Below are 57,671 nucleotides of genomic sequence, written 5' to 3' on the forward strand. Positions count from 1 at the left end.
GAACGAGGAGGGGGGCCGATGACGTCGCTCGAAGGCTGGTGGGCCTATGCTTTCATCGCGATAGCTGGTTGGCTTGCAACCGATATCTGGCGCTGGCTTGGCGTCGTCGCGGGAAACCGGTTGCGAGAAGATTCAGAGGTGCTGAACTGGGTGCGCGCCGTGGCGACCGCACTTGTTGCCGCTGTCGTTGCCAAGCTTATTCTTTATCCCACGGGTGTCCTCGAAACATCGCCGCTTTGGTTGCGGCTCGGCTCGATCATCGTGGGCGCGGCGGCCTTCTTTGCAGCGGGCCAGAAGCCGGCCGTGGGGATCGCGACAGCCATTCTGGCCCTGGCGGCCGGCCTCTACTGGCTGGGCTTCTGAAGAGTCGTTTACTGGCCGAGAGCAGCCTTGAGCTTCTCGGCATTGGCGGCAAGAACGCCACCATCTTCCATCGTTCCGGAATGGGGCTTCATAGCGATTCCGTCCTTGCGCGGAACGATATGGAAATGCAGGTGGAAGACAGATTGGCCAGCCGGCGCCTCGTTGAACTGCATGATCGTCACGCCATCGGCATCGAAGGCTTTCTTGGCCGCAACCGCAACCTTCTGTACGACGGGAATGAGGGTCGCGAGCGTTGCGGGATCTGCGTCAAGGATGTTGCGCGACGCAGTCTTCGGAATAACCAGCGTATGACCCTCGGCCTGGGGCATCACATCCATAAAGGCGAAGACGTTATCGTCTTCATAGACGCGGTGCGAAGGGATTTCTCCGCGCAGAATTTTTGCAAAGATGTTGTTATCGTCGTAGCCAGAACCGCTCATGGTTCTCTTCCTTCCCTGATGTGATGTCTTTTATCAATCGTCGTGCTGCTGGCGCTCACCCTTGCGGAAGGGGCCGTGCTCTTCCAGCATCTCGCCGATCTCTTCGATTTCATGCCGCTCCCGCGCGAGATAATCGGCAACCGCGCGCCGCAGGCCCGGATGAGCAATGTAATGCGCGGAATGGGTGGTGACCGGCATATAACCGCGCGCAAGCTTGTGTTCGCCCTGGGCGCCGGCCTCGACGCGGGCAAGTCCCTTGGCAATCGCAAAGTCTATGGCCTGGTGATAGCAGACTTCGAAATGCAGGAAGGGGTGATCCTCGATCGCCCCCCAATGCCGGCCATAAAGCGCATCGCTGCCGATGAAGTTGATTGCTCCGGCAATGTATCGACCATCGCGCTTGGCCATGACGAGCAGGATGTCGTCGGCCATGCGCTCGCCGATCAACGAGTAGAACTTGCGCGTCAGATAGGGCCTGCCCCACTTGCGGCTTCCGGTGTCCATGTAGAAGGCGAAGAACTGGTCCCATATCCGCTCGGTCAGATCGCTGCCCGTCAGCCAGTCGATGGTGATGCCATGTTCCAGCGCCGCCCGACGCTCCTTCTTCAGCGCCTTGCGTTTGCGCGAGGCGAGGGTGTCGAGGAAATCGTCATGGCAGCCGTAACCGGCATTGGTGAAGTGGAACTGCTGATCCGTGCGGTGAAGGAAGCCAGCACCTTCGAGAATGGGAAGTTCTTCGGTCGGCAGGAAGGTGACATGGGCGGAGGAGGCGCCATGGCGGCGGGTCAGCTCCGTGAGGCCGGCGGCCAGAGCAGCACGCGTGTCGTCCACATTTTCGCCGGGGCGCACCAGAAGTCGCGGCCCTGTTGCCGGTGTGAAGGGAACTGAACTTTGGAGCTTGGGATAGTAATGTCCGCCAGCGCGAGCGAAGGCATCGGCCCAACCGTGGTCGAATACATATTCGCCCTGGCTGTGGTTTTTGAGGTAGCAGATAAGGCCGCCGGCAATGCGGCCTTTTCCGTCTTCGATCAGCAGATGTTGTCCGAGCCAGCCTGTCTCGGCCGTCGCAGAGCCCGATTCTTCAAGCGACGACAGATAGGCATGCGAGACAAACGGATTGTACATGCTCCCCGGCTGGCCCTTTGCCGCGCCGGAAAGTGTATCCCACTGGTCCCTGGCGATATCGCAGAAGGACGTTTCAACTCGGATTTTTATCTCGCCGGTCATTCTTTAAGCGGCAGATCCTTCCTTGGGGTCGAAGCCCTCGAACGTCATCTGGTCGGCATGGGCGAAGGTGGCTTCACCGTTGCGGACGGTCCAGGTGATCACCGGGCGCCCCAGCGTGCGCTGCGTCGTGATGAACGAATTTGGCAGATGCCCATAGAAATAGGAAATGAAATCAAGCCCGAGCTGCATCGCTTCTTCGTGAACGAAGAAAGTATCGGGGTTCGAGCCTTCCGCCGTCAGGCCGATCGGGCGGGGTGGATCGAGTGCCTTGAGGTCCTTCAGTAGCCAGTGATCGAAGCTCATCAGCGCGACCGGGCCTTTGTAGTCTTCCAGTGTATCGACCACGGCGTCGGCAAAGCCGTCGTCGTCACCCTTGCGTCCCTTGAGTTCGACGATGATCGGCACGCGACCCTTCACCTGCCGCAGCAATTGGCCAAGTGAGGGAACCTTGTCGGCGGTGCCACCGACGGCCATCAGCGCCAGTTCGCCTGCCGTCTTGGCGCGTACGTCGCCCTTGATGCCGCAGAGCCTTTCCATGTCATCGTCATGAAAGATGACGGGGACGCTGTCGGCCGAATACTGCACGTCGCATTCGATCGCATAGCCATTCTCGACCGCACGGGAAAAGGCAGAAAGCGTGTTTTCCCAAATCTTGTGGTTCATGTCATGATAGCCGCGATGTGCGATCGGCTGCGCGGTCAGCCAGGAGATATCTTTCATATTGGCGATCCGTCAGACGATTTCGATCACGGCGTCGATTTCGACGGCCGCATTGAAGGGAAGGGCGGCCATGCCGACCGCGGCACGCGCGTGTTTGCCGGCATCGCCGAGGATGTCCGCGATCAGGTTGGAGGCTCCGTTGATGACGAGGTGCTGCTCGACGAAGGTCGGCACTGACGCGACGAAGCCGTTGAGCTTGACGATCCGCTTGATACGGCCGAGGTCGCCGCCCAGCGCGGCACTGGCCTGCGACAGGATGTTGATGGCGCACAGCCGCGCGGCGCGCTGGCCGGTCGGGATATCGACGCCGTCGCCAAGATGACCGGTGACGGCCACCTTGCCGTTTTCCATCGGGAGCTGGCCGGAAATATAAAGATGCGAGCCGCTGATGACATACGGTACATAGTTTGCGGCGGGTGCTGCGGCCTGCGGCAGCGTGATTCCCAGATCTTTCAGGCGGGATTCGATGGTTACGGACATGGATGGCTCCCGGAGAATGTTGTGTTTTCCTAGCAAATGCGGCATGCACAGCCGAGATTTACGAAGTGGTCATGTAAGCTTCGTGATCAGATGTGCCTCGCTTCCGATGTTGGTGTTCTTATAACATCACAGGCGAGTCCAACAGGAGGAAACGGATGTTTCGTGCAGGCATAGTCTATCCCGTCATGGCATGGGCATGTATCTCGGGTGTGACGGCCTCCGGCGCCTATGCTGCGCCGGGCAGCGGGCTCGTGCCGCATCGCGCGGTGTATGATCTTGAGCTGAAAGACTCCTCCGAACGTTCCGGCATATCGGGCATGTATGGCCGCATGGTCTACGAGTTCAACGGTTCGGCTTGCGAAGGCTATACCGTCAGCTTTCGATTCGTGACCAAGGTCGACACCGGCGAAGAGGTCAAGCTCACCGATCAGCAGACCACCACCTACGAAGACGTGAAGGGCGGCAATTTTCGCTTCCTGACCCGCTCCTTCACCGACGAAAAGCTCGATAAGGAAGTGCGCGGATCAGCGCATGACGACAAGGAAGGCGTTGTGGTCGACTTGACCGAGCCGGAGAAGCGTCAGGTCGATCTCGCCCGGAGCCTGTTTCCCACTGAGCATATGCTGGAAGTGATCGATCGAGCAAAGAAGGGTGAGACGCTGTTCGAATCGCGTATCTTTGACGGCTCTGATTCCGGCGACAAGACGTTGATCACTACGACCTTGGTGGGCAAGCAACGTAAGCCGCTCGCCGATGATCCCGATGCCGGCAAGGCGGGCGAAATGGCTGACAAGGCCTATTGGCCCGTGACCATCTCTTATTTCAACGACGATAACGCGGGCGATGCGTTGCCGATCTACCGCATGGAGTTCAAGCTCTATGAAAATGGCATCACCCGGGACCTGACGATGGACTATGGTGACTTCGTGCTGAGCGGCAAGCTTGCCGATCTCGAACTCTTCCAGCCCGGCGACTGCAAGTAACGGAGGGGTGTGTCCCTGCGGCTTTTATCGGTTCAGGGGTTGATTTATCGGGTGGTCCGCTGTATGGGCAGCCCATTCCACACGCAGGGTTTGGGATCTTCCGGGAGAAATCCGGACGGTTCCGCCGGTGGCATCCTTCACTTGAAGATGCTGTTTGCCCTGCGGAGGTTAACCGGAAAAGGAGAAAAAGGCATGGCATTGCCTGATTTTAGCATGCGTCAGCTTCTGGAAGCTGGCGTTCACTTCGGCCACCAGACCCATCGCTGGAACCCGAAGATGAAGCCGTACATCTTCGGCGAACGTTCCAACGTCCACATCATCGACCTCGCACAGACCGTACCTTTGCTGTCGCGCGCGCTTCAGACCGTCAGCGACACCGTTGCCAAGGGCGGCCGCGTTCTGTTCGTCGGCACCAAGCGCCAGGCTTCGGAAATCATCGCTGACGCTGCCAAGCGTTCGGCCCAGTACTACGTCAATGCCCGCTGGCTCGGCGGCATGATGACCAACTGGAAGACGATTTCCAACTCGATCCAGCGCCTGCGCAAGCTCGACGAGATCCTTGCTTCGGACGCTTCGGGCTTCACCAAGAAGGAACGCCTGAACCTCGAGCGCGAACGCGAAAAGCTGAACCGCGCTCTCGGCGGTATCCGCGACATGGGCGGCGTTCCGGACCTGATGTTCATCATCGACACCAACAAGGAATCGATCGCCATCCAGGAAGCCAAGCGTCTTGGCATTCCGGTTGTCGCCATCATCGATTCGAACTGCGATCCGGACCAGATCGACTTCCCGATCCCCGGCAACGACGACGCTTCGCGTGCGATCTCGCTCTATTGCGACCTGATCTCCCGCGCTGCTCTCGACGGCATCGCTCGCCAGCAGAGCTCTTCGGGCCGTGACCTCGGCGCTTCCGCCGACTTCCAGGCCGAGCAGGCCCTGGAAGACACAGCCGAAGCCTGATCGCATAAAGGCGGGCGGATCGACCGGCCGCTTCTCAGGATAAAATCAGGGCAGGGCCGTTTACGATCTAAGAAGTGAACGGCCTTGTTCTTTTGCCCGGACGGGATGGTTTGCATGCCATTCCGGAATCCCAGGCATTCTTCGCGATGAAGTCTTTCATCACGATGTCACATTCAGGGGTCATGCCCTGCCACACCCTCCTGGTCGCGCGCCGGAATTCTGGCAGCACACCAGCCGAACAAGCAAAAGAGGCAAAGAAGATGAGCATTACTGCAGCAATGGTGAAGGAACTGCGCGAAAAGACCGGCGCAGGCATGATGGATTGCAAGAAGGCGCTGGCTGAAACCAACGGCGACATGGAAGCTGCGATCGACTGGTTGCGCGCCAAGGGCATCGCAAAGGCCGACAAGAAGTCGGGCCGCGCTGCCGCTGAAGGCCTGATCGGTATCGCCTCCGCCGGCACCAAGGCTGTCGTTGTCGAGCTGAACTCCGAAACCGACTTCGTAGCGCGCAACGATGCCTTCCAGGACCTCGTCCGTGGCATCGCTGCCGTTGCCGTTGGCACTGACGGTTCCGTCGAAGCAATTGCTGCGGCAACCTATCCGGCAACCGGCAAGTCCGTTTCCGAAACCATCACCGATGCGATCGCAACGATCGGCGAAAACATGACGCTGCGTCGTTCGGCCCTGCTGTCGGTCGAAGACGGCGTTGTCGCCACCTACATCCACAATTCGGTTGCTGACGGTCTCGGCAAGCTCGGCGTTCTCGTCGCGCTGAAGTCGACCGGCGACAAGGAATCCCTGAACGCCATCGGCCGCCAGGTTGCCATGCACATAGCTGCGACGAACCCGCTTGCCATCCGTTCGAGCGAAGTCGATGCTGTTGTTGCTGAGCGCGAACGCAACATCTTCATCGAGCAGGCCCGCGAATCCGGCAAGCCGGAAGCCATCATCGAAAAGATGGTTGAAGGCCGCATGCGCAAGTTCTTCGAGGAAGTCGCTCTTCTCTCGCAGGCTTTCGTCATGAACCCCGACCTGACCGTCGAAGCCGCCATCAAGGAAGCTGAAAAGGCCGTTGGCGCGCCGATCGAAGTCACCGGCATGGCTCGTCTTCTGCTCGGCGAAGGCGTCGAGAAGGAAGAAAGCGATTTCGCCGCTGAAGTGGCAGCTGTCGCCAAGGGTTGATTTCTTCATCCTGATCTGGAAAACCGAAGGGCATCGCGTGACAACGCGGTGCCCTTCGTGTATCCGGCTTCACCATCATTGGCGCAGGCCCGCTTCAGATCACCCCGATCGGCGGAGGCCGCGCGGACACGACCATAGCTCAGGAGCGACAATGTCGGCGAAACCACTTTACAAGCGCGTTCTGCTCAAGGCCTCCGGCGAGGCGTTGATGGGCAATCAGGGCTTCGGCATCGATGTCGCCGTTGCCGACCGAATTGCCTCGGATATCGCCGAGGCTCGCGCCATGGGCGTCGAAGTCGGCGTCGTTGTCGGTGGCGGCAACATCTTCCGTGGGGTGGCCGTCGCTTCCAAGGGCGGAGACCGGGTGACCGGCGACCACATGGGTATGCTGGCGACTGTCATCAATGCGCTCGCGCTCGCGACCTCCCTTCGCAAGCTCGACATCGACACGGTCGTTCTTTCGGCTATCGCCATGCCTGAAATCTGCGAGAGCTTCTCGCAGCGCGCCACCCTCTACCACCTTTCGCTTGGCCGGGTGGTGATCTTCGCGGGCGGCACGGGCAATCCGTTCTTCACGACCGATTCCGCTGCAGCGCTTCGCGCGGCCGAAATGGGTGCCGAAGCAATCTTCAAGGGCACGCAGGTCGATGGCATCTACACCGCCGATCCGAAAAAGGATCCGATCGCGACACGCTATGACCGGCTGACCCACAGCGAAGTCCTGCAGCAGGGATTGGCTGTCATGGACGTGGCAGCGGTTGCGCTGGCGCGCGAAAACAGCATTCCGATCATCGTCTTCTCGATCCATGAGAAGGGCGGTTTTACCGACATTCTTGCCGGCGGGGGCCGCGCAACCATTGTAACCGACAATTGATCCACGACATCAGGCTAGCCCACGTCGAAAACGGGAGTTTAATCCATGAGTGAAGGTATTGATCTGAGCGATGTGAAGCGCCGCATGGATGGCGCAGTGACCGCGTTCAAGAGCGACATCGCATCGCTGCGCACCGGCCGCGCTTCAGCCAATGTTCTCGATCCGGTGATGGTTGAAGCCTACGGTTCGCGCGTGCCGCTGAACCAGGTCGCCAACATCACCGTTCCGGAGGCGCGCATGCTCGGCGTGTCCATCTGGGACAAATCCATGGTCAATGCTGTTGACCGCGCCATCCGCGAATCGAATCTCGGCCTCAATCCGATCGTTGACGGCCAGAACCTGCGCATTCCGCTGCCGGAGCTTAACGAAGAGCGCCGCAAGTCGCTGGTCAAGGTTGCCCATGATTATGCCGAAAAGGCCAAAATCGCAGTGCGCAATGTACGCCGCGACGGCATGGACACCTTGAAAAAGGCGGAAAAGGACGGTGATATCGGCCAGGACGTAAGCCGTAGCCAGTCGGAAAAGGTCCAGAAGATTACCGATGACATGATTTCAGACATTGATCGCTTGCTCGGCGAGAAGGAAAAAGAAATCATGCAGGTGTAGTCTGTATTTTCCGAGTCTCACTTTCCGGACCCTCGATGTCGAAATCATCCTTGAAAAGCGTTCCTGCCCACGTTGCCATCATTATGGACGGCAACGGTCGCTGGGCCAATGCGCGCGGTTTGCCGCGCACGATGGGTCATCGCAAGGGTGTTGAGGCGGTCCGTGAGGCCGTTCGGACCGCCGGAGAGGTTGGCATCCGCTACCTTACATTGTTCGCTTTCTCTTCGGAGAACTGGACGCGTCCGGAAGACGAGATCTCCGATCTTATGGGCTTGCTGAAAGCCTTCATCCGGCGGGATCTTGCCGATCTGCATCGCCAGAACGTGCGTATCCGGGTGATCGGCGACAAGACCAACCTGCGGGGCGATATTCTGCCTCTGCTGCTGGAAGCCGAAGAAACCACCCGCAGCAACACCGGTATCACGCTGGTCATCGCCTTCAACTACGGCGCGCGCGACGAACTGGCCCGCGCGATGCGCTCTTTGGCCGTCGATGTGCGTGAGGGGCGGCTGTTGCCTGAACAGATTACACCCGAGCGAATTTCGAGCCGACTGGATACCGCCGGTATTCCCGATCCCGATCTCGTCCTGCGCACCAGCGGTGAAGAGCGGCTGTCCAACTTCCTGCTCTGGCAGTCGGCCTATTCCGAGCTGCTTTTCGTGCCAGAGCTCTGGCCAGACTTCAATCGCGACAGCTTTCTTGCTGCCCTTGAACGCTATGCATCGCGAGAACGGCGTTTCGGCGGACTATCCAAACAGCCCGCGACGCTGGCGGTCGGCTCCTGATGCAAAGAGAATTACAGCTGCGCATTATCTCCGGCATCGTGCTTGCCGTGATAGCGCTTTTGGCAACCTGGGCGGGGGGGAATGCCTTCCGGCTACTCGCTGTTGTCATTGCGCTGCTCGTCTATTCCGAATGGTCAACGATTACCCGGCTGAGTGAGCGAGACTTCCAGGGCAACGCTTTCGGCTGGCTTTCGCAGGTCGTTCTTGCAGCGCTGGTCATGATGGGCGAGACGTCCTGGACCTTGCCGGTCCTCGGCACTTTCGTGGTCCTATCTGTCGGCTGGGTGCTGCTTCGCAAGGCAAGCTGGTGGCTCTGCGGCGGCATTGTTTATGCCGGATTGACCGGCATATCGCTGGCCGCCATCCGCGACGACGCCCATATCGGGTTGATCGCCATGGTTTTCGTTTTTGCGGTGGTCTGGGCGACCGATATTCTGGCTTACTTCGTCGGGCGCGCAATCGGAGGCCCGAAGCTTGCTCCCCGAATTTCCCCCGGCAAGACCTGGTCAGGAGCGATCGGCGGTGCCGTGTTCGGCGTCGTTGCAGGTGTTGCGGTCTATATGGCAGAGTTTTCCACAGTGGATATCCGCATTCCGCTGCTCGCTTTGTTTCTGTCAGTTTCGAGCCAGATTGGGGATCTATTCGAATCCTTTATCAAGCGCCGATTTGGTGCGAAGGATTCGGGTAAGATCATTCCAGGCCATGGCGGCGTGATGGATCGGGTGGATGGGCTTGTTTTTGCCAGCTTCGCCGCGCTTTTCGTGGCGCTGGTGACGATTTTGGCGCAGGGTGCGCAAGGGCAACTCGTAGGGGCAGCCCTGCTGGGATTGTAGGCTTGTGTACCGTCCGACTGATGGTGCCCGCCACGTGAATCGCAAGAGATCAGCGTCTTTGTAGATGCCCTTGCGCCATATTTGAGGTACGAAATGACTTTCCTCGTCGATACGATGCACTTCATTCTGGGCTACATCGTGCCGTTTCTTCTGGTTCTGACCCTTCTCGTCTTCGTGCATGAAATGGGGCATTACCTGGTTGGCCGGTGGTCGGGCATTCGCATCCTCGCATTTTCCGTTGGTTTCGGCCCCGAGCTCATCGGCTTTACGGACAGGCATCTGACGCGCTGGAAAATATGCGCCATTCCATTGGGCGGATATGTGAAATTCTATGGCGACGAGGATGCGGCGAGTACGCCGGACTACGCCAAGCTGGAAACGCTCGCTCCTGAGGAGCGGGACCGTACGTTCCTGGGCGCTGCTCTCTGGAAACGGGCAGCAACGGTTGCAGCCGGACCGATTGCAAACTTCATTCTGGCGATCGCGATTTTTGCCGTGCTGTTTTCCATCTATGGCAAGCAGATCGCCGATCCGATCGTAGCCGAGGTCAAGCCGGATAGTGCAGCTGCGGCGGCCGGTATCCAGCCCGGTGATCTCCTGGTGGCCATCGATGGAAATACGGTCAAGACATTCGATGATGTTCGCCGCTATGTCAGCATCCGTCCGGAAACTCCTATCGTCATCCAGGTCAAGCGAAAGGGAACTTCACTCGACGTGCCCATGACACCGCGCCGGACGGAAATCACGGACCAGTTCGGCAACAAGGTCGAACTCGGCATTATCGGCATCCTGACGAATCAGGAAACAGGAAATTTCCGCCTCCAGACCTACGGACCGATCGAGGCCGTCGGGCAGGGCGCGATTGAAAGCTGGAACATCGTTACCGGTACTTTCAAGTATCTCTCGAACCTGGTGACGGGACGGATGAAGGCCGATCAGCTGGGCGGTCCGATCCGTGTTGCGCAGGCATCCGGTCAGATGGCAACGATTGGTGTTGCTGCGGTGCTGCATCTTGCCGCGGTTCTATCGGTTTCCATTGGACTTCTTAATCTTATGCCTGTTCCTGTACTTGATGGCGGCCACCTGATGTTTTATGCGGTTGAGGCTATCAGGGGAAAACCAGTGGGTCCGGCAGCGCAGGACGTGGCATTTCGTATTGGTTTTGCAATGATTTTGATGTTGATGGTTTTCGCTACCTGGAACGACATAAGCTCACTTCTCGGCTAGTCTTGAAGGCCTGAAATGGGCTTCAAGGCAATCAAGAGGGCGAAGGGTTTCATTGATTTTCAAGGCGTTGGCTGAAAGGAATTGTTTACGATAATACAAGTCTGTAGTGGCTGTTAGGCCACGGTTTGAATTGAAGTAAACAGAAATTAACGAGCTCCCTTGCTTGTATGGGAAAAGCGGTTAAAACGGCAAACGTGACCGGAGTCGGCGCAAGTTCGCTGCGGGGCATTGGAAGAAGGTAAAGTTTATGAAAGCTGGTTCAAGATTTTTGAACGCGGTGTCGGCCGTTGCTCTGTCGACGAGTATGGTGGTGACGGGTTCTGGCATCGTAACGCTTGCAAGTGCATCTGTCGCAGAAGCCGCAACGATCAGCCGTGTTGAAGTTCGTGGTGCAACCCGTGTCAGCGCCGAGACCGTGCGCGCCAACATCACGATCGTTCCCGGCAAGAGCTTCAGCAATGCTGATATCGATTCTTCCGTAAAGCGCCTTTATCAGACCGGTTATTTCTCTGATGTCAGCATCAACGTTTCCGGCGGCACGCTCGTTGTCTCCGTGAGCGAAAACCAGCTGATCAACCAGGTGGTGTTCAACGGCAACCGCAAGATCAAGGACGACAAGCTCCAGACTCTCGTCCGCTCGCGTTCGCTTGGGCCGTATAGCGAAGCGACTGTCGAAGGCGATATTCAGTCGATCAAGGATGCCTATGCTGCCACCGGCCGTAGTGACATCACGGTGACGACCCAGGTCGTTCCTATCGCCGAAGGTCGCGTCAATCTTGCTTTCGTCATTGATGAGGGCAAGAAGACCAAGATCACCGCCATCAATTTTGTCGGCAACAACGCCTACAGCAATGGCCGCCTTCAGTCCGTTATTGCGACCAAGGAATCCGGGATCTTCTCGTTCCTGACCCGCAAGGACGTCTATAACGAAGACAAGCTTCGTGCGGATGAGGAACTGCTGCGTCAGTTCTACTTCAATCGTGGCTATGCCGACTTCCGCGTCGTTTCCTCGGATGCCGTTCTTGATGAGGCGACCAACGAATACACCGTGACGATCACCGTCGAAGAGGGTGATCGCTACGACTTCGGTGCTGTCAACGTCGAATCGACTGTTGACGGTGTTGATGCCGCCGAATTGAAGGACTTGGTTTCCAGTTCCGAAGGTTCGATTTATCGCGCCAAGGATATCCAGAATACCATGTCTGCGATCTCGAAGCGGGTAGCGGCGCAGGGTTATCCTTTTGCTCGTGTTACGCCGCGCGGCAATCGCGACTTTGGCAACCGTACGATCGCCGTCGATTACCTGGTAGATCAGGGCGAGCGTGCCTATGTCGAGCGTATCGAAATCCGCGGCAACACCCGTACGCGTGACTACGTTATTCGCCGCGAATTCGATATGAGCGAAGGTGATGCGTTCAACCAGGAAATGATCGCTTCCGCGAAGCGTCGTCTGGAAGCGCTTGGCTACTTCTCGGCTGTCAATATCTCGACCCAGCAGGGTTCTGCTGCGGACCGCGTTGTTGTCGTCGTGGACGTTCAGGATCAGTCGACGGGCTCGTTCGGCATCGGTGCTGGCTATTCCGCCGGTAGCGGCGGTGGCCTGTTGCTTGAAGCCTCGATCGAGGAGAGGAACTTCCTCGGCCGTGGTCAGTACATTCGCATGGCTGCCGGTCGCGGCGAGGATAGTCGCACGTATAACTTCTCCTTCACAGAGCCGTATTTCCTCGGTTATCGCCTTGCGGCCGGTTTTGATATCTTCAAGAACGAAACCGATTTCAACGACGATAACTACAGCTACAACGATGAAGGTTTCAGTCTGCGTGTGACTGCTCCGATCACCGAAGCGCTGTCCACGACATTCCGTTACAATTATACCCGTCTGACCTATCATGGTACGGATGTCTATGGAGACGATCTCGCTTCGCCATTTGTTGATGCCGTCAATGGTAGTGACTGGACGCGTTCGTCTATCTCGCAGAGCCTGACCTACAATACACTTGATGATCCGCAGATGGCGCACGAGGGTATTCTGGCGTCCATCACGCAGGAATATGCTGGTCTTGGCGGAACGTCGGATTATTACAAGCTGACAGCTAAGGGTAAGTGGTTCTACACGCTCAATGATGATGCTGACATCATCGGATCGCTGGCAGGGACTGCTGGTCACGTCTTCAAGACTTCTGGCGATCTCGAAGTCTTCGACCAGTTCCAGATTGGCACCAACGAACTTCGTGGTTTCGAGCGCAACGGTATCGGTCCGCGCAGCTTGAAGTATGATGATGCCATCGGCGGCACGACCTACTTCACGGCTTCTGCAGAGGCGACCTTCCCGTTGCCGGGTATTCCACGTGACGCCGGTTTCCGTGGTGCGGTCTTCGTCGATGCCGGTACGCTTTACGGCAATGACGTGAAGACACGTGCTGACGATGATATCGTTGGAACAAGCTCATCGCTTCGCGCATCTGTTGGCCTTGGCCTTCTGTGGGCGTCACCGTTCGGTCCTCTGCGCGTCGATTATGCGATCCCGATCGCCAAGGAAGATTACGACCGGGTTCAGAATCTCAAGTTCGGCATTTCGTCGTCCTTCTGATCTGAGCAGTCCAGAACTGCCTGCCGTATCTGTTCTGGAGTTTAGACCATGGAACAAAACTGGTTCTTTCCGCCCCACGGCGGCATCCGCCTGAGCGATCTGGCGGATGCTATTGGCGCGACACTGGAAAACGTTGATGCGGAGGACCGGCTTGTTCGGTCCGTATCGCCCGTATACAGGGCGCAAGAAGGCGACGTTTGTTATATGCTTTCGCGCCGTAACCGCGACGAGTTCGAGAGCTGCAAGGCGACCGCAGTCATCTGCGACAAATCAATAGCGCCGCTTGTTCCACCGGGTATTCCAATTTTGCTGACGGAAGCACCGCATGCCGCGTTTGCGCTTGCAGGTGGTCTGTTGCACCCCATAGCGCTTCGCCCACCGCCGCTGCTTTCCAAGTCAACGATTTCCGACAAGGCCGCTATCGATCCGACTGCGCGGCTTGAGGAAGGCGTGGAGGTCGAACCCTTTGCCGTTATCGGCGCAGGTGCAGAAATTGGCCAGGGTACGCGTATCGGCTCCGGCGCCATTGTTGGTCCAGACGTCCGCATTGGTCGTGATTGTACGATTTCTGCGGGTGCCAGCGTGCTCTACAGTCTCATCGGCAACAATGTGATCATTCATCCTGGCGCGCGTATCGGCCAGGACGGTTTCGGCTTTGCGCCGGGGCGGCGCGGAATGATCAAGATCGTGCAGATCGGCCGCGTGATCATCCAGGATAATGTCGAGGTGGGCGCCGGTACGACGATCGATCGCGGCGCAATGGATGATACTGTGATCGGCGAGGGAACGAAACTCGATAATCAGATCCAGATTGCCCATAATGTTCGCATTGGCCGTCACTGCGGTATTGCGAGCCAGGTTGGGATAGCCGGTAGCACGAAGATTGGCGACGGCGTCTTGATCGGCGGCGCCAGCGCAATAAATGGCCATATTACCATCGGCAGCGGTGTCCAGATCGCCGCGATGAGCGGCGTAGCGGCGGACGTTCCTGCTGGCGAACGCTACGGCGGCATCCCGGCTCGTCCGATGCGCGATTTCTTGCGCGATATTGGTGAGATGGCGGCCCGCCACAAGAAACACAGGAACGCCGGAGGCAAGGATGAGTGAAGCAGCCAAAACCGTGTTGGGTACTGCGGACATCAAGGAAATCTTGAGGCTGTTGCCGCACCGCTATCCTTTCCTCCTCGTCGACCGGATCATTGAAATCGACGCTGATAATTCCGCGATCGGCATCAAGAACGTGACGGCGAACGAGCCGCATTTCACGGGCCATTTTCCGGAAGAACCGATCATGCCGGGTGTCCTGCTGATCGAAGGCATGGCCCAGACGGCGGGCGCGATCTGTGCACGCAAGACCGGTACGGGCAGCAACCTTGTCTATTTCATGACCATCGACAACGCCCGTTTTCGCAAGCCGGTGGTTCCGGGTGATCGGGTGGAATACCATGTCGTCAAGCAGAAGCAGCGCGGCAATATCTGGAAATTTCATTGCGATGCAAAAGTTGACGGGCAACTTGTCGCGGAAGCTGATATCGGCGCGATGATTATCAGCAAGGAAGATGCCTGAACCATGATTGCAGCCAGTGCAAAGATCCATCCGTCAGCGGTCATCGATGACGGAGCAGTGATCGGCGACAACGCAAAAATCGGCCCGTTTTGCTATATCGGCCCGAAGGTTACGCTTGGCGATAACGTCGAATTGATTTCGCATGTCGTGGTGCTCGGTCGCACGACCGTCGGCAAGGGCACGAAGATTTTCCCGTCCGCGGTGATCGGTGGCGATTCGCAGAGCGTGCACCACAGCGCTGTCGATACGACGCTGACGATCGGCGAAAATTGCACGATCCGCGAAGGCGTGACGATGAACACCGGCACTGTCGAGCACGGTGGTGCGACTGTTATCGGCAACAACAACCTGTTCCTCGCCTATGCGCACGTCGCCCATGATTGCCGACTTGGCAACAACATCATCCTGTCGAACAATGTCATGCTCGCCGGCCATGTTACGGTCGAGGATCGCGCTATTCTCGGCGGTGGCTCTGCTGTTCACCAGTTCACGCGCATCGGACGCCAGGCGTTCATTGGTGGGCTTTCAGGCGTCAGCTACGACGTTATTCCTTTTGGCATGCTGAACGGTAATCCGGGTGTCCTGAGTGGCCTCAATATCGTGGGCATGACGCGCGCCGGCTTCGACAAGGCGACCATTCACAGGGTGCGCCGCGCCTACAAGCAGATTTTCGAGGGTGCGAACGCTGTTCGCGTCAACGCGGCCGAGATCCGAGACGAATATGCGGATTGCGCGCCAGTGCTCGAAATCCTCGATTTCATCGCTGCCGAAAGCGATCGGGCGCTGTCCTCTCCAAGCCGGGGTAAAAAAGGCTGAGGGTCATGAACATGGATGGCCGGCCGAATAAAACAGGAAGGCTGGCCATCATCGCCGGCGCGGGCATGCTGCCGCACCACGTCGCCGATGCGGCACGTATACACGGCGAGGATCCCTTCATCATCGCGCTTTCGAACGAGGCGGACCAGGATTGGAGCGGCTTCGACCACCAGCGTCTCGGAATAGGCAACTTCAAGGCGATCACCACGCTGTTTCGACAGAAGGGAATCGACCGGGTGGTTCTATCCGGCGGTGTGCGGCGGCGTCCGGAGTGGCGAGACATCAAGCCTACGCTCAGGACACTGGCGAAGGTGCCAGAGGTATTGAAGACGCTCCTGTCCGGTGGCGATGATGCCGTGCTGAAAATGGCGATCGAACTCATCGAGGTGAGCGGTGCGCGTGTCATCGGCGTCCAGGATATCGTGCCGGAACTTCTGGCGGAAATCGGGCCACTCAGCCAGCAGGTTCCGACTGTGGAAGATCGTCGGGATATCGAAGTGGCCGTCGAGGCGGCTGTCGCGCTTGGCCGGCTCGATGTCGGGCAGGGTGCCGTGGCAGTCGGTGGACGTGTCGTTGCGCTTGAAGGACCGGAAGGTACGGATGCGATGTTGAAGCGCGTGGCGCAATTGCGCACTGAGGGGCGCATATCCAGTCGCCGCAAGGGTGTGCTCGTCAAGCTCTGCAAGCCCCAGCAGGACCAGCGCGCCGATCTGCCTTCCATCGGCCCTTCGACGATTATTGGTGCCTATGAAGCCGGGCTGGCGGGCATTGCCGTGGAAGCCGGGCGAGCCCTGATACTGGAGCGTGAAGCCATGCTGGCTGCCGCTCGCTCCCACGAGATTTTTGTGACCGGCATAGACCGGTCTCACCCGGGAGATTGAGGATGTCGCAGCAGAGCTTGAAACTTGCCGTTATCGCAGGCGAAGTTTCCGGTGACCTGCTGGGAGCCGATCTCGTGCAAGCCCTGAAGCTGAAAGTCGAAGGCCGGATCGAGCTTGTCGGTGTGGGTGGTGAGGCGCTTGAAGCCGAGGGCCTGCGTTCTCTTTTCGACTATTCCGAACTCTCAATCATGGGCATAGCGCAGGTACTGGCGCGGCTGCCGCTTCTTCTTCGCCGCATTAACCAGACAGCGGATGCACTCATCGCCGCCAAGCCGGACGCGCTGCTGATCATTGACAGTCCTGATTTTACGCATCGGGTTGCCCGCCGCGTCCGTGAGGCGATGCCGGACCTGCCGATCGTCAATTATGTATGCCCCAGTGTCTGGGCCTGGAAGGAAGAACGCGCTCCCGCGATGCGTCCCTATGTCGATCATGTGCTTGCGGTCCTGCCGTTCGAACCAGCGGTCATGAAACGGCTGGAAGGGCCACCGACAACCTATGTCGGTCACCGGCTTGCAGGCGACAGGAATGTTCTTGCCGTTCGAGCAGCACAGGCCGCCAAGACGGAGGATGCACGGTCGTCGGCGACAGGCGCGACATGTCTGTTGCTGCCTGGCTCGCGCTCCAGCGAGATCAAGCGCCTGCTGCCAGCCTTTGGCGAGACCCTGCAGACCTTGTTGCAGCGAAACCCGCACATGCGTTTTCTGCTGCCCACGGTTCCACGGCAGGAGGCTCTCGTCCGCAGCCTGATTGCGGATTGGTCGATCAAGCCCGAGGTCAGCGTGGGGCCGACCGCGAAATGGCAGGCTTTTGCCAAAGCTGACGCGGCAATCGCTGCGTCCGGCACCGTCATTCTGGAACTGGGACTTTGCGGCATTCCGGTGATTTCGGCCTATCGCGCGGACTGGATCGTCAGGCTCATGCACAATCGCATTCGCATATGGACGGCCGCTTTGCCCAACCTGATCGCCGACTATGTCATCGTCCCGGAATATCTGAATGAAGCGATACGGGCTGGCGCCCTCGCGCGCTGGATCGAAAGGCTGATGTCGCCGACTGCCGAGCGCAGGGCGATGATGGAGGGCTACCAGACTGTCTGGGAGCGCATGCAGACCGAGAGACCGCCCGGCGAGATGGCCGCCGCCATCCTTCTTTCCGTTATCGACCAAAAGCAAAAGCCCGGCCATTTCTGACCGGGCTTCTTCATTTCAGTGCTTTGGCGCTCAGCGCTTGGAAACCGGGATATAATCGCGCGATGGCTCGCCGATATAGAGCTGGCGCGGCCGGCCGATGCGCTGTTCTGGATCCTCGATCATCTCGTTCCACTGGGCGATCCAGCCGACGGTACGGGCGAGCGCGAAGAGAACGGTGAACATGGTCGTGGGGAAGCCGAGCGCCTTCAGGGTGATGCCAGAATAGAAGTCGATGTTCGGATAGAGCTTCTTTTCGATGAAGTAGCTGTCGGTCAGCGCGATGCGCTCGAGTTCCATTGCCACTTCGAGCAGTGGATCGTCCTTGTGGCCGAGTTCCGCCAGAACCTCATGGGTCGTCTTCTGCATGATCTTGGCGCGCGGGTCGTAGTTTTTGTAGACGCGGTGGCCGAAGCCCATCAGGCGGAACGGATCATTCTTGTCCTTGGCCTTGGCGACATATTCCGGAATACGGTCAACCGTACCGATTTCGGCGAGCATGTTTAGGGCCGCTTCGTTGGCGCCGCCGTGAGCCGGACCCCAGAGGCAGGCAATGCCGGCTGCGATACAGGCGAACGGGTTTGCACCCGAGGAGCCGGCAAGGCGAACCGTCGAGGTCGAGGCGTTCTGCTCGTGGTCGGCGTGCAGGATGAAGATGCGGTCCATGGCGCGGGCGAGAACCGGATTGACGACGTAGTCCTCGCAAGGCACGGCAAAGCACATGCGCAGGAAGTTCGACGCATAGTCGAGGTCGTTCTTCGGGTAAACGAAGGGCTGACCGATATGGTATTTGTAGGCCATGGCGGCAAGCGTCGGCATCTTGGCGATCATGCGCAGGGAAGCGACCATGCGCTGGTGCGGATCGGTGATGTCGGTCGAGTCGTGGTAGAAGGCCGACAGCGCGCCAACGCAGCCGCACATGACGGCCATCGGATGCGCATCGCGGCGGAAGCCGGTGAAGAAGCGCGACATCTGCTCGTGCACCATCGTGTGATGGGTTACGCGGTGATCGAAATCCAGCTTCTGCGCCTTTGTCGGGAGCTCACCGTAAAGCAGCAGGTAGCAGACTTCAAGGAAGTCGCCATGTTCGGCCAGCTGCTCGATCGGGTAACCGCGGTGCAGCAGAATGCCTTCGTCACCGTCGATATAGGTGATCTTGGATTCGCAGGATGCTGTGGAGGTGAAACCCGGATCGTAGGTGAACTTGCCAGTTTGCTTGTAGAGGGAGCCAATATCGACCACTTCTGGACCGATAGACCCCGATCGCACCGGCAAATCGACTGACTTGCTATCGATTGTTACGACTGCGCTTTTTTCCGTCATGGGGGATCCTCCGTTTGCCGCAAACTGGCACATAAATATGCCGCATATATTAACGCCGACCATGTGCTATCTGATTTAGTCACGGCTGCCAAGTTGAACCAAAGGCAAATTGTGCGATGCAAAAATAGGCATGCGGCGACGCAATAATCGCATGTTTTTTCAATGTGTCCAATGCCATAATAAAAGCTCTCACGCTCTCGTCATGACGCGACAATTGATGTTTGCTGCTTTTTTGAGCAACTTGTCAAATGGTTGCATCGCCTTGTTTTTGGTTGCATCATCATCCGCTAAAACTCCAACCGTAAGGCGGGGGCATGGGGGAGAAAAACGGAACCGAAGTAACCGTTGCAACGGTGGAGCTTCCGTTGCCTGGAAGCACGTCATTCGCCGAGCTTCGGCAAGTCGAATCCATTGAAAAATCAGTATCTTCATCGGAACGTTCCCACCGACTTCCGGCCGGTACCTCCGCTCGTCTTCACGCTGTCGCAGAGCCCTTAAGATCGAGGTTTACCGCGGCGGTCGAGGTGGAGCGCGCTTTCGGTCATGGCTTCCTGTTTGTTCCCTTAAGCCTTGCTCTTGGTTGCCTCGCGTGGTTTTCCGCTGCGGGTTCGCCGCAAATGATCAAAGTTGCAGTGCTGCTGTGCATTTTTGGCATGGCGGCCCTCTGGCTGCGCCATTCTGCAACAGTGTGGAGATTGGTGTTCCTGCATGGATTTTTGTTTCTCGCCGGCATGCTGCTGGCGGCCTGGCAGACGGCCCGCATGGACACGGTCATCCTCGATACGCCTGTAACCACGACGGTAAGCGGCGTGGTGGCGGGACGCGAAACCACGGACAGGGGGTACTGGCGCTACACTGTGGATGTGACCAAGACGGCCGATCCCGAACTCATGCGGCCCCCGGAGCGCGTTACGCTGTTGTCGCGTCAGCAGGAGGCGCCCATTGCGATCGGCGGAGCGCTGACTGGGAAGGCTCGCTTGTCACCCCCATCCGGTCCGGCCCTGCCGGGGCTTAACGACTTTGCCTTCGACAGCTATTTCAACGGCATTGGGGCGGTGGGCTATTTTTACGGCAAGCCCGTTTCTGTTGAAGGAACCGAAAGGTCTTCTTCCGCTTTGACGGAGGCCAGCGAGTTCGTTGCCCAGCTGCGCGCGAGTATCGGCACGCGGATACGAGCTGCGCTTCCGGGCGATGTCGGCGCGCTCGCTGCCGCTCTGGTGACGGGCGAGGAGAGGGCCATTGACCGGAAAACGGTTAAGGATCTGCGGCAGGCGGGCCTTGCGCATGTGCTTGCCATATCCGGCCTCAACATGGTTCTGGCGGCGGGCACTCTTCTGGTGGGGGTGCGCCTGGCGCTCAGCGTGTTGCCGGGAGTGGCACACCGGTTTCCGATCAAGAAGCTGGCCGCGGCCGGCGCTCTGTCGATGGTCTGCTTCTATATCCTGATATCCGGCGGTGCAGTCTCCGCGATGCGTTCGTGGATCATGATCTCGCTGATGCTGGTGGCCGTCTTCTTCGATCGGCCTGCTATCAGCCTGCGCAATGTCGCACTATCGGCGATCCTCATTCTGGTCATTACACCCTCTGCGGTGACAGGGCCGGGGTTTCAGATGTCCTATGCGGCGACGCTGGGGTTGATAGCCGGCTACCGCTTCTGGCGCGAACGTCCGCAAGAGAACGTCTCCTTTTCCGCCGCACCGCTCATCGTCTTGCGGGCTGCGTTCTTCTTCCTGAGCGGTCTTCTGATCAGTTCGTTGATCGGGGGTTTCTCGACGATGATCTATTCCGCAGGACATTTTCATCGCCTCGCGGCCTACGGTCTCGTCGGCAACATGCTGGCGATGCCAATCATCAGCGTTCTCGTTATGCCTTTTGCCCTCGTTGCCATGGTGGTCATGCCGTTTGGCCTGGAGAAGCTTCCGCTTTGGGTAATGGGTCAGGGGCTTGAGTGGATGATCCTGATCTCCAGGATGGTGTCTTCATGGGGCGGGGAGGCGACCACCGGACGTTTGGCGCCGGCGGGCTTCCTGCTGATTGCGGTGGGCGGAGTGGTCCTGTGCCTTTTGCGCACACGGCTTGCCTTTTTCGGAGCTCTTCTTGTCGTCGCAGGCCTCGCTGCAATTCTGTTCAATCTGCCGGTTCAGCCCGATGTCGTTATTTCCGAGGATGGCCGACTTGTCGCCTTGCTTGACGGCAAAGATGTTTCCTTAAATCGTTCACGGCCGCCCGATTTCATTTTTTCGCAGTGGCAGAGGGCATTGCGTCTGTCTGACCCGGTCCCGCCTGCGATGCGGCCCGAACTCGCCTTGCTGCTTCCTGACGAGCGAGCTTTGAATGCGGAAAGCGGCGGGGGAAGGAAAAGTCAGCGGCAGCCGATCGACGCTGCAGCGGCGACAAAAGCTGCGATAAAGCTGCTTTCCGCAGGATCGCCGGGGCGATTTGCCTGTGTCGCCCGGCAATGGTGCGCTGCGACAACACGACAGAACTGGCGCATCATCGTCGTCGAGGATGCACGTCTTTCCGGAGCTGCTTGCGATGCTGGCGATCTGGTCATCGTTTCCAGCATGGTCCGGCTTGAACGATGCAGATCCGGCGCCCGCCTCGTGACGGCACGCTCCCTCCGGCGTGCGGGCGCCCTGGAACTGTATGCATCTCCAGGTGGAGATGCCGCATCCATCAGGCTTGTAACCGCGATATTGCCCGAGGAGCTTTCGCGTCCATGGGCGCGACACCGGACCTATGACTGGCGGAGCGATCAGTTTGAAGCGGCAGACTCTCCCTGATCGATTGTTGGCCTGCAGCATTTTTTTGGTCGCAAAATATTCTTGATTAAATAACTCCACAATTCTTGTCATGGCGGCATAGTCGGCGTATGAAGCCGCGATCAACCCGGACGGGAACGGCTTTCAAGGCCGTCGCAGGGTGTTTCAGCATTGGAAAACGATTTCTCGGAGCACCCGCTGCGGGCGCCGGGACATCTGATACGGATAGGATCGATTATGCCGAACCGGGTAAAGCCGACAGGGGCGTTGCTGGCAGTTTCGCTGCTGGTTTTCTTAACAAGCCAGACACTCTACGCACAGGAAGCTGCGCCCGCGAGGACAACCATAGAGCAGCCGGCACCTGCAACGCAGGAAACCGTGCCTGCTTCCGCGGAAAACCAGCCGGTAATCAACTCGACCGTGCAAGCTGCTGCGAATGAGGATAGTGATGCCACCGAGCTTTCGGTTGCCGGCGCTGATGCAGAGAGCGGTGCAAACCCGGTTCTTCCGCACGATCTTTCGCCACTTGGCATGTTCATGGCGGCCGATATGGTCGTTAAAGGCGTGATGGGGGCTCTGGCGCTTGCCTCGGTCGCGACCTGGGCCATTCTTATCGTGAAGACTTTTGAGCTAGCTGCTGCCAAGAGCCGGGTGAAGAAAGCTGTTCGCACCCTAAGCGACGCGATTGTGCTGCGGGATATTCAAGAGCGGAAGGCCATCAAGGGCGGTCCCGCCGGCCGGATGGTGGCAGCTGCTACCGATGAGTTAAGCAAGTCAGAAGCTGTGATCGACATCGTGCCGCAGCAAGGTGTCAAGGAGCGCGTCGCTTCGCAGCTCGGCCGGATCGAGGCTGGTGCGGGCAAGAAGATCGCAAGCGGCACCGGCATCCTGGCGACAATCGGCTCCATCTCGCCCTTCGTCGGTCTTTTCGGCACTGTCTGGGGCATCATGAACTCGTTCATCGGCATCAGCCAGGCGCAGACGACGAACCTCGCCATTGTGGCACCAGGTATCGCGGAAGCGTTGCTGGCGACAGCGATCGGTCTCGTTGCCGCTATCCCGGCTGTCGTGATCTACAACTATTTCTCCCGCTCCATCAGCGCTTACCGCCTGATGCTGGCGGATGCGGCCGCGGGTGTCGAGCGGCTGGTCAGCCGCGAGCTCGACTTCCGCCATGCCCGCAAGATTGCGCGAAAGACCGAGGGCCACGGCTCTGCGTCGGAAGCCACGATAGCGCGGATCGGATAACGCCATGGCGACCAAACTTGGCGAAAGCGGTGGCGGCGACCTCGAGGAAAACAGCGAAATCAACGTCACGCCGTTTATCGACGTCATGCTGGTGCTGCTGATCATCTTCATGGTCGCAGCCCCGCTTGCCACCGTCGATATGAAGGTTGACCTGCCGCAATCAGCAGCACAGCCGGTCAAGCGGGACGACAAGCCCGTCTTCGTCACCTTGAAGGCCGATTTGACGCTCGCTTTGGGCAATGAAGAGAGTGCACGTGATCAGTTCGTTGCCAATCTGCAGCGGGTCACCGAGGGTAACAAGGAAACGCGGATATTGTTGCGTGCCGACAAGGCCATCGACTACGGCGAGCTGATGAGTGTGATGAACATGATTCAGCGAGCGGGATTTTCCAAGATTTCCCTTGTCGGGCTGGAAGCAGCGCCCGCTGGCTGACCTGCACGCACCACTCGAAAATCTTTCTCGAAACCCGTCTGGTCTGTCCGGGCGAGTTTCGTCATTCTGTGCGCCGCACCAAAATCGCTGATATTGCCGGCTTGCTTTTTTGAACGAACTGCATTCCATAGCTTGAAACCCTTCAGCCACGGATTTATGAGCGTAGCGAATAGACCCGTGCGATGATAGCGGGTCATGTTTTAAGGCGCTACACGGGCGCATTGCCGGTGCAACCGGCTCACGAGGGCAGGCAAATGGATTTCCAAGCAGCACGCACAAAGATGGTGGACAACCAGATCCGCACGACCGATGTCACGTCGCACACGGTCCTCTCGGCATTTTTGTCCGTGCCGCGTGAGAGCTTCGTACCTGCCAAGCTCAAGCCGCTGGCCTATATCGATACGGATATTGCGCTGGAAAGCGAGGACGGCGCTCCGACCGGTCGTTACCTTATGGAGCCGTCGCCGCTGGCCAAGCTGTTGCAGCTGGCTGCGGTGACACCCGAGGATAGCGTCCTCGAGATCGGTTGCGGCACTGGCTACGTGTCTGCGCTGCTCTCGCAACTTGCGGGCAAGGTTGTTTCTCTCGAAAGCGATCCGTCGCTCGCAACGCAGGCCTCCGCCGCGCTTGACGCCCTGGGTTGTGCCAACGTTACCGTGGTAAACGGTGATCTTGAAAAGGGACATGCTGCCGGTGCGCCTTATGACCTGATTTTCATCAACGGCGCTGTCGAAGCCATTCCGGCTTCGATCTTCGATCAGTTGAAGAATGGTGGCCGCCTCGTTGCCGTCGTCGGCTTTGGCAATGCCTCGCAAGCCCGGCTTTATGTTCATGAGAACGGCAATACATCCGAACGGCTGGGCTTCAACACATCGGTCAGGCCGCTGCCGGGGTTCCGGCTCGCACGCGAATTCGTTTTCTGATTTCACTGACGCCTAAACGCTTTTTTTCAAGTGCTGTCCGGCTGCGATCGCGACCGGACACACGGTTATGTTGCCAAAGCGCAACGGAATTCGCGTTTCGTGCGGGAGGAGCCGGTTCCTGCCTTATCCGCAGTTGTCGCCACTCAAATCCCGGTACAAAGAGCATTAATACCAAGTCTCGATGTCTGCAGGCGAGAGAGTTATTGGCAACCTCTTAAAGCTGCCTGGTTACCGGAGTACACGGAGTGCCGAAACTGCTTCAAGCGTTCTCAGCGGCCGCACTCAGCACCGCGCTCTGGTTTCTTCCTGCCCCCGCTCTGGCAGAGACAATCACCGGGGCGATGGCCAAAGCTTATGCCAACAATCCCGACCTGAACGCCGCGCGCGCCGGCTTGCTGGGCGACCGACGAGGGCGTGCCCATTGCGAAGTCTGGCTATCGTCCGCAGGTCGAGGCTTCTTTGACCGGTGTGCAAACGCGCTTCGACCGCCAGTTTGCCCCGCCGATCGACTATCATACCGGCACGGCCAGCATCACAATCACCCAGCAGATTTTCGACGGTTTCCAGACATTGAACAATGTACGGGCCGCCGAGGCTGTTGTCTTTTCCAGCCGCGAGACATTGAAGGCAAACGAGATTTCCATTCTGCTGGCAGCCGCGCAATCCTATGCAAATATTGCCCGCGATCAGGGCATCGTTTCCATTCGCAAGCAGAATCTCGCCTTTCTCAAGGAACAGGTGAGGGCGGCGACGGCCCGCACCGATCTGGGCGAAGGTACGCGCACCGATGTCAGTCAGGCGGAGGCGGAGCTTGCGCAGGCGCAATCGCTGCTGTCGAATGCGGTTGCGCAGATGAAGGAAAGCGAAGCAGTCTACGTTCAAATCGTTGGGGATGCCCCGACAGGAATCAAGCAGGCGGCACCCGCCACCAAGGGCGTCGTGAAGAACCTCGATCAGGCCGTTGCGGCAGGTTTGCGGGATCACCCTTCGATAGCTGCGGCCCAGCATAGTGCCGATGCCGCCGGCTATCGCGTGAAATCCGCAGAAGGCAGCATGCTGCCGGGTGTTGTTGTTCAGGGCACCCTGTCTCGCAACACCACCGATAATCCGAGCGGCTTCACCTCCGATTTGGAAAGCAGCTCCGGTTCGATTGTCGCGCGTCTCCAGGTCCCGATCTATCAGGGCGGTGCCGAATACGGCCAGATTCGCCAGGCGAAGGAGAGGCTGGGCCAGCAGCAGATTCTTGTCGATTCCGCCCGCGCCGAAGTACAGCAGACGATCGTGACGGCCTACGCGCAGCTGGACGCGGCTCTGGCGATCATTGCATCGAGCAAGGAGCAGGTAGCGGCATCTCGCAGGGCGCTTGCCGGCGTCATGGACGAACTGAAAGTTGGCCAGCGCACGACGCTTGACGTTCTCGATGCTCAGCAGAACGTTCTGGTAGCCCAGGAAAGCCTCGTTGCCGCCCAGCGAAATGCCGTTGTCGGAAGCTATGGTCTGCTTGCCGCGATGGGCCGGCTGACAGTGCAAAGCCAGGGCCTTCAAGTCTCCGAATATCGCGCCGAGGAACACTACGAGGCCGTCAAGGACAAGTGGTTCGGGTTGCGCACTGTTGACGGCAAGTAATCAGCGAGATGTAGCCTCGTTAGTTTCAGCGATGGCGGCAAAGGTGACGGCGGCAACAAATCTGTGCATGATTCCGGATAGGTGATTCGCGGGCTTTCGCCCCAAAGCGAACTCGCGATAGAGTTCCTGCAAATGATTTTGCTGCGATGTCCCGGTGATCCGCGACGCAGAAACGGGGAAGAATATGGCACAGCCCAATGTAGCGCGTGAACCGTCGATGGATGAGATACTGGCTTCTATCCGCAAGATCATCGAAAGCAATGAACCGGGTCTTCCGGGTTTTCCTGCCAACGATATCGGTTCGGCATCTTCCTTCCGGCCGATGCATCTGGATGAAGACGATACTCATATCGACGATATCCATCTGACGATCGACGACGATGCTTTGGCTGCCGAGTTCGACGCGGAAGAGCGTCGCCTGAACAGCGAGCCCGCGACGGTAACGCGCGCAGACACGCCCGCCCGCCCTTCTTCTACGGAACCGGTCAGCACCTACGAGGTCGCGCCGCCCCAGTCGCTTGCGGATGTTGCAGCGCGGGTTCGTGCGGCGTCCGAACGCAATACGCTGGCCCTGCGTTCAACCGAAGCCGAGGGCGATCATCGGTTGGCCGCAAGCAGCCCGCTGACGACGGCTCGGCCGCCCCTGTCCGCGCCGTTTGAAAATAACGTTGCAACGCCTGTTAAGGCAGAGCGCGAACCGGAGCAATTGCAGGTCGCAGCTCCCGTTGTGTCGGCTCCGGCGGTTGAGCCTGAGACGACGGCAATTGTTTCGCCTGAAGTCGGCGCGCAGGTGGCGCGTTCCTTCGATGATCTCACGCTGGCGCTCGATGCCGGTCCGCGCCGTTCCTTCGATGAAATTGCCCAGGACATGTTGCGCCCGATGCTGCAGGAGTGGCTGGACGACAATCTGCCGACGCTCGTGGAGCGTCTGGTGCGGGAAGAGATCGAGCGTGTGGCGCGCGGTCCCCGCCGCGGCTGACATTGCCTCAATCAAAAAAATCAGGTGGGGTGGGAAACTGCCCCGCTTGATTTTTTTTTTGGCGGCGTGCCCCATATAGAGTGTGAACGGAGTGGGAGGCCTCGTCCGGCGCTCTCATGTTGACTTCGCGGCAGCCTTCCGATTTACACAAGCCCAGATAACAACCAGCAAGTTTGGTCTCAGAATGCTTGACAAAACCTACGATTCCGCCGCCGTCGAACCGATTATCGCCAAGAAATGGGACGAACAGGATGCTTTTCGTGCAGGCGCTGGGGCAAAGCCAGGCGCTGACAGCTTCTGCATCGTGATCCCGCCGCCAAACGTCACCGGCTCTCTACACATGGGCCATGCGCTGAACAACACGCTGCAGGACATCATGGTCCGCTTTGAGCGTATGCGCGGCAAGGATGTCCTCTGGCAGCCCGGCATGGATCATGCCGGCATCGCCACGCAGATGGTTGTCGAGCGCAAGCTCATGGAGCGTCAGCAGCACCGTCGCGAGATGGGCCGCGATGCCTTCATCGACAAGGTCTGGGAGTGGAAGGCCGAGTCCGGCGGATTGATCTTCAACCAGTTAAAGCGTCTCGGCGCTTCCTGCGACTGGTCGCGTGAGCGCTTCACTATGGACGAGGGCTTGTCGAAGGCCGTTCTGGAAGTCTTCGTCTCGCTCTACAAGGAAGGCCTGATCTACAAGGACAAGCGTCTCGTCAACTGGGATCCGAAGCTCCTGACCGCAATCTCCGACCTGGAAGTCGAACAGGTCGAGATGAACGGAAGCCTCTGGTACCTGCGCTATCCGCTGGAGGAAGGCGTCAGCTATCAGCATCCGATTGCCTTTGACGAGGAAGGCAAGCCGACGGAATGGGAAGCCCGTGATTATCTGGTCGTTGCAACGACGCGCCCGGAAACGATGCTTGGGGACACCGGCGTTGCCGTCAATCCGGAAGATGAGCGCTACAAGTCGATCATCGGCAAGCATGTCATTCTTCCGTTGATCGGACGCCGCATCCCGATCGTCGGTGACGACTATGCTGATCCGACCGCAGGCACCGGCGCCGTCAAGATGACGCCAGCCCATGATTTCAACGACTTCTATGTCGGCAAGCGTCATAACCTGCGCCAGATCAACGTCTTGACCATCGACGCCCATGTCACGCTCGCCGGCAACGAGGATTTCCTGCAAGACCTGCCGGAGACGCCGGAACTTGAGCCGATCATTTCGAAGCTCGACGGTCTGGATCGCTTTGCCGCGCGCAAGGCCATCGTCGAGATGTTCGAGGAGCGTGGCCTTCTTGATCGCGTCGAGCCGCACAAGCACATGGTGCCCCACGGCGACCGTGGCGGTGTGCCGATCGAGCCGCGCCTGACGGAGCAGTGGTATGTCGATGCAGCCACGCTGGCGAAGCCCGCGATCGCTTCCGTTCGCGAGGGCCGCACCAACTTCGTCCCGAAGAACTGGGAAAAGACTTATTTTGAATGGATGGAAAACATCCAGCCCTGGTGCGTGTCTCGCCAGCTCTGGTGGGGTCATCAGATTCCGGCCTGGTACGGTCCGGATGGCCAGGTCTTCGTCGAGAAGACCGAGGAAGAGGCACTGCATGCCGCCATCCAGCACTATATCGCCCATGAAGGCCCGATGAAGGCCTATGTCGAGGACCTCCTGGAGAACTTCAGGCCGGGCGAAATCCTGACGCGTGATGAGGACGTCCTGGATACATGGTTCTCATCGGCGCTCTGGCCCTTTTCGACCCTCGGTTGGCCCGACAGGACGCCAGAGCTTGACAAGTATTATCAGACCGACGTGCTCGTCACCGGCTTTGATATCATCTTCTTCTGGGTCGCCCGCATGATGATGATGGGCCTTCACTTCATGAAGGATAGCGATGGAACGCCGGTCGAGCCGTTCCACACCGTTTATGTCCACGCGCTGGTTCGCGACAAGAACGGCCAGAAGATGTCGAAGTCCAAGGGCAACGTTATCGACCCGCTCGAACTGATCGATGAATACGGTGCGGATTCGCTTCGCTTCACGCTGGCGATCATGGCGGCCCAGGGTCGTGACGTGAAACTTGATCCGGCCCGCATCGCCGGCTATCGCAATTTCGGCACCAAGCTCTGGAATGCCACGCGCTTTGCCGGCATGAACGGCGTTGCCAATGATCCGAAGTTCGTGCCGGAGACCTGCTCGGTCACGACCAACCGCTGGATTCTGACGGAGCTCTCCCGAACCATTCGCGACGTGACCGAATCTATCGAGGCTTATCGGTTCAACGAAGCTGCGAGCAGCCTTTACCGCTTCATCTGGAACCAGTTCTGCGACTGGTACCTGGAACTTTTGAAGCCGATCTTCAGTGGTGAGGATGCCGTTGCAAAGGCTGAATCCCAGGCATGCGTCGCTTATGTCCTTGATGAAGCCTACAAGCTGTTGCATCCGTTCATGCCCTTCATGACGGAGGAGCTTTGGGCGCAGACGGCGGGCGAGGGCAAGGACCGTGAAACGCTGCTCTGCCACGCGGAATGGCCGGCGGCCTCCTACGCCGACGACAGCTCCGCTGCGGAGATCAACTGGCTGATCGATCTCGTCTCCGGCATCCGTTCGGTTCGCTCGGAGATGAACGTGCCGCCGGGGTCGGTGGGTCCCCTGGTCGTTGTCGAAGCAAGTACGACAACCCGCGAACGCCTTGATCGTCACGCAGCAGCAATTCGCCGGCTTGCACGCATCGATGATATCACGCTTGCGGCCGAGGCCCCGAAGGGCAGTGCCCAGATCGTTCTCGGCGAGGCGACCATCTGCCTGCCGCTTGGCAATCTGATTGACCTTTCAGCTGAAAAATCGCGCCTCGAAAAGGCGATTGCCAAGGTAAACCAGGAGCGCGAACGTATTCTCGGCAAGCTCTCGAATGAAAAATTCGTGGCCAATGCCCGTCCGGATGTTGTCGAAGCCGAGCGCGAGCGTTTGGCCGAACTCGACGGCCAGCGGGCTTCCCTGGGTGTTGCCTTGTCCCGAGTGACTGAAGCGGGCTGACGCGTACTGATCGACGGAAAGGGCAGTGCATACGTGGTGATGCGCTGCCCTATTTTTTTATCGACCGGTTGCTTCGCAAGGCGAGGAATTGATTCCTTCGCCTAAATGACGCGCAAGACGTCTGCGAAAACAAATTTCAATCTTTGATATCTGTGAATTATGCTGGCAAAGGCAAAAAGCGGCATTGTTGTGTCGATGTGACACATTTGTCTGGTTATGGAATAAATTTCTGATTTCGATGTGGTTTTGTTCCTTTAAGGGAAATTTGTTTCGAAATTTTGCCGCATTGAGTCATTTGTCAAACTCTTACGTCAACTTTTCGTGATTGCTGCAGCGCGATCCCGATATTTCGCGATTTGCTAAGTTAACTCTCCTGCCGGTACTTTCCTGTCACCGGGCGGTTTGCGCCGTTCACTGGCGTTCATGGGGAGGAACATATGAACAAAAATACGACCAAGACGGCGGTGATGACAGCCTTCACGCTCGCCATGGTCGCAGGCACGGTTCAGGCAGGCGGCCTGGAACGTGGCGGCTACAACATCGATCTTTTGTTTGAACCATCGACCTATGCGGCGGAAGCCGCGGCGACCTATGTCAATCCGCAGCGCGAACTCGATAATGTCGTTGACATCAACACCGCGCCGACCAGCGGCAACCTTAACGGCCGGCCGAACAATGGAATTGGTGAGACCGAGAGCTATTGGGTACCGCGCATCGGCGTAAAAGCCGGCTTTGGCGATAGCGTCGATTGCATGGCCGATTATTCCCAGCCCTGGGGCGCCCATACCAATCCTGGCTCAAATTGGGCCGGTGCCAACGACAATATTGAGACCAAGATTGAGAGCGATAACTACGCTGCAACCTGTTCCTATAAGTGGGACGTAGGGCAGGGGCAGTTTCGCGTTATTGGCGGCGCATTCTATCAGGAGGTCGGTGGCTTCAAGGAGCGACTGGTTACTGATTTGAGCCTAGTCAGTCCAACGTTTAGCGGCGTGGGACGTCTTGATTTGGAAGGCAATGGTTGGGGCTGGCGCACCGGTGTAGCCTATGAAATTCCAGAGTATGCGCTGCGAGCAAGCCTCGTTTACAACAGCGCTGTCGATCTGGATAATCTTGACGGAACGATCGATCTGAGAAACACGCTTCTTCCAAATGGCGTGGGCGGTTTTGTTCCAGGCACCAAATATGATGTTTCGAGCTTCGCCTCGATGCCGGATTCGCTGGAACTCAAGGTGCAGAGTGGCATTGCGCCCGGCTGGCTGGCCTTCGGCTCGGTCAAGTGGACGGATTGGAGCCAGCTCCAGATCATCCAGGTCAACCCGAACAGCACGGCCGATCCTCGTAACCTTCCTACAAGCCTTGACCTTCTCTACCGCGACGGCTGGACGATCACCGGCGGTGTCGGTCACAAGTTCAACGATCAGTGGAGCGGTGCCGTCAGCCTGACCTGGGATCGCGGCACGAGCCATGGCTATGGCAACCAGACGGATACCTGGACAGTTGGCACGGGCGTTTCCTACGCTCCGACCGAAAATGTCGAGCTGCGTCTTGCCGGTGTTGTCGGCATCCTGACGAGCGGAAGCTCGGCGCCGATGGATGGCAGTGCAGCCGAAGTGACCTACGATTTCGGCACCGACATTGTCAGTGCTGTCTCCACGTCGCTGAAGGTAAAGTTCTAAGATCCAAAAGTCTTGAAGCCCGGATTTCGATCCGGGCTTTTTGTGTTTCTGGAGCATGCCAGTTCCGTGAGCAAATTCACTCGATCCGCGCCAATAATTGTGACGATTCAGCAACACATTTTTTCTATAGTCGGTAGTGGAGTTGCGGCGACGGATTATGTCCATTTCCCGCCACAAACTAGGAGCACCGATCACATCCACAGGCGTTCGATGGTTTTTGAGTACGGCGTTTGAGGTGAAGCTAAAGCATGCATGACCTTCCACTTTTTCCCTGATTTCCTGGCTGTTGGCGCTGATTAAGCAGTGCCGCTTGGGGTGCAGTGATGTGGAATGCATAAGTGAAGTCAACGGCTGCGGGGGCAGGCCGTACTCTTGCCGGAAACGGTTCCTAGATTGGAAAACCGTCAGGGTGAAGAGAAGGGAATGCAGCGGTTGGGCATGATGTTTCTTTCGCTGTTTCGATTTTCTATCGGGGTTTTCGACACCGGCGCTGAGGCATCCTGACGGGTGCCATCGTATGGAGTTGATGGGAAGAACTGACTAAAATGCTGATACGCGAATACAAGTCGTTGACGTTTCTGGTTCTGGGTATGGCGCTCACGCTTGGCGGGCTTGGTGGGCATGCTTACGCATTCGATCCGGGTGCCGGGGTTTCCAAGGAATCCGGTCCCTTTGCTCTCTTTAAATTCGGCTTTTCTGCCTACAAGAACGGCCGCAAGGACGAGGCGATGGAAGCCTATCGCTACGCCGCGGAAAAGGGCCATACCGGCTCGCGTTGGGCCTTGGCAAACATGTATGCCGATGGCGACGGTGTTGCCGAAAACGATCTCGAAGCCTTCAAGATTTACAGCGAGATTGCCCAGAAGGGCATCGAACCCGGATCAGAAGATACGGGCTATTTCGTCAACGCGCTGATTTCTCTCGCCGGCTATTATCGCCGTGGCATCCCCGACAGCCCCGTGAAGTCCGATCTCGCCCAGGCGCGCCAGCTTTATTTCCAGGCCGCCTCCACTTTCGGCGTGCCTGAAGCCCAGTTCCAGCTGGCAAAGATGTTGCTTTCGGGCGATGGAGGCAGCGTCAATGTCCAACAGGCCAAGAAATGGCTCAATCGCGCCCGCAAGAGCGGCCATGCCGGCGCCATGGGCGTCTTCGGCAACGTCATCTTCCAGGAAGGTCAGACAGTGCGTGGCCTAGCTTATATGACAGCGGCACTCGATCAGTGCACGCCCAAGGAGCGCTCCTGGCTGCAACCGCTTCAGGAACAGGCGTTCTCCCTTGCAAACGAGGACGACCGGCGTGTGGCGATCACCATGTCTCGTGGCATGCATCTGGATGCGGATTAATCAGCCGCGATATTCCACGCTCGATCGGTAACTGATCCGGCCCGCTGGGCTCACGCGGCTTCGAACGCGAATTCCCCGATGACTGGCACATGGTCCGATGGCTTTTCCCAGGCGCGGACGTGCTTTTCAATCGATGTCGAGACGATCTTGTCGAGCGCTTCAGCCGATAGCATCAGATGATCAATGCGGATACCGAAGTTCTTCGGCCAGCAACCGGCCTGATAATCCCAGAACGTATAGAGCGGCGTCGTATCGTTGGTCGCACGCACTGCATCCGTGAAGCCGAGGTTTTCGAGCTTGCGGAAGGCGTTGCGTGTGGGCGGCAGGAACAGGGCGTCGTTTTCCCAGATCTTCACATCCCAGCAGTCATGCGGTTCGGGAATGACGTTGTAGTCGCCGGCCAGGATCAACGGTTCTTCAAGCCGCAGCCGGGCTTCTGCATGAACCCGCAGTCGTTCCATCCAGGCAAGTTTGTAGCTGTATTTTTCCGTGCCCGTAGGGTTGCCGTTGGGCAGGTAGATCGAGCAAACTCGGATCGCGCCGCCCTTGACTGAAAACACACCTTCGATGAAGCGCGACTGCAGGTCTTCATCGTCGCCGGGCAAACCACGGATGATCTCATCCGGCTTCAGCCGGGAAAGAATGGCAACGCCGTTGAAGCCTTTCTGGCCGTGGGTCTCGACATGGTAGCCAAGCGCCTCGAGCTCTGCCCTTGGAAAACCCTCGTCGACGGTTTTGATTTCCTGAAGGCAGGCGATATCCGGGTTTGATTCCTTCAGCCAGGCCACGAGGGCATCGATGCGGGCGCGCACGCCATTGATGTTCCATGTGGCGATTTTCATGCCGGATATCCTATTCTTTTGCGGGCAATGTCCAGGATTGCGGTACCGGCGAGGATCGCGTGGCGCCGTTGGCCTTGCGCATTCTTTTATCGTTGGCGGCAATCTTTGACAAACGCGAACTCCGTGATTTCAGTGGCAATTGCGTCATCGGGCAGGCTGTTTATAGTTGCGGCATGATCGATACACTCGTGACCTATTGGCCGCATATCCTCGCCGTTCTCTCGGTGCTCCTTGGCGTTCCCGCTGCAATCCACGCCACCATGACCAAGCAGGAGGTTCGCTCGGCGCTCGGGTGGGTCGGCATCATCATCCTGTCGCCCATTCTGGGCGCACTGGTTTATGCGATTGCCGGCATCAATCGAATGCGGCGATCTTCCATCGAGTTGCAAAGGCTGCAGTTGCGGGATCGGGGGCCTGAGCCAAAGGATGAGTACGACGTGACCGGCGAAAGTGTTGCCCGCCGCTTCGGCCAGCGGTTCGCTTCGATGAAGCTGCTTGGCGACAAGGTGAGCCGTCACGGTATGTGCATGGGCAATCGCATTCAGATGTTAAACGGCGGCGATATCGCCTACGCGGCCATGCTGAAGGCGATCGGTGAGGCCAAGCGCTCGATTCTGCTCGAGACTTATATTTTCGATCGAGACCCGATTGGCCTTCGCTTCGCCGATGCGTTGATCGCGGCGGTTAACCGTGGCGTCGAGGTGCGGGTGCTCATCGATGCGGTCGGCGCGCGCTATTCGGTTCCGAGCGTTGTCGGATATCTCCAGGAGGGCAAGGTTACCGTTCGCGTCTTCAACGGCAACATCGTCATGGGGCTCCGTTTGCCCTACGCCAATTTGCGGACGCACCGCAAAATCCTGATTGTCGATGGACAGACGGCTTTTACCGGGGGCATGAATATTCGCGCCGGTTTTACCGAGGAATTTGCTGCCGAGGCGAGGGCGCGCGATACCCATTTCAAGGTTCAGGGTGCTGTTGTTGCAGATCTGTTCGAGGTTGCCGAGGAGGATTGGCATTTCTCTAGCCGGGAGATGCTGGATAGTGACATCTGGCGGACGTCTTTACCGAGTGGAAAGCCATCCAATACACTCATGCGCGCGGTTCCCTCCGGGCCGGACCGGACAAACGAATCGAACCAGAAGATGCTGATGGGGGCCTTTTCTGTGGCGCGAAACGAAATCCTCGTCATGTCGCCGTATTTCCTGCCTGATCGGGAATTGATCAGCGCGCTCGTGACGGCTGCCATGCGGGGCGTCGAAGTCGATATCGTCGTGCCCGGCATCAACAATCTGACCCTGGTCGATCGGGCAATGACGGCCCAGTTCGATCAGCTGCTGAAAGGCGGTTGCCGCATCTGGCGCGCGACCGGCGCCTTCAACCATTCCAAGTTAATGACGATCGACGGGCGGTGGTCCTATGTCGGATCGTCCAATCTCGATCCTCGTTCGCTGCGTCTGAATTTCGAAATCGATATCGAGGTGATGGATATCTCGTTTTCGCATCAGGTGGCCGAACGCATCCGTCCGCTCCTGATGCAGGCGCAACCAGTCACGCTCGCCAGCCTGCGGTCTCAGCCTTTCTTCAAAAGGCTTGTGAACAAGATTCTCTGGCTTGGCTCGCCCTATCTTTAGGAGAAGGGCGAAGCTTCATCTAGAAGGCAAGGAGTAAGGTGATCGAGGGATCAGACCGAAAAACTCGTGCCACATCCGCAGCTTGCGACAGCATTTGGATTTTTGATCTGAAAAGACTGGCCCATCAGGTTGTCAATGAAGTCGATTTCAGACCCGCCCATATATACCAGCGACAGACTGTCGATCAGCACTTTTGCCTCGCCTTTCTCCAGCACGAGGTCGTCCTCGCCGCCGTCGTTCACGAGGTCGAACTTGTAGGAAAAGCCAGAACAGCCGCCGCCTTCGACGGAGACGCGCATGGCATTCTTTTCGGAATCCTTTTTCAGGATCGCAGCAATGCGCTTGGCAGCTGCGTCTGAAAGGGTAACGGTTTCAGTGGTCATTCATGCCTCCTGCCGGGGTCAAGATCCGGAGAGATTCGTCTGTTGTGTCCATGCCGCCGGGAAACGGTGTGGGTTTCAATTTTCAGTATCTGCGCCAAGTTGTTGATTTTATTCATGCGAGGCGCTTCTTCTGGTGCGGCGCTTTTCCGCGACGCCCAGTATAGGTATGAAGGCTTTGATATTGCGTCAATGGCATCGAAAGTGGAAACGACATTGGACAGACAGGCGCTTGGATTTGGTTCCGGTGAACGTGCGGTTTTCGCGGCTGACCCGTGGTCAACCCGCGGGCGGCTTTATGTGGAATCGGGCAGCCTTACGCGATCGGATTTCCAGCGCGACCGAGACCGTATCGTCCACACGACAGCCTTCCGCCGCCTCAAGCACAAGACGCAGGTCTTTATTGCGGCCGATGGCGATCATTACCGGACGCGCCTCACCCATACGATCGAGGTCGCACAGATTGCCCGTGCCCTGGCCCGAGCCCTGAAGCTCGACGAAGATCTCGCCGAGGGCGTGGCCCTGGTCCACGATTTCGGGCACACACCCTTCGGTCACACGGGTGAAGATGCGCTCCACGAGATGCTGAAGCCTTATGGCGGCTTCGACCACAATGCCCAGTCGTTGCGCATCGTCACGAAGCTGGAGAAGCGTTACGCCGAGTTCGATGGCCTGAACCTTACCTGGGAAAGCCTTGAAGGCCTGGTCAAGCACAACGGCCCACTGATGACGAAGACCGGTGAGGGAACGCATGGTCCGGTACCCAAGCCGATCCTTGATTATTGCGAACAGCATGATCTGGAGCTGGCGACCTTTGCGAGCCTTGAGGCGCAGGTCGCCGCCATCGCCGACGATATCGCCTACAACACCCATGACATCGACGATGGTCTGCGCTCCGGCTATCTCACTTTCGATATGCTTGAGGATGTGCCTTTCCTTGCAAATCTGATGCGGGAAGTGGGCGAGCGCTACCCCGGTCTGGAGGCGCCGCGCTTCACGCACGAGATCATGCGCCGACAGATAACCCGCATGGTCGAGGACGTCATCACTGTCTCGCAGCAGCGGCTTAAGGAAAACCGGCCTGAAAGTGCCGCCGACATCAGGGCGGCCGATCGGGTGATTGCCACGTTTTCAGACGAGATGGCGCAGACGGATCGGCAGATCAAGAAGATGCTGATGATGCGCATCTACCGACACCCGGAAATCATGCGCGTGCGCGAAAACGCGGCCTCGATCGTCACGGATCTCTACAAGGCCTTCATGGCCGATCCGCAACAGATGCAGACCCTCGCCTGGACCGATCAGGTGCCCGAGATGACCGAGGCGGCAAGGGCGCGGCATGTCGGAGATTATCTGGCAGGAATGACGGACACCTACGCCGTTTCCGTCCACCGGCGCTTGTTTGACCACACTCCGGAATTGCGCTAGTCAGCCGCTCAACGGCCCTGTGGATGTGCTGCAGGACATCGGATCATTGAAAGCAACGCGGCCTCTTGCCAAAATCGGCAATGCAAAGCGGATGGACACCATGAATCTTTTCACAGACTTCGAATCAAGAATTAAAAATGTTCTGGAGACCCTTGATATCGTTCGTGAAAAGCGATCTGAGATTGATTTTTCTCGAGTTAGCGTAGAATCTCCGCGTGACCCGAGCCATGGCGATGTCGCCACCAATGCGGCGATGGTGCTGGCAAAGCCGCTGGGTACGAACCCGCGTGCGCTTGCGGAAGAGATTGTCGTCAAGCTTCGTGAAGATCCCGAAGTCACCGAAGTTACGGTCGCTGGACCGGGTTTCATCAACGTCCGTCTTTCCATTGCTTACTGGCAGAAACTGCTGGCTGCTATGATCGAGGCAGGTGTGGACTACGGGCGTAGTTCCGTGGGCAAAGGTCGCAAGGTCAACGTCGAATATGTGTCTGCAAATCCGACCGGCCCGATGCATGTCGGTCACTGCCGTGGCGCGGTGGTTGGCGACACGCTTGCCAATCTGCTTTCCTATGCTGGCTACGACGTCACAAAGGAATATTACATCAACGACGCCGGTGCGCAGGTTGATGTTCTCGCTCGCTCGGCATTCCTGCGTTACCGCGAGGCCCTTGGCGAGAAGATAGGCGAAATTCCTTCTGGTCTTTATCCCGGCGATTATCTCGTCCCGGTTGGCAAGGCGCTTGCTGCCGAATTCGGCACGAGCCTGCGCCTGATGCCGGAGGACAAGTGGCTGCCGCTGGTCAAGGACCGGACGATCGACGCGATGATGGAGATCATCCGCGGCGACCTCGCTGCGCTCAATGTCCATCACGAAGTATTCTTCTCGGAGCGGACGCTGCATGACAACGGTGCCGGCCCGATCCGCACCGCAATCAACGATCTGACCTTCAAGGGACATGTCTACAAGGGCACCCTGCCGCCGCCGAAGGGGCAATTGCCGGAAGATTGGGAAGATCGCGAGCAAACCCTGTTCCGTTCGACCGAGGTCGGTGACGACATTGACCGCCCGCTGATCAAGTCAGATGGCTCCTATACGTACTTTGCCGCTGATGTCGCGTACTTCAAGGAAAAGTTCGATCGCGGTTTCAACGAGATGATCTACGTGCTTGGAGCCGACCATGGCGGCTACGTCAAGCGGCTGGAAGCCGTGGCGCGTGCCGTATCGGGTGGAACTGCGAAGTTGACGGTCCTGCTGTGCCAGCTGGTCAAGCTTTACCGCGAGGGTGAACCGGTCAAGATGTCGAAGCGTTCGGGCGATTTCGTCACGCTGCGCGATGTCGTCGATGAAGTCGGTCGTGATTCGGTTCGGTTCATGATGATCTATCGGAAGAACTCAGAGCCGCTGGATTTTGACTTTGCAAAGGTGACGGAGCAGTCGAAGGATAATCCGGTATTCTATGTGCAATACGCTCATGCGCGTTGCAGCTCGGTTTTCCGGCAGGCTGCCGATGCATTTCCAGATCTTGATCTGCAAAAGGTTGATTTCGCAGCGGCAATCGCCGGTAATATTGTCGATCCGAACGAAATCCAGCTTGTTGCCAAGATCGCAGAATATCCGCGCGTTGTTGAAGCTGCAGCGCTGTCGCAAGAGCCCCACAGGGTGGCTTTCTACCTCTATGATCTTGCCAGCGCCTTCCATGCGCACTGGAATAAAGGTAAAGAGGCTCCGGAATTACGGTTTGTTAACGATAAGAATAGAGAATTGTCTATTGCCAGACTCGGGCTGGTGCGTGCTGTCGCTTCTGTACTGAAGTCTGGCCTGTCGATTACAGGCACGGACGCTCCGGAAGAGATGCGATAGTATTGTCACCATTTCCCCACAATGCACTGGCAGATGCAGGCTAGTAAGTCGTGAGTGGAGCGTATGGCGGACAATCAATTGGCACGAAACGGAACTACGGAATTCGATCTTTTCTCGGATGACGATCCGTTGAGCGAGCTCGCGCGTATTGTCGGTTACGACAACCGCCCGGCAATGCAGCAGCTGCAGGAGCTGGAAAAGCATCGTAATACGGTGCGCCAGGATCCTGTACTTGATCTGGAAGACGAGCTTCTTCGCGAATTTGAAACTTATGATCAACCGGTGGCAATGCCTCCGGTTGATCCTGCAGTCGAGGAGGCCACATGGGCTGAGCCTGCGACTTTCGCCGAGCCTGCGGCTTCCGAGTCCCATGAGGCTTCTTTCGAACAGTCGTGGAATGTCGAGCCGGACGTAATTGTCGAGGCCGAGGTGCCGCCGCTGGCGGAAGCTTCGGAGCACACTTACGCCGAGCCCGTCTATGTTGAGCCGGTTTTCGAAGAACCGGTCCGGACCGAGGCGGTGCATGCCGAGCCGACCTTCGAATCCATTGAAATAGATTTGGAGCGCGAGCTTGAGCTGTCGATCGGTTATGACGAGGAATTTTTACCATCGGCTGCTGAGCCGACGGAAAGCGAAACTCACGTTGCTTCTGTAGAGCCGGAGATCGAGCCTCAGTTCGATATGCCGGCTGAGATTTTCTCCGACGTAGCTGTCGAGGAGCCTGTTTTGGTGGCTCCTTTGCAAGAAGAGTTCCACGCGGTCGTGGAGCAGGCGCCGGTGGCGCCGGTTGAGGCCGATTCGCAGGCCGCTTCAGGGGCAGAGCTTGTCGATGCGCTCCTGGCTGATATCGAGCGTTTTCCTGTTCCGACCAAGGCGCCCGCGGTTGCGATTGCGCCGCAGACACCGCTTCGCAAGAACAACTATCCCTTTACGCCGATGTTCAGCCGGGCAACTCCGGTCGTTTCGAGCACCGGTGCAGGGCAGAAAGCTTACGCTGCTCCGATGGTGGCAGCAGCACCGGTGGTGACTGCTGTCGCTCCGTCGGTTGCGTCGACGGAAATCGCTGTCGAGCCTATCCTGGCCACCGAGACGGCCTTCGCGCCGGAAGAGGTCGCCGCCGAGCCGATCGTGGTCGCTGCCGCCCATGCCCTGGTGCAGCCTGCGGAACCGGATTTCGATCTCGATGCTTTCGAGCTTGACCTATCGGATATCGACCTCGATCTCGATCCGATGGAAGTGCAGGCGCTTGAGCGAGGCGAACTTGCAGCGCCCGTCGTTGCCGAGGCAGCCCCCGTCGAAGTGCCGGTGAGCAAGGCGGCGCCTGCCGCATGGGATTTGAACCCCGCCGATTTTGTTATCCCGGAGCCCGTCGTCGAGATGCCGTCGCGCACTGTTGTTTCTGAGCCTGTTATCGAAGCCGATTTCGCGGTGGAAGATAGTCAGAGTGACAGTGAGTTGCCCTTTGATCCGGCGATGATTGCCGAGGCCGAGGAAAGCCTCGCTGCAATCGCTGAACTCGATGTGCCACAATTGCCCGTTGTCGAGCAGGAAAAGCCGGTTGCCTATCAGCCGGACTATGATCTCGATATTGATGCCGAGATGGCCCAACTTTTCGGTACACCGGCGCGTTCTGCCCGCAACGTCGAGCATGGACACGACGAACGCCTCTTTTCTGGCGTCGCACACCCGGCCTCCGCAGCGCCTGCTGCCACGACCGCGCGTGTCGAAGACGATTTCGATGCGTTCGAAAAGGCAATGGAAGAGGACTTCCGTCAATCGCTGAGCCCTCGTCAGGAGATGGATCCGGCATCTGACCGTCTGGCGGTCGGATATGGATACGCCGCCGAAGACGACTATGCTGAAGAACGCCAGTCGAGCGGCGTGCGGCGTATTGCTCTCCTCGCGGCGACCGTGGCCGGTATCGCAATACTCGGTGGAGCCGGAGTTTACGCCTGGATGGGCGGTTCGGCACCAGGTCTTTCGGGTGGTGACCCGAAGGTCATTCTCGCCGACAAGACACCGGTCAAGATCGTGCCTGTCGAAAAGGGTGGCAAGACCGTTCCGAACCAGGACAAGGCGGTTTATGACCGCGTTGCCGGGGCGGCAAACGACTTGCCCCAGCAGGGCGCACTGGTCTCCTCGACGGAGGAGCCGGTCGATGTCGTCCAGCGAACCCTGACACCGGAGAACCTTCCTTTGGAAGGCCGTGGTGACGAACCGCTTCCGGGCGTGACGGAAGACGAAGATGGTAACCGTCTGATGCCGGATGGGGATGTTGCCGCCAACACTGCACCCCAGGAAGACAGCTCGCCTGCCGTATCGCCGCGCAAGGTCCGTACGATGATCGTCAAGCCGGATGGCACGCTTGTTGCACGTGAAGACATCGCTCCCGCAGCGGCCGCAGAAGACGTCGCCCAGACAGAGCCGGCGGTGACGCCGGTCAAGACCACGACAATTACCCCTGCAACGAAGACGGAGCGCAGCGCGCTTGCGGAAGCTGCGGATGTTCAGGTCGAGGAAACCGCTCCGGTTCGCCCCGTCGCAACAACGACGGTCACCGAGACCGAGACAGCGGCCGTCCCTCAGGCACGTCCTGTCGTCGAGAAGCAGGCTGTCGTCGAGAAACCCGCTGTTGCCGAACAGACGGCGAGCACGCCGGTTGTCGAAACACCGGCCCCCGTGCAGACGGCAGCCGTGGCGCCCGGAAGCTACGTCATCCAGATCGCATCGCTGCCTTCGGAGGCCGAAGCGCAGAAGTCCTACAACACGCTGTCCGGTAAATTCGGATCCGTCATCGGCGGTCGTGGTGTTGATATCAAGAAGGCGGAGATTGCGGGCAAAGGCACCTACTACCGGGTGCGCATTCCTGCCGGATCGAAGCAGGACGCCAACGAGCTTTGCTCGCGCTACAAGAGCGCCGGCGGCAGCTGCCTCGTGACCCGATAAGTCATAGCGCTCATATGACAACAGGAACGCGGCTCGAAAGGTCGCGTTTTTTGTTGTCGCCAGGGTGGTTCCCCCATTCGCCTCGACTGCGCCTAGAGCTATCATCACGCCATGAGCGAATCAAAAGCATTTATTTCAGGCTGCAAAGGCCTGACCCTCACCGCCGACGAAAAGGCTTTCTTTGCGGACGAACGCCCTTGGGGCTTCATCCTTTTTGGCCGCAATATCGGTGAATCCAAGCAGATTGCAGATCTGGCCGCCGAATTGCGCGATAGCATCGGAAACCCGGACGCGCCCGTCCTGATCGACCAGGAAGGTGGGCGCGTGCAGCGCATCCGTCCACCCGTCGTGCCGCAATATCCGAATGGCGCGGCGATCGGCGAGATTTACCGACGCGATCGCGAGCAAGGCTTGCGCGCCGCCTGGCTGATGTCGAGGCTGCATGCTTTCGATCTCACGCGCTTCGGTGTCACCGTCGATTGTTTGCCGGTGCTGGACGTGCCGATCGAAGGCAGCAGCGACGTGATTGGTAACCGGGCCTATGGCTTCGATCCCCATGCGGTTGCCGCGATCGGTCAGGCGGCGGCTGATGGCCTCAAAGCCGGCGGTATGTTGCCGGTCATGAAACACATGCCGGGTCATGGCCGCGCCTTCGTCGATTCGCATCACAAACTGCCCGTTGTGGATGTCCCGCTGGAAATGTTGCGCGCCAGTGACTTCATTCCTTTCGTGGCAATGAAAGACGAGTTGATGGCGATGTCGGCTCACATCGTCTTTACGGCGATCGATGCCGAAAATCCCGCTACGACGTCGCCGAGAGTGGTTGAAGAGATTATTCGCGGCGAGATCGGTTTTGATGGCCTGTTGATGTCAGATGATGTGTCGATGAATGCGCTTGCAGGCGATATCGAAACGCGCGCACGGGGCATATTTGCCGCTGGCCTCGATCTGGTCTTGCATTGCCACGGCATCATGGATGAAATGCTTGCGGTGGCGAAGGTTGCTCCGGTGCTGAAGGGGGATGCCCTACGGCGCACAAGGGCAGCCGAGGCTGGCTTCCGTACGCCGGACGGTTCCGACGAACAAGCCCTGCGTGAGGAGTTTGCGCGCCTCTTCGCCGTTTCGTAGCAGACTGGGAGACGTCGCCTTGAGCAATACCGGCGAGACCGACAGAAGATCGCCGGCCAAGGCTCCGATGGAGCCATTATGGCAGGACGAGGCAACGCGCCGCGGCCTCCACGAGGAAGCGCTGGTTGTCGACATCGCCGGCTTCGAAGGTCCTCTCGATCTGTTGCTGCATCTTGCTCGCAATCAGCGGGTGGATCTGTCCCGTATTTCCGTGCTTGCCCTGGCGGAGCAGTACATCACCTTTATCGAACAGGCGCGCAGTATCCGTATTGAATTGGCGGCGGATTATCTGGTGATGGCGGCCTGGCTTGCCTATCTGAAATCGCGACTGCTTATTCCCCAGCAGGCCAAGGATGAAGGTCCCTCGGGCGAGGAAATGGCCTCCGCTCTGGCGTTCCGCCTCAAGAGGCTTGAAGCTATGCGGGACGCGGCAACGCGGCTCGTGAACCGCAATCGTCTTGGGCGGGATATTTTCGCACGTGGCGCGCCGGAACATATTCCGGTCGAGCGCAAGTCGGCATTCGAAGCTTCCCTTTATGATCTGCTCGGTGCCTATGCATCGCTTCGCCAGCGCCAGGCGGTGACGCAGGTCACGATCGAGAAGCGGCAGGTCTGGTCATTGGCCGATGCGCGCGAAATCCTGGCGCGCCTCTTGGGCGATCTTTCCGACTGGACGGCGCTCGATCATTTTCTGCTGCGTTACATGGATGATCCCAAGGGTCGGGCTACAGCGATCGCGAGCTCTTTTGCAGCGTCGCTCGAAATGGTGCGGGAGGGGCAGCTGGAAGTGCGCCAGGACGGCGCCTTCGCTCCTATCTATCTACGTAAGGGAAATAGGGAGCCCAATTCTTCCGAGGGAGGTCGGTCTTGAACGATCCGCAAGATTTGTTTCCGAGCGTGTTGGCGGACGTGGAAGACGAGAGCATAAATCAGGCGATCGATAGGCGCCTTGAACTCGAAGCGGAACGAATTGCCGAAGCGCTCGTCTTCGCGTCTGCGCAGCCTGTCTCGGAAAGCTATATTGCCAGCCGGCTACCCAAGGGTGCGGACGTTGCAAAGATCATGCTCACGCTGAAGGCATCCTACGCACCGCGCGGTGTCAATCTGCTTCAGGTCGCCGATCACTGGGCCTTCCGTACGGCGGCCGATCTTTCGTTCGTTGTCCAGACGGACGAAAACGAAGCGCGCAAACTGTCGCGCGCTGCCTTGGAAGTGCTTGCGATTATCGCCTATCACCAACCGGTTACCCGTGCGGAGATCGAAGATATCAGGGGCGTGCAGACGTCGAAGGGCACGCTTGATGTTCTGATGGAGGCCGGCTGGGTGCGCTTCCGCGGCAGGCGCCGGACGCCGGGCCGCCCTGTGACATTCGGCACGACACGGGATTTTCTCGATCATTTCGGCCTCGAGGAGCTTCGTGATTTGCCGGGTCTTGAAGAATTGAAAGGGGCAGGGCTCCTCTCCGGGCGCATTCCTGCCAATTTTCAGATTCCGATGCCGCTCGGTGATGACGATGTCGGCGAGGATGAAGATCCCATTACTCAACTCGATCTGGAAGAACTTGGGCTCTTGACTCCACGGGGAGAAGAGGCCGAATAGAAACCTGAGTTCTGGTGTCGGCTTAACCTTGGCGCCAATTCATGGTGTTGTCGTAACCCGCACGTCTTGTGGGACCGGCGGTGGAGACATTCGAGTTGGCCTCTGGCATGCATTCTATCTCTGAAGCCCCTCCGGCTTCTACGCGCCGCACAGCCGGCGTGACCTTCGCGGCACGGCTGGTCTTCGAGGATATCCACCACAGTTATCAGTCCAAGGAAACGATTCGCGGTATATCGCTGACGGCCGAGGCTGGCGAAGTCCTGTGTCTGCTTGGTCCGTCCGGATCGGGAAAGACCACGCTTCTCAGGATCGCGGCCGGTATCGAGGCGCAAAGTTCGGGCCGGGTTCTTCTGAACGATCGTGAAATTTCGGGGCCGGCTGTTTTCGTGCCGCCGGAAAAGCGCGGTGTTGGCCTGATGTTTCAGGATTTTGCGCTGTTTCCGCATCTCACCATCCGCGAAAACGTCCGGTTTGGTCTGACCTCGCTTCCGAAGGCCGAGGGGCTAGCCGAGGCCGGGATCGCCCTGGAGAGGGTGGGGCTGTCCCATTATGCCGATCACTATCCGCATGTGCTTTCCGGCGGCGAGCAGCAGCGTGTTGCGCTTGCCCGGGCGCTTGCGCCGCGGCCTGCCGTGCTTTTGATGGACGAGCCCTTCTCCGGTCTCGATTCCCGCTTGAAGGATACGATCCGAGCGGACACCCTGGCGATTCTGCGGGAAACCCGCGCCACAGCAATCGTGGTGACGCATGATGCCGAGGAAGCCATGCGGATGGGCGATCGTATTGCCTTGCTCAAGGACGGGCGGCTTCAGCAGGTGGGAACCGCGCAGGACCTTTATCGTTCTCCGATGACGCTTTTTGCCGCAGGCTTCTTTTCGGAAATCAACAGGTTTTCCACCCGTGTAAAAGGTGGAACGGTGGTAACGCCGCTTGGCGTTGTTTCCGCGGAAAATTTCTCCGAAGGCCAGATTATCGCGGCTGCAGTGCGACTTTCGGCCGTTTCCGTATCGGAAAACACAGGTTCTATCCCCGCAAGGATCGTTTCTCGTCATTTTCTGGGCGTCGTGGAGCTGTTGACGCTCGCGGTGCCCGGCAGCGATGAGCTCGTGCGGGCGCGCATCCGCGCCGATCTGCTGCCACAAGGATTGCGTGAGGTGAGGCTTTCCGTTAACGAGCGGGATATAATGCTGTTTGAAAAAGATGGTTGAACATCTTACATCGGGGTAACGGGTTTCAAGGGAGTAAGGATATGGGTTCCTTTAGTATCTGGCACTGGCTGATCGTTCTGGTCGTGGTGCTTCTGTTGTTCGGCCGTGGCAAGATCCCGGAACTGATGGGTGATGTTGCCAAGGGCATCAAGAGCTTCAAGAAGGGCATGACTGACGACGACGCGCCCGCCGAGAAGGGCGTCGATGCCAAGACCGTCGAACACAAATCCGACGAAGTCCGCTGATCACTTTCTGAAAGGCCTGCCCGACCAAGGGCGGGCCTTGATTTTGCGGGTCGTGTGTTTCCTGACGTTTTTGGAGTCTCAGAATGCTTGATGTCGGCTGGACCGAGCTAGTTGTCATTGCCGTCGTGCTGATCATTGTCGTCGGACCGAAAGATCTGCCGCCGATGCTTCGCACCTTCGGGAAGATGATGACGAAGATGCGTGGTATGGCCACCGACTTTCGCCAGCAGTTCGATGAGGCCTTGAAAGAGGCCGACCTCGACGACGTAAGGAAGACGCTCGCCGACGCACAGAAGCTCAATCCCGCCCACAGTCTGCGCGAAGCCATGAACCCGCTGCGTCAGATGGGTAACGAGATCAAGGCGGATCTGCAGAAGGCAACGACTGTCGACAAGCCGCAGGCCGCGCCTGCGGAAACCGGGCCAACGTCGGTCGAGCCGCTGCCAAATGTATCGCTGCCGCAAGCGGAGGCCGTCGCGTCGCCGGCTTCCACCGGTGCGGTAGTAGTCTCGGAGCTGGCAAAGCCGAAGAGAGTTAAAAAGCCGAAGGTTGCTGTGGTGCCGGTTGCGCCGGTTGTGGCTCCAAAGAAGGCTTCGGAAAAGAAGGCGTCGGCCAAAGCTGCCGATATGGCAGAGAGCGTTCCGAAGCCACGGGCAAAAAAAGCCGCATCCAAGAACACAAAGACAGGTGAAGCATGAGCGGCGAAATCGAAGACAAGCCACAGCCGCTGATTGAGCACCTGATCGAGCTGCGCTCGCGCCTGATATGGGCGGTAGGGGCGTTTTTCGTCGCCTTCCTCGTCTGCTTCTATTTCGCCAAGCAACTTTTCAACGTCCTTGTGCAGCCGTTCCGCTGGGCCGTGGAATGGGCGGGGCTTAATCACAGGACGGTGGAGTTGATTTACACGGCTCCGCAGGAATTCTTCTTCACTCAGATCAAGGTCGCGATGTTCGGAGCACTGGTCATCGCATTTCCGGTGATCGCCTCGCAGATCTACAAGTTCGTGGCACCCGGCCTTTACAAGAACGAGCGGGCCGCTTTCCTGCCATTCCTCATCGCATCGCCGGTTCTCTTCCTCATGGGAGCCGCGCTGGTCTACTTCTTCTTTACACCGATGGTCATGTGGTTCTTCCTGGCGATGGAGCAGGGCGGCGGCGAGGGACAGGTATCCATCCAGCTGCTGCCGAAGGTCTCGGAATATCTGAGCCTGATCATGTCGTTGATCTTCGCCTTCGGTCTGGTGTTTCAGTTGCCGGTCATCACGACGCTGCTCGCACGCGTCGGTTTCGTGACCGCGGATGGCCTCAAGGCGAAGCGGAAATATGCGATCGTCATCGCTTTCATTGCTGCGGCCATCCTGACGCCGCCTGATCCGGTCTCCCAGATCGGTCTTGCTCTGCCGGCCATCCTTCTTTACGAGATTTCCATCTACACGGCCCGACTCGTCGAGCGTCAAAAGGCTCGCGATGCGCAGGCCACCGCGGTCGCCGAGGCTGAAGATACGCCAAGCTGACAGGGTTTCCTGTCAGCGCCGTCTCCGGGACCGTCATCTTGAACAAGACCGGATACTGGAACGACCATGCTCGATATCAAATGGATTAGGGACAATGCAGAAGCCCTGGACGCGGCGCTTGCCAAGCGCGGAGCCGCGCCTCTTTCGGCTGCGCTGATTGATCTCGACGAAAAGCGCCGCTCGCTGGTTCAGTCTCTCCAGGACATGCAGGCACGGCGCAATGCCGCCTCCAAGGAAATCGGCGCGGCCATAGCCACCAAGGATAGTGCACTTGCTGAGAAGCTGAAGGCCGAGGTCGCCGAACTCAAGACAACGATGCCGGCGCTCGAGGACGACAGCCGCCGCACAGACGCGGAACTCATCGACGCGCTGTCGCGTATCCCGAATATCCCGCTCGACGACGTGCCGGTCGGCAGCGACGAAAGCGGCAATGTCGTCAAGCACATGGCTGGCACGAAGCCGGGCTGGAACCATAAGCCGCTTGAACATTTCGAAATCGGCGAAGCGCTTGGCTGGCTCGATTTCGAAGGTGCTGCCCGCATCGCCGGCTCGCGCTTCACCATCGTCAAGGGGCAGCTTGCGCGCCTCGAGCGGGCGCTTGGCCAGTTCATGCTCGACCTGCATACGTCGGAGCACGGTTATCTCGAAGTGCAACCGCCGCTGCTGGTGCGCGACGATGCCATGTACGGCACCGGACAGCTGCCGAAATTTGCTGAGGATCTGTTCCGCACGACCGATGACCGCTGGCTGATACCGACCGCCGAAGTTCCACTGACCAATTTGGTACGCGAGCAAATTCTTGACGCCGAGGTGCTTCCGCTCCGCTTCACGGCGCTCACCCCCTGCTTCCGTTCGGAAGCCGGGTCGGCCGGCCGCGATACCCGCGGCATGCTGCGCCAGCATCAATTCAACAAGGTCGAACTGGTGTCGATCACAGATGCCGAAAGCTCGATCGACGAACATGAGCGCATGACCGCCTGCGCCGAAGAGGTGCTGAAGCGCCTCGGCCTGCATTATCGCGTCATGACGCTGTGCACCGGCGACATGGGCTTTGGCGCGCGCAAGACCTATGATCTTGAGGTGTGGCTGCCGGGACAGGATACCTATCGCGAGATTTCGTCCTGCTCTGTCTGTGGCGATTTCCAGGGACGACGTATGAACGCCCGCTATCGCGGCAAGGAAGACAAGGCGACCCGTTTCGTCCACACCTTGAATGGTTCGGGCACGGCCGTTGGTCGCGCGCTGATCGCCGTGATCGAAAATTATCTCAATGAAGACGGTTCAGTAACCGTACCGGACGTATTGCTACCCTATATGGGTGGTCTCACCCGCATCGAGAAGGCCAACTGATAGGCCTCGGGAGGCGGCGTAAATGCGTATTCTGCTGACGAACGACGACGGCATCCAGGCGGAAGGGCTTGCGGTCCTGGAACGGATCGCGCGCACTCTGTCCGACGATGTCTGGATCGTGGCACCGGAAACGGACCAGAGCGGCCTTGCGCATTCGTTGACGCTTTCCGAGCCGTTGCGGCTTCGCCAACTCGGCGAGAAGCGGTTCGCGTTGCGCGGCACTCCAACGGATTGCGTCATCATGGCGATGCGCAAGGTGCTGGATTTTGCACCGGACGTCGTGCTTTCCGGTGTCAATGTCGGTGCCAATCTGGCTGATGACGTCACCTATTCCGGCACGATTGCCGGAGCGATGGAAGGACGGCTACAGGGTGCCCGCGCCTTCGCGCTTAGCCAGGCCTATAGCTATGCGCCGGGCGGCAATGTGCCGTGGTCTGTCGTCGAAACGCATGCGCCAGCACTTCTGAAGAAGCTGATGCTGCTCGACCTGCCGGACGGTACGTTCCTCAATCTGAACTTCCCGAACTGCGCGGCTGACGACGTTGCAGGCACCACCGTAACGTCACAGGGCAAGCTTGATTTCGGTCTCTCCATTGACGAGCGGGCTGATGGTCGCGGAAATCCATACTTCTGGCTTCGATTCGGCGAACGCTTTGGCGACTTCCGTCTCGGCACGGATATCCACGCCATCCGGGAGAAGAACATTTCCGTGACGCCGCTGAAGATCGATCTGACGGACTACGCCGTTCAGGATCGTATCGCTCGTCTATTGCTGGAGGAGAGCGAGACTTGAACGCGCGCCTCGTTGAGCAGGAAGGTTTTGCAGCGTTGATGCTGCGGCTCCGTGCTGAAGGCATATCGAGCAAGGAACTTTTGAACGCCGTCGAGCAGACGCCGCGTGGATTGTTCGTGCCGCCGCAATATTCGGGCGAAGCCTATACCTCGCGCCTTCTGCCGCTCGAATGCGGCGCCTTTATCGAGGGTTTCGATTTTGCTGTCCGGCTTCTGAACAGCCTCAATCTGAAACCCGGCCAGCGTGTGCTGGAAGTAGGCACCGGGAGCGGCTTCACGGCCGGTGTGATGGGACGCATTGCCGAACGGGTATTGACGATCGAGCGTTATCGCACCCTGGTGACGAACGCGCAGCGCAATCTGGAAAAGGGCGGCGTTCGCAATGTCATCGTACGACAGGCCGACGGCAGCGTCGGTCTTGCCGGTGAGGGCACATTCGATCGCATCCTGATCACCGCGGCCTTTGATAGTCTGCCGCGTGTTTTTTCCGATCATCTGGTGTCTGGCGGCGTGATGATTGTGCCCATCATGATGGGGCCTTCCCAATGTCGCGTCGTACGGTTGTCCCGTACCGGCAGTCGGTTCGACCGAGAAGATCTGTTCACGGCTCCTTACCTTCCCATCGTGCCTCAGGTCGCTTCTTTCCTGTGACGCCGAAGCTGGACGCGATCTATGCTGATCACGTTCTGACGTCGCTCTATGACGTCCTCAACCCTGCGGGCGTGGATACCGATTTCTATCTGTCCCTTCCGAATCCCAATTCGACCATCCTCGACGTTGGTTGCGGTACTGGCCTTCTTACCGCCGCCTTTGCCGCGGGAGAACATTCTGTGGTCGGTCTCGATCCCGCTCCAGCCATGCTCGAGATTGCCAGGAAACGACAGGGCGGCCGCGAGGTAGCCTGGATCGAAGCCGATGCGCGGGATTTTGAACTCGGTCGTTCGTTCGATCTCGTTGTTATGACTGGCCACGTGTTTCAGGTGTTCCTGAGCCATGCCGATGTATCGAAGGTACTGAGCAGCATTCGCCGCCATCTCAAACCCGGTGGACGGCTGGTTTTCGACAGCCGCAACCCCCTGGCAAGAGCATGGGAGCGCTGGACCCCGGAATATTCCCGTCGAGCGGTCGATCATCCCGTTCTCGGCCGCGTCGAGACGTGGCACGAGATCGAAAACGTGACCCCGACCAGTGTGTCATTTTCGAGCTTCACCTCGATCTCCGACAGGCCCAATCCGCTTGTCTCCCGGAGCGAGCTGGCCTTTCGCACTCAAGCCGAAATCGAAGCTCTGCTCAAAGATTGCGGCTTTGCCAGCAGACAATGGCTGGGCAGCTGGGATTGTTCACCCTTTGAAGCGGGCTCACCAGAAATCATCGTCATCGCCGCCTGATTCCGCAGTTCGGCACCGCTTTGCAGGTCGCAGAATGGCGGTTGTTGCTGCGGATCGTTCAATTTCCGCTTGTGAATCAAATCGTTAATTTTGAACTAACAAACACCAGCTTCGCGCAAGCTTCGAGGCGTAGCCCAAATCAGGCACTGAAAAGGTGCCGCGAGCTGACGTCTGGCGTTTAATTCTGTTTGTCAGCTCCCTTCAGGCGCGAAGCGCAGGAGATGACCGATGCAGATTGCAAACAGATTGGGCTCGACGGCCAGTGGCGATGGCCTCGGAAGCCGCGCGAGCCGCGCCGACAATGCCGGCATTTCGAACCAGGCCGAGGATGCTGCAGTCCCATCCATCCTGCCGGGTGGTTATGACCCTTCTTCGCGCGTTTCCCTCTCCGCGGAAGCGCTTCTTTTTCTGAGCCGTACGAGGCGCTCGACGGAAAAATATCCGGCGCTGACGCGGGATGAGTGGAGCAACAAGCTTTCGCCGCAGCTTGCAGCTCGTGAATACCAGGCTTTTGGAAAATATTCCGAGAGCGGGGACTATCAGGCCTACTACCGGGCCTTCATCAACTATTACGACGCCCTTCGCCCCGAAGACCAGGATAGCCTGCGTTACTTCGGGACGCGCGAGGCTGCGGTCGCAGGCCTCCGCTCGCTGGATTATAACGACGCGGAGGGACTTGAGCCGGAAACCGGGTTTCAGACACTTGTCAGCGTTCTGCTCGATGAGCCCAAGGATGTCGCGGCGGCACCTGAAACCGTTGCCGGCGGTATGGTGACGGGCGACATGTTCGGCTGGGACACCGGCGGAATAAGCTATGAGGATGTCAGCGAGAGCCGCGCCGAACTATCCGAGATCGAGCGGCTTTACCAGGAAAGCTTCTGACCGGATTCCCTCGCTCCCGGCGCGATCCGGTTGATCATGGTTATCAAACCATCAAAAAATCGGCCGTTTTAACGGTGCGGTAACTCTAATGCGTTTTACTTGATCCTACACCGAGTTGCGTTCCAAGTAGGTAAGCGTCATGCGTATTAGAGTTTCGTCGAGTGCAGGTAAGTCCGTCGTTCGTCTCTGCGCCGCCATTCTTCTGGCGGGAGTGGCAACTGGGTGCAGCTCCGACGCCTCCCGATTTGGCGGGTTGTTCTCCAGGTCCGATGATCTCACGACAAGCTCCATCGCTTCGAGCAATGTTCCGATCCCGCGCGGCGACGTGCAGGGGGGCGGCATGGCGGCTGCGCCGGTCATGGCCAGCAACTCCCGCCAACAGGCGCTCGATCAGCCGTTCCCCGATCCGGTCAACACGGCATCCACCCCAATGTCAGGCGCTCGCGCGGCATCGACCCCGATGAACGTTCAGCGCGTCTCGCTTGCCGATCCATCTGCTTCTGCGCAAGAAAAGCCTCTTGCACAACCTTTCCCGGCCGCTGCCGGAAAAGTGCAGGAGAAAAATCTCGCCCAGCCAACGGAAACCGCAGGCAAGAAGGGCGGCTGGTCTACGGCCAATGCGCCGGCTGTGCTGCTGCGCCAGGGCGATACCATTTCGACGCTCGCAAATCGCTTCGGTGTGCCGGAGAAGGAGATCCTCAAGGCCAACGGCCTGAAGTCGGCGTCTGATGTCGAGCCTGGCCAGCGTATTCTCATCCCGACCTTCGGTGTTGCCACCAGCGCTGCCAAGGCATCCGCTTCGGACGCCGCCGCAAGTCTCGACGTGGACAAGCAGAAGAACGCACCCGTCCTACCGGGCAACCGCGAAGTGGCCATTCTTCCCGGCCAGTCCCAGTCGCGGGAAAAGGGTGTTACCCGCGCCGACGCTACAGCCGGCAAGCAGCCAACGTCCGGCGACGGTGCCGGTCAGGGCGCTACTTACACCGTACAGGCTGGTGACTCGCTGAACCGCATTGCAAAGACCAGTGGCGTCTCAGTCGAGGCGCTGCGCAAGGCGAACAATCTGACAAGCGGCGCCATCCGCGTCGGGCAGACCCTGAAGTTGCCGACCACCGATGCAGTGACCACCGCCTCGGTTCCGAAGAACGCCGAGCAAGTCAAGGTCGCCAAGGTCGAGGAAGCAAAGCCGGTGGCTTATGCCCCGCCGGTAGCGAAGGAATCGGTCAACGAGGCCGCCTCGAAGAGTGACGTTACTGAAGAATCGCCAAAGGCAACGGGCATCAGCAAATATCGCTGGCCGGTGCGTGGCGCAGTCGTCGCCGGATACGGCGCCAATGTCGATGGCAACCGCAACGACGGTATCAACATTTCGGTACCGGAGGGCACGCCGATCAAGGCCGCTGAAAACGGTGTTGTCATCTACTCCGGCAGCAGCCTGAAGGAACTCGGTAACGCCGTTCTGGTTCGCCACGACGACGGCACCGTGACCGTCTACGGCAACGCCTCCGAATTGAAGGTGCAGCGTGGCCAGAAAATCCAGCGCGGCCAGACGATCGCGTCTTCCGGCATGAGCGGCACGGCCAGCCAGCCGCAGGTGCACTTCGAAGTGCGCAAAAACGCGACGGCGGTCAACCCGGCGACTTTCCTCGAATAGGGAACACCCGAGAATCAAAAAAGCCGCGTCCGATAAAGGGTGCGGCTTTTCGCGTTTTGAGCTGGTTATGACATCAGCTTAGCCCGATCTTTTTCTCATGGCGTCCGGCCAGATCCTGAATGAACTGGAAGGCCACGCGGCCCGAGCGAGATCCTCGCGTCGTGCTCCATTCCAGTGCTTGCGCATGCAGTTGAGAGGGTTCTATTTCGATGCCGAAATGCGCGGCATACCCGTCGATCATGGCGAGGTAGTCGTCCTGGCTGCATTTATAGAAGCCGAGCCAGAGCCCGAAACGGTCCGAGAGCGAAACCTTCTCCTCCACCGCCTCCGAGGGATTGATAGCGGTGGATTGCTCGTTTTCCATCATGTGGCGTGGCAGGAGATGCCGCCGGTTCGAGGTTGCGTAGAGCAGGACATTGCTAGGCCTGCCTTCGATGCCGCCGTCGAGAACCGCCTTCAGTGACTTATACGACGTATCGTCGTGGTCGAAGGAGAGATCATCGCAAAAGACCAGCACCGGTGTTGGTACAGTCTTGAGGATCTCCATCAGGGAGGGAAGGGTCGCAATATCCTCCCTGTGAACTTCGACGAGCTTTACCCGCACCCCGGCATCAGCGGCAACGGAGGCGTGCACGGCCTTGACCAGCGATGATTTCCCCATCCCACGCGCCCCCCAGAGAAGCACGTTGTTTGCCGGATAACCTTTGGCGAAACGCAGCGTGTTGTCGAAAAGAATGTCGCGAACATGATCGACGCCGCGGATCAGGCTCATGTCGATACGGTTGGGTTTTGCTACGGGCTGAAGGTGATGGTTCTGAGGCGCCCAGACGAAGCATTCCGCCGCGTCCCAGTCGTTGATGGCAGGTGCGGGACCGGCGAGGCGCTCGAGCGCCGTGTTGAGCTTTCGCATTTCAGCGAGAAGAAGATCTATCTTTGTGTCCTGCATTGGCACTGATCCCGATATTGGCTGCTTTCTTTGTCGGGTAGCATGGGGGAGAGGACGCGAAAAGGCCGGTTACAGGCCCTTTGAGGCTTCTCCGGCAATGCTTTTGGTGTATGAGGCGTGTTTATCCCCGCCGGAACGCCTGGGCGAGTTGCATTCGCAACAGGCTTTCCTATATTCCGGCGACCCGAAACGCGGGGCTTACCCGCAATGACGCATTCAAGGAGTGATCAATGTTCATTACTGAGGCTTTCGCCCAAACGGCAACTTCGCCCGCCACCGGCGGCGCGGATATTCTGATGTCGATTCTGCCGTTTCTGCTGATTTTCGTCGTAATGTACTTCCTGATCATCCGCCCGCAGCGCGCCAATATGAAACGCCGCGAGGAACTTTTGAAGAACATCCGCCGCAACGATCAGGTTGTCACCGGAGGCGGCATTGTCGGCAAGGTAACGAAGGTTGTCGATGACAACGAAGTCGAAGTCGAAATTGCTGACGGCGTGAAGATTCGTGTGGTACGCAGTGGCATATCCGAAGTCCGCGTGAAGGGCGAACCCGTCAAGGAATAAGCTCTCCGAAGGAGGTCGGACAAACGGCCTCCTTCAACGCGTACAGTCGAGAGCTTCATGCCCTATATCGCCCGCTGGAAGACCTTCACAGTTTGGCTCGTCGTGCTCCTCAGCATGATCATCGCATTGCCCAACGTGTTGCCGCAGACGGTTCTCGATAAAATACCGGACTGGCTGCCGAAAAAGCAGCTGGTTCTCGGGCTCGATCTTGAGGGTGGCTCGCGTATCAGCCTCAAGATGGAACGCGACGACGTCATCGCCGCAAGTCTGCGATCATCCGTCAATGAGGTAGCAAACCTTCTGCGCTCCGCAGGCATTGCCTATTCAGGTCTGAGCGGTACCGGACAGACCATCGAACTCACGATTTCCGATCCTTCCCGCATGGCCGCGGTGCGTGAAGCGCTGAAGCCAATGGCAGATCGTGTTGTCGGGGACGCCGACAAGCAGGTCCCGGAATTCGCAATCGTTCCCGGCGATAATGGTGCTCTCCGGATAGAATTAACCGACAATGGCATCGAGCGCCGTCTCTCCGCGGATGCGGACGCAGCTGTTTCCGTGCTCGCTCACCGTCTTGAAAGCCTGGGCGGCAAGCAGCCCATGATCACCCGTCGCGGCGTCGATCGCGTCATTGTCCAGATCCCTGGTCTGTTCGATCCCGAACAACTCAAGAGCATACTCACTCAGGCCGGTGATTTTTCCTACCGGCAGATCGATATGTCGATGCAGGTTGAGGACGCCGTCAACGGCACTCCGCCACAGGGGTCTGAAGTGGTCTATTCCGCGGACGACCCGCCGATCGGCCGGTTGCTGCGAACCGAGCCCGTCTTTTCGTCATCGGATGTTGTCAGTGCGGAAACTTCTACCGATGAGGCAACCGGAGAGCCGGTCGTGACCATGGTGCTTACCCCGGAAGGGGCGACACGCATTGCCAAGGCGACCCAAACCTCCACCGGCACCACGATGGCTGTCGTGTTGGATGGTCTGGTTGTCGCGACGCCGCTGATCAGAACTGCGGTTACGGACGGTCGTGTCACCTTGGCGGCAGATATGAGCCCCGAGGGGGCCGAGGACCTGACGGTCCTGTTGCGTAGCGGGCCGCTCCCTGCCGCTCTGACCGTGCTTGAAGAGCGCTCGACGGGCGCAGGGCGAGGGAGCGAGTCGATCCAGTCCATCCTGCGCGGCGGCCTGATCGGAGCGTTGCTCGTCGGTCTGTTCATGTTCGGCTTCTACGGCTTCTTCGGCCTTGTGGCGAATGTCGCCGTGATCCTCAATGTCGTCATGATCGTGGCTGTGCTGACGGCGAGCGGACTGGCTCTGACCTTGCCCGGTGTTGCAGGCATTGTTTTGACAATCGGCATGGCCGTCGACAGCAATGTTCTGATTTATGAGCGTATACGCGAAGAGGTACGGCACGGGCGTTCGGTGTTCGATGCCGTCCAGCACGGCTTTGCCAGAGCTTTCTCGGCAATCGTCGACGCCAACATCACCACGCTGATTGCCGCCATCATCCTGCTTTACCTCGGCACTGGCTCTGTTCGCGGCTTTGCCGTGACGCTCGCCGTCGGCATCGTCACGACGCTATTCACAGCCTTTACCCTGACGAGGGTCATGCTGATGGTCTGGCTGCGCAGTCGCAATCCCAAGGAATTGCCCACGGGCATCCGCACGGGCATCTTCGATGGCGCCGCGCTACGCTTCATGGCCATCCGCAATTTCGTCTTCTCGCTGACGGCCCTGTTGTCGCTGCTCTCGATGTTGGCGTTTGGCTCTCTGGGGCTCAACCTTGGCATCGATTTTTCAGGCGGAGCGGTCATCGAGCTGCGCGCCAAGGAGGGCAATGCCGATGTTGAAGACATTCGCCTGCGGCTTTCGCAGCTCAATCTCGGCGTGGTGACCGCCGAACCTTTCGGTTCGCAACAGGATGTCGTCGTGCGGGTTCAGTCGCGCGAGGGAGGTGAGAATGCCGAACAGACGTCGGTTCTTCTGATCCGCGGTGAACTGGAAGACAGCTACGACTTCCGCCGCGTCGAGGTGGTCGGACCGTCCATCTCCGGAGAGCTGACCCGCGCTGCAACCCTTGGCATCGTGCTCTCGCTGCTCGCGATCATCATCTATATCTGGATACGGTTCGAGTGGCAGTTCTCGGTCGGTGCGATCATCGCCACCTTGCATGACGTCTTGCTGACAATAGGGCTGTTTGTGATAACGGGAATGGAGTTCAATCTCGGAAGCGTCGCGGCGCTGT

Annotated in this window: 51 protein-coding genes and 1 pseudogene (2 of these 52 only partly in view); 44 read left to right on the forward strand and 8 right to left on the reverse strand. The window is 58.6% G+C overall.

What is annotated here, in order from left to right:
- Positions 1-22 carry the final stretch of an AzlC family ABC transporter permease gene (locus QO002_RS11330; RefSeq protein WP_307229663.1) on the forward strand. The gene continues 725 nt to the left of window position 1, outside the view, so only the last 22 of its 747 coding nucleotides appear in the window; its start codon lies off the left edge, out of view; the stop codon is at positions 20-22.
- Positions 19-363 carry an AzlD domain-containing protein gene (locus QO002_RS11335; protein WP_307229665.1) on the forward strand — a complete coding sequence of 115 codons (345 nt, stop codon included), beginning with the start codon at positions 19-21 and terminating at the stop codon, positions 361-363. Before QO002_RS11330 ends, QO002_RS11335 begins: the two co-directional genes overlap by 4 nt.
- Before the next feature lie 8 nt (positions 364-371).
- Here the strand turns inward: QO002_RS11335 and QO002_RS11340 are convergent, their stop codons facing one another.
- From QO002_RS11340 to QO002_RS11355, 4 genes are read right to left on the reverse strand one after another with little or no spacing between them, the layout of a single operon-like run.
- Positions 372-803 (reverse strand): HIT family protein, encoded by a 432-nt coding sequence (locus QO002_RS11340; protein ID WP_307229667.1) that lies wholly within the window; start codon positions 801-803, stop codon positions 372-374.
- A 33-nt stretch (positions 804-836) separates the two neighbouring features.
- Positions 837-2,030 (reverse strand): GNAT family N-acetyltransferase, encoded by a 1,194-nt coding sequence (locus tag QO002_RS11345; RefSeq protein ID WP_307229669.1) that lies wholly within the window; start codon positions 2,028-2,030, stop codon positions 837-839.
- 3 nt (positions 2,031-2,033) lie between these two features.
- Entirely contained in the window at positions 2,034-2,750 is a 717-nt protein-coding gene (locus QO002_RS11350; RefSeq protein WP_307229672.1) for a glycerophosphodiester phosphodiesterase, read from the reverse strand.
- A gap of 12 nt (positions 2,751-2,762) precedes the next feature.
- A complete protein-coding gene (locus QO002_RS11355; protein WP_307229674.1) occupies positions 2,763-3,230 on the reverse strand; it encodes a RidA family protein in 468 nt (155 codons plus the stop codon).
- A gap of 155 nt (positions 3,231-3,385) precedes the next feature.
- Here QO002_RS11355 and QO002_RS11360 point away from each other — a divergent pair, with 155 nt between their 5' ends.
- The 14 genes from QO002_RS11360 (at position 3,386) to lpxB (ending at position 17,729) form a co-directional block, all read left to right on the forward strand.
- Positions 3,386-4,213 carry a cell envelope integrity EipB family protein gene (locus QO002_RS11360; RefSeq protein ID WP_307229676.1) on the forward strand — a complete coding sequence of 276 codons (828 nt, stop codon included), beginning with the start codon at positions 3,386-3,388 and terminating at the stop codon, positions 4,211-4,213.
- 192 nt (positions 4,214-4,405) lie between these two features.
- Positions 4,406-5,173, forward strand: a complete 768-nt coding sequence (gene rpsB / locus QO002_RS11365) for a 30S ribosomal protein S2 (protein WP_307229679.1) — start codon at positions 4,406-4,408, stop codon at positions 5,171-5,173.
- A gap of 260 nt (positions 5,174-5,433) precedes the next feature.
- On the forward strand, positions 5,434-6,357 hold the full coding sequence (gene tsf, locus QO002_RS11370) for a translation elongation factor Ts (protein WP_307229681.1): 924 nt from the start codon (positions 5,434-5,436) through the stop codon (positions 6,355-6,357).
- Between the two features lie 151 nt (positions 6,358-6,508).
- A complete protein-coding gene (pyrH, locus tag QO002_RS11375; protein WP_307229683.1) occupies positions 6,509-7,231 on the forward strand; it encodes a UMP kinase in 723 nt (240 codons plus the stop codon).
- A gap of 45 nt (positions 7,232-7,276) precedes the next feature.
- Entirely contained in the window at positions 7,277-7,837 is a 561-nt protein-coding gene (gene frr, locus QO002_RS11380; protein WP_307229685.1) for a ribosome recycling factor, read from the forward strand.
- A 35-nt stretch (positions 7,838-7,872) separates the two neighbouring features.
- Positions 7,873-8,622, forward strand: coding sequence for an isoprenyl transferase (locus QO002_RS11385; protein ID WP_307229687.1), 750 nt, complete (start codon positions 7,873-7,875; stop codon positions 8,620-8,622).
- Positions 8,622-9,455: a phosphatidate cytidylyltransferase gene (locus tag QO002_RS11390; RefSeq protein WP_307229689.1), complete on the forward strand. Its 834-nt coding sequence runs from the start codon at positions 8,622-8,624 to the stop codon at positions 9,453-9,455. The genes QO002_RS11385 and QO002_RS11390 overlap by 1 nt, the downstream gene beginning before the upstream one ends.
- A 93-nt stretch (positions 9,456-9,548) precedes the next feature.
- A complete protein-coding gene (gene rseP / locus QO002_RS11395; protein WP_307229691.1) occupies positions 9,549-10,682 on the forward strand; it encodes an RIP metalloprotease RseP in 1,134 nt (377 codons plus the stop codon).
- A gap of 247 nt (positions 10,683-10,929) precedes the next feature.
- Complete coding sequence (gene bamA, locus QO002_RS11400; protein ID WP_307229693.1) at positions 10,930-13,272, forward strand: outer membrane protein assembly factor BamA; 2,343 nt, start codon at positions 10,930-10,932, stop codon at positions 13,270-13,272.
- 48 nt (positions 13,273-13,320) lie between these two features.
- Positions 13,321-14,379, forward strand: a complete 1,059-nt coding sequence (lpxD, locus tag QO002_RS11405; protein WP_307229696.1) for a UDP-3-O-(3-hydroxymyristoyl)glucosamine N-acyltransferase — start codon at positions 13,321-13,323, stop codon at positions 14,377-14,379.
- Positions 14,372-14,839: a 3-hydroxyacyl-ACP dehydratase FabZ gene (fabZ, locus tag QO002_RS11410; protein ID WP_307229698.1), complete on the forward strand. Its 468-nt coding sequence runs from the start codon at positions 14,372-14,374 to the stop codon at positions 14,837-14,839. The genes lpxD and fabZ overlap by 8 nt, the downstream gene beginning before the upstream one ends.
- A gap of 3 nt (positions 14,840-14,842) precedes the next feature.
- Positions 14,843-15,655, forward strand: a complete 813-nt coding sequence (gene lpxA / locus QO002_RS11415) for an acyl-ACP--UDP-N-acetylglucosamine O-acyltransferase (RefSeq protein ID WP_307229700.1) — start codon at positions 14,843-14,845, stop codon at positions 15,653-15,655.
- Between the two features lie 5 nt (positions 15,656-15,660).
- The gene (locus QO002_RS11420; protein ID WP_307229701.1) at positions 15,661-16,536 is read left to right on the forward strand and encodes an LpxI family protein; all 876 of its coding nucleotides are present in this window, start codon (positions 15,661-15,663) and stop codon (positions 16,534-16,536) included.
- 2 nt (positions 16,537-16,538) lie between these two features.
- On the forward strand, positions 16,539-17,729 hold the full coding sequence (lpxB, locus tag QO002_RS11425) for a lipid-A-disaccharide synthase (protein ID WP_307229703.1): 1,191 nt from the start codon (positions 16,539-16,541) through the stop codon (positions 17,727-17,729).
- Positions 17,730-17,759: 30 nt separating this feature from the next.
- On the opposite strand, the gene gltA is transcribed toward lpxB, so the two are convergent.
- Positions 17,760-19,049, reverse strand: a complete 1,290-nt coding sequence (gene gltA / locus QO002_RS11430) for a citrate synthase (RefSeq protein WP_307229706.1) — start codon at positions 19,047-19,049, stop codon at positions 17,760-17,762.
- 617 nt (positions 19,050-19,666) lie between these two features.
- Here gltA and QO002_RS11435 point away from each other — a divergent pair.
- The 9 genes and pseudogenes from QO002_RS11435 (at position 19,667) to exoR (ending at position 33,067) form a co-directional block, all read left to right on the forward strand.
- Positions 19,667-21,832 (forward strand): ComEC/Rec2 family competence protein, encoded by a 2,166-nt coding sequence (locus tag QO002_RS11435; RefSeq protein ID WP_307229708.1) that lies wholly within the window; start codon positions 19,667-19,669, stop codon positions 21,830-21,832.
- Positions 21,833-22,048: 216 nt separating this feature from the next.
- Positions 22,049-23,059: a tonB-system energizer ExbB gene (gene exbB / locus QO002_RS11440; protein WP_307229711.1), complete on the forward strand. Its 1,011-nt coding sequence runs from the start codon at positions 22,049-22,051 to the stop codon at positions 23,057-23,059.
- Between the two features lie 4 nt (positions 23,060-23,063).
- Positions 23,064-23,492: a TonB system transport protein ExbD gene (exbD, locus tag QO002_RS11445; RefSeq protein WP_307229713.1), complete on the forward strand. Its 429-nt coding sequence runs from the start codon at positions 23,064-23,066 to the stop codon at positions 23,490-23,492.
- A 254-nt stretch (positions 23,493-23,746) separates the two neighbouring features.
- Positions 23,747-24,415: a protein-L-isoaspartate O-methyltransferase family protein gene (locus tag QO002_RS11450; protein ID WP_307229715.1), complete on the forward strand. Its 669-nt coding sequence runs from the start codon at positions 23,747-23,749 to the stop codon at positions 24,413-24,415.
- 245 nt (positions 24,416-24,660) lie between these two features.
- Positions 24,661-26,041 (forward strand): annotated as a pseudogene (locus QO002_RS11455) (TolC family outer membrane protein).
- Positions 26,042-26,225: 184 nt separating this feature from the next.
- A complete protein-coding gene (locus QO002_RS11460) occupies positions 26,226-27,020 on the forward strand; it encodes a PopZ family protein (RefSeq protein ID WP_307229717.1) in 795 nt (264 codons plus the stop codon).
- A gap of 184 nt (positions 27,021-27,204) precedes the next feature.
- Positions 27,205-30,045 (forward strand): valine--tRNA ligase, encoded by a 2,841-nt coding sequence (locus QO002_RS11465; protein ID WP_307229719.1) that lies wholly within the window; start codon positions 27,205-27,207, stop codon positions 30,043-30,045.
- A gap of 437 nt (positions 30,046-30,482) precedes the next feature.
- A complete protein-coding gene (locus QO002_RS11470; protein WP_307229721.1) occupies positions 30,483-31,724 on the forward strand; it encodes an OmpP1/FadL family transporter in 1,242 nt (413 codons plus the stop codon).
- A 545-nt stretch (positions 31,725-32,269) separates the two neighbouring features.
- Positions 32,270-33,067 (forward strand): exopolysaccharide production regulator ExoR, encoded by a 798-nt coding sequence (gene exoR / locus QO002_RS11475; protein WP_307229723.1) that lies wholly within the window; start codon positions 32,270-32,272, stop codon positions 33,065-33,067.
- 50 nt (positions 33,068-33,117) lie between these two features.
- On the opposite strand, the gene xth is transcribed toward exoR, so the two are convergent.
- Positions 33,118-33,909: an exodeoxyribonuclease III gene (xth, locus tag QO002_RS11480; RefSeq protein ID WP_307229725.1), complete on the reverse strand. Its 792-nt coding sequence runs from the start codon at positions 33,907-33,909 to the stop codon at positions 33,118-33,120.
- Between the two features lie 173 nt (positions 33,910-34,082).
- Between xth and QO002_RS11485 the strand changes: the two genes are divergently transcribed.
- Positions 34,083-35,540, forward strand: a complete 1,458-nt coding sequence (locus QO002_RS11485) for a phospholipase D-like domain-containing protein (RefSeq protein WP_307229726.1) — start codon at positions 34,083-34,085, stop codon at positions 35,538-35,540.
- Positions 35,541-35,590: 50 nt separating this feature from the next.
- Here the strand turns inward: QO002_RS11485 and erpA are convergent, their stop codons facing one another.
- Positions 35,591-35,923 carry an iron-sulfur cluster insertion protein ErpA gene (erpA, locus tag QO002_RS11490; RefSeq protein WP_307229728.1) on the reverse strand — a complete coding sequence of 111 codons (333 nt, stop codon included), beginning with the start codon at positions 35,921-35,923 and terminating at the stop codon, positions 35,591-35,593.
- Between the two features lie 189 nt (positions 35,924-36,112).
- Here erpA and QO002_RS11495 point away from each other — a divergent pair, with 189 nt between their 5' ends.
- The 16 genes from QO002_RS11495 to QO002_RS11570 all read left to right on the forward strand — a co-directional run bounded on the left by QO002_RS11495 (position 36,113) and on the right by QO002_RS11570 (position 53,914).
- A complete protein-coding gene (locus QO002_RS11495; protein ID WP_307229730.1) occupies positions 36,113-37,348 on the forward strand; it encodes a deoxyguanosinetriphosphate triphosphohydrolase in 1,236 nt (411 codons plus the stop codon).
- 100 nt (positions 37,349-37,448) lie between these two features.
- Positions 37,449-39,209 carry an arginine--tRNA ligase gene (gene argS / locus QO002_RS11500; RefSeq protein WP_307229732.1) on the forward strand — a complete coding sequence of 587 codons (1,761 nt, stop codon included), beginning with the start codon at positions 37,449-37,451 and terminating at the stop codon, positions 39,207-39,209.
- A 63-nt stretch (positions 39,210-39,272) separates the two neighbouring features.
- The gene (locus tag QO002_RS11505) at positions 39,273-42,155 is read left to right on the forward strand and encodes an SPOR domain-containing protein (RefSeq protein ID WP_307229734.1); all 2,883 of its coding nucleotides are present in this window, start codon (positions 39,273-39,275) and stop codon (positions 42,153-42,155) included.
- 111 nt (positions 42,156-42,266) lie between these two features.
- Entirely contained in the window at positions 42,267-43,283 is a 1,017-nt protein-coding gene (nagZ, locus tag QO002_RS11510; protein ID WP_307229735.1) for a beta-N-acetylhexosaminidase, read from the forward strand.
- 67 nt (positions 43,284-43,350) lie between these two features.
- Positions 43,351-44,154, forward strand: a complete 804-nt coding sequence (locus tag QO002_RS11515; protein WP_307233325.1) for a segregation and condensation protein A — start codon at positions 43,351-43,353, stop codon at positions 44,152-44,154.
- 29 nt (positions 44,155-44,183) lie between these two features.
- Entirely contained in the window at positions 44,184-44,882 is a 699-nt protein-coding gene (gene scpB / locus QO002_RS11520; RefSeq protein WP_307233327.1) for an SMC-Scp complex subunit ScpB, read from the forward strand.
- Between the two features lie 107 nt (positions 44,883-44,989).
- Positions 44,990-46,090, forward strand: coding sequence for an ABC transporter ATP-binding protein (locus QO002_RS11525; protein WP_307229737.1), 1,101 nt, complete (start codon positions 44,990-44,992; stop codon positions 46,088-46,090).
- 41 nt (positions 46,091-46,131) lie between these two features.
- Positions 46,132-46,335 (forward strand): twin-arginine translocase TatA/TatE family subunit, encoded by a 204-nt coding sequence (locus QO002_RS11530; protein WP_307229739.1) that lies wholly within the window; start codon positions 46,132-46,134, stop codon positions 46,333-46,335.
- Positions 46,336-46,418: 83 nt separating this feature from the next.
- Positions 46,419-47,033: a Sec-independent protein translocase protein TatB gene (gene tatB, locus QO002_RS11535; RefSeq protein WP_307229741.1), complete on the forward strand. Its 615-nt coding sequence runs from the start codon at positions 46,419-46,421 to the stop codon at positions 47,031-47,033.
- Positions 47,030-47,848, forward strand: a complete 819-nt coding sequence (gene tatC / locus QO002_RS11540; protein WP_307229743.1) for a twin-arginine translocase subunit TatC — start codon at positions 47,030-47,032, stop codon at positions 47,846-47,848. The genes tatB and tatC overlap by 4 nt, the downstream gene beginning before the upstream one ends.
- A 66-nt stretch (positions 47,849-47,914) precedes the next feature.
- Positions 47,915-49,198: a serine--tRNA ligase gene (serS, locus tag QO002_RS11545; RefSeq protein ID WP_307229745.1), complete on the forward strand. Its 1,284-nt coding sequence runs from the start codon at positions 47,915-47,917 to the stop codon at positions 49,196-49,198.
- 22 nt (positions 49,199-49,220) lie between these two features.
- Positions 49,221-49,991 (forward strand): 5'/3'-nucleotidase SurE, encoded by a 771-nt coding sequence (surE, locus tag QO002_RS11550; protein ID WP_307229747.1) that lies wholly within the window; start codon positions 49,221-49,223, stop codon positions 49,989-49,991.
- Positions 49,988-50,641 (forward strand): protein-L-isoaspartate(D-aspartate) O-methyltransferase, encoded by a 654-nt coding sequence (locus tag QO002_RS11555; RefSeq protein ID WP_307229749.1) that lies wholly within the window; start codon positions 49,988-49,990, stop codon positions 50,639-50,641. The genes surE and QO002_RS11555 overlap by 4 nt, the downstream gene beginning before the upstream one ends.
- A complete protein-coding gene (locus QO002_RS11560) occupies positions 50,638-51,378 on the forward strand; it encodes a class I SAM-dependent methyltransferase (protein WP_307229751.1) in 741 nt (246 codons plus the stop codon). Before QO002_RS11555 ends, QO002_RS11560 begins: the two co-directional genes overlap by 4 nt.
- Before the next feature lie 228 nt (positions 51,379-51,606).
- Positions 51,607-52,260, forward strand: a complete 654-nt coding sequence (locus tag QO002_RS11565) for a biotin biosynthesis protein BioC (RefSeq protein WP_307229753.1) — start codon at positions 51,607-51,609, stop codon at positions 52,258-52,260.
- A 139-nt stretch (positions 52,261-52,399) separates the two neighbouring features.
- Entirely contained in the window at positions 52,400-53,914 is a 1,515-nt protein-coding gene (locus tag QO002_RS11570; protein WP_307229755.1) for a peptidoglycan DD-metalloendopeptidase family protein, read from the forward strand.
- Positions 53,915-53,987: 73 nt separating this feature from the next.
- Here the strand turns inward: QO002_RS11570 and QO002_RS11575 are convergent, their stop codons facing one another.
- Positions 53,988-54,860 (reverse strand): ATP-binding protein, encoded by an 873-nt coding sequence (locus tag QO002_RS11575; RefSeq protein ID WP_307229756.1) that lies wholly within the window; start codon positions 54,858-54,860, stop codon positions 53,988-53,990.
- A 230-nt stretch (positions 54,861-55,090) separates the two neighbouring features.
- Between QO002_RS11575 and yajC the strand changes: the two genes are divergently transcribed.
- On the forward strand, positions 55,091-55,426 hold the full coding sequence (gene yajC / locus QO002_RS11580) for a preprotein translocase subunit YajC (protein WP_307229758.1): 336 nt from the start codon (positions 55,091-55,093) through the stop codon (positions 55,424-55,426).
- 57 nt (positions 55,427-55,483) lie between these two features.
- A protein-coding gene (gene secD, locus QO002_RS11585; RefSeq protein ID WP_307229760.1) for a protein translocase subunit SecD crosses the window boundary here: on the forward strand, positions 55,484-57,671 show its 5' portion. It continues 365 nt past the right edge of the window; the window shows 2,188 of its 2,553 coding nt (coding positions 1-2,188); its start codon is at positions 55,484-55,486; its stop codon lies beyond the right edge, outside the window.

It is taken from the genome of Pararhizobium capsulatum DSM 1112 (assembly GCF_030814475.1).
GTDB lineage: Bacteria > Pseudomonadota > Alphaproteobacteria > Rhizobiales > Rhizobiaceae > Pararhizobium > Pararhizobium capsulatum.

Coding starts and splice junctions, on each gene's coding strand:
- QO002_RS11575 (WP_307229756.1), bottom strand. CDS start 54,860: ATGCAGGACACAAAGATAGATCTTCTTCTCGCTGAAATGCGAAAGCTC.
- QO002_RS11565 (WP_307229753.1), top strand. CDS start 51,607: ATGCAGATTGCAAACAGATTGGGCTCGACGGCCAGTGGCGATGGCCTC.
- yajC (WP_307229758.1), top strand. CDS start 55,091: ATGTTCATTACTGAGGCTTTCGCCCAAACGGCAACTTCGCCCGCCACC.
- tatC (WP_307229743.1), top strand. CDS start 47,030: ATGAGCGGCGAAATCGAAGACAAGCCACAGCCGCTGATTGAGCACCTG.
- lpxA (WP_307229700.1), top strand. CDS start 14,843: ATGATTGCAGCCAGTGCAAAGATCCATCCGTCAGCGGTCATCGATGAC.
- QO002_RS11390 (WP_307229689.1), top strand. CDS start 8,622: ATGCAAAGAGAATTACAGCTGCGCATTATCTCCGGCATCGTGCTTGCC.
- exoR (WP_307229723.1), top strand. CDS start 32,270: ATGCTGATACGCGAATACAAGTCGTTGACGTTTCTGGTTCTGGGTATG.
- QO002_RS11465 (WP_307229719.1), top strand. CDS start 27,205: ATGCTTGACAAAACCTACGATTCCGCCGCCGTCGAACCGATTATCGCC.
- exbD (WP_307229713.1), top strand. CDS start 23,064: ATGGCGACCAAACTTGGCGAAAGCGGTGGCGGCGACCTCGAGGAAAAC.
- QO002_RS11460 (WP_307229717.1), top strand. CDS start 26,226: ATGGCACAGCCCAATGTAGCGCGTGAACCGTCGATGGATGAGATACTG.
- QO002_RS11385 (WP_307229687.1), top strand. CDS start 7,873: ATGTCGAAATCATCCTTGAAAAGCGTTCCTGCCCACGTTGCCATCATT.
- gltA (WP_307229706.1), bottom strand. CDS start 19,049: ATGACGGAAAAAAGCGCAGTCGTAACAATCGATAGCAAGTCAGTCGAT.
- QO002_RS11335 (WP_307229665.1), top strand. CDS start 19: ATGACGTCGCTCGAAGGCTGGTGGGCCTATGCTTTCATCGCGATAGCT.
- QO002_RS11450 (WP_307229715.1), top strand. CDS start 23,747: ATGGATTTCCAAGCAGCACGCACAAAGATGGTGGACAACCAGATCCGC.
- QO002_RS11485 (WP_307229726.1), top strand. CDS start 34,083: ATGATCGATACACTCGTGACCTATTGGCCGCATATCCTCGCCGTTCTC.
- rseP (WP_307229691.1), top strand. CDS start 9,549: ATGACTTTCCTCGTCGATACGATGCACTTCATTCTGGGCTACATCGTG.
- lpxD (WP_307229696.1), top strand. CDS start 13,321: ATGGAACAAAACTGGTTCTTTCCGCCCCACGGCGGCATCCGCCTGAGC.
- QO002_RS11525 (WP_307229737.1), top strand. CDS start 44,990: ATGCATTCTATCTCTGAAGCCCCTCCGGCTTCTACGCGCCGCACAGCC.
- erpA (WP_307229728.1), bottom strand. CDS start 35,923: ATGACCACTGAAACCGTTACCCTTTCAGACGCAGCTGCCAAGCGCATT.
- serS (WP_307229745.1), top strand. CDS start 47,915: ATGCTCGATATCAAATGGATTAGGGACAATGCAGAAGCCCTGGACGCG.
- fabZ (WP_307229698.1), top strand. CDS start 14,372: ATGAGTGAAGCAGCCAAAACCGTGTTGGGTACTGCGGACATCAAGGAA.
- pyrH (WP_307229683.1), top strand. CDS start 6,509: ATGTCGGCGAAACCACTTTACAAGCGCGTTCTGCTCAAGGCCTCCGGC.
- surE (WP_307229747.1), top strand. CDS start 49,221: ATGCGTATTCTGCTGACGAACGACGACGGCATCCAGGCGGAAGGGCTT.
- QO002_RS11530 (WP_307229739.1), top strand. CDS start 46,132: ATGGGTTCCTTTAGTATCTGGCACTGGCTGATCGTTCTGGTCGTGGTG.
- frr (WP_307229685.1), top strand. CDS start 7,277: ATGAGTGAAGGTATTGATCTGAGCGATGTGAAGCGCCGCATGGATGGC.
- tatB (WP_307229741.1), top strand. CDS start 46,419: ATGCTTGATGTCGGCTGGACCGAGCTAGTTGTCATTGCCGTCGTGCTG.
- QO002_RS11345 (WP_307229669.1), bottom strand. CDS start 2,030: ATGACCGGCGAGATAAAAATCCGAGTTGAAACGTCCTTCTGCGATATC.
- exbB (WP_307229711.1), top strand. CDS start 22,049: ATGCCGAACCGGGTAAAGCCGACAGGGGCGTTGCTGGCAGTTTCGCTG.
- QO002_RS11470 (WP_307229721.1), top strand. CDS start 30,483: ATGAACAAAAATACGACCAAGACGGCGGTGATGACAGCCTTCACGCTC.
- tsf (WP_307229681.1), top strand. CDS start 5,434: ATGAGCATTACTGCAGCAATGGTGAAGGAACTGCGCGAAAAGACCGGC.
- QO002_RS11505 (WP_307229734.1), top strand. CDS start 39,273: ATGGCGGACAATCAATTGGCACGAAACGGAACTACGGAATTCGATCTT.
- QO002_RS11340 (WP_307229667.1), bottom strand. CDS start 803: ATGAGCGGTTCTGGCTACGACGATAACAACATCTTTGCAAAAATTCTG.
- QO002_RS11570 (WP_307229755.1), top strand. CDS start 52,400: ATGCGTATTAGAGTTTCGTCGAGTGCAGGTAAGTCCGTCGTTCGTCTC.
- QO002_RS11355 (WP_307229674.1), bottom strand. CDS start 3,230: ATGTCCGTAACCATCGAATCCCGCCTGAAAGATCTGGGAATCACGCTG.
- QO002_RS11515 (WP_307233325.1), top strand. CDS start 43,351: ATGGAGCCATTATGGCAGGACGAGGCAACGCGCCGCGGCCTCCACGAG.
- QO002_RS11360 (WP_307229676.1), top strand. CDS start 3,386: ATGTTTCGTGCAGGCATAGTCTATCCCGTCATGGCATGGGCATGTATC.
- QO002_RS11350 (WP_307229672.1), bottom strand. CDS start 2,750: ATGAAAGATATCTCCTGGCTGACCGCGCAGCCGATCGCACATCGCGGC.
- rpsB (WP_307229679.1), top strand. CDS start 4,406: ATGGCATTGCCTGATTTTAGCATGCGTCAGCTTCTGGAAGCTGGCGTT.
- QO002_RS11420 (WP_307229701.1), top strand. CDS start 15,661: ATGAACATGGATGGCCGGCCGAATAAAACAGGAAGGCTGGCCATCATC.
- argS (WP_307229732.1), top strand. CDS start 37,449: ATGAATCTTTTCACAGACTTCGAATCAAGAATTAAAAATGTTCTGGAG.
- nagZ (WP_307229735.1), top strand. CDS start 42,267: ATGAGCGAATCAAAAGCATTTATTTCAGGCTGCAAAGGCCTGACCCTC.
- bamA (WP_307229693.1), top strand. CDS start 10,930: ATGAAAGCTGGTTCAAGATTTTTGAACGCGGTGTCGGCCGTTGCTCTG.
- QO002_RS11495 (WP_307229730.1), top strand. CDS start 36,113: ATGGCATCGAAAGTGGAAACGACATTGGACAGACAGGCGCTTGGATTT.
- xth (WP_307229725.1), bottom strand. CDS start 33,909: ATGAAAATCGCCACATGGAACATCAATGGCGTGCGCGCCCGCATCGAT.
- lpxB (WP_307229703.1), top strand. CDS start 16,539: ATGTCGCAGCAGAGCTTGAAACTTGCCGTTATCGCAGGCGAAGTTTCC.
- QO002_RS11435 (WP_307229708.1), top strand. CDS start 19,667: ATGATCAAAGTTGCAGTGCTGCTGTGCATTTTTGGCATGGCGGCCCTC.